The sequence below is a fragment of the Erwinia phyllosphaerae genome, assembly GCF_019132875.1.
GTDB classification, from domain to species: domain Bacteria; phylum Pseudomonadota; class Gammaproteobacteria; order Enterobacterales; family Enterobacteriaceae; genus Erwinia; species Erwinia phyllosphaerae.
This window is the reverse complement of sequence record NZ_JAHSPF010000002.1, coordinates 55,873-113,543: the sequence shown is the minus strand read 5'-3', so window position 1 is coordinate 113,543 and position 57,671 is coordinate 55,873. Positions and strand designations below refer to the sequence as shown.

Genomic DNA, 57,671 nt, shown 5'->3' with positions numbered 1-57,671 from the left:
AGCTGGATCAGCTTGCCGCTGGTATCTTTACGCAGCAGCTCGTCCCAGCGTCCGCCCCAAATCACCTTGATCACTTCCCAGCCAGCGCCGCCAAAGATGCCGTCCAGCTCGTTGATGATTTTGCCGTTGCCGGTAACCGGGCCGTCCAGGCGCTGCAGGTTACAGTTGATGATGAACACCAGGTTATCCAGCTTCTCGCGGGTCGCAATAGTGATAGCGCCTTTGGATTCTGGCTCATCCATTTCGCCGTCGCCCAGGAAGGCGTAAACGGTCTGCTGTGAAGTATCTTTCAGACCGCGATGCTCAAGATACTTGAGGAATTTCGCCTGGTAGATCGCGCCGATTGGGCCAAGGCCCATCGAAACGGTCGGGAACTGCCAGAAGTCCGGCATCAGTTTTGGATGCGGATAAGAAGAAAGACCTTTACCGTGAACTTCCTGACGGAAGTTATTCATCTGATCTTCAGTCAGACGGCCTTCCAGGAAGGCACGAGCGTACACGCCCGGCGAAATATGGCCCTGGAAATAAACCAGGTCGCCGCCGTCTTTTTCGCTGCGCGCGCGGAAGAAGTGGTTAAAACACACTTCATAGATGGTTGCGGAAGACTGGAAAGAGGACATGTGGCCGCCCAGCTCCAGATCTTTCTTCGAAGCGCGCAGAACGGTCATGATGGCGTTCCAGCGGATCGCGGAACGAATACGACGCTCCAGTGAGGTATTGCCCGGATAATCAGGTTCGTCTTCAACGGCAATAGAGTTGATATAGTTGCTGGCCCCAGCGCCCGCAGCTACCTTCACGCCACCTTTGCGTGCCTCGCTCAATACCTGGTCGATCAGGAACTGCGCGCGCTCTACACCTTCTTCACGGATGACCGATTCGATCGCCTGTAGCCAGTCGCGAGTTTCGATCGGATCCACGTCATTGTGTAAACGTTCTGACATGGGGGGTATTCCTTATCTGTGTCTAATACGTTGAATTGTCTGGAGCCTGTCTCTCTGTGCTCTGATTCTGTCCAGAACACAGAGAGACAGGCCCGTCGTGGTTGTCGCGTTATGATTACGCGTTATTCCTTACGTTGCTGTAAGCGTCGAAGGGAGCGCTCTCGGCGGCTCTGCTCACGACTTCTGTCCAGCAATATTTCCTCAATAAACGCCAGATGGCGGTGTGAGGCTTCGCGCGCCTTTTCGGGTTCGCGTGCCACAATTGCCTCGAAAATTCTGGCGCGGTGACCGCTCACTTTTGCCAGCATTTCGCGGCGCGAGTAGAGCAATTCAAAATTCTGTCGGACGTTTTGCTGCAGCATGGGCCCCATCGAGCGTAGCAGATGCAGCAGAACCACATTATGCGCGGCTTCCGTTACGGCAATCTGATACTGCATAACGGCGTTGGCTTCAGCATCGAGATCGCCGCTGGCCTGCGCGGTTTGAATCTGCAGATGGCACTGGCGCAGCCTGTCTATGTCTTCGTTGGTTCCCCGCAGCGCGGCGTAATAGGCCGCAATCCCTTCCAGCGCATGGCGCGTTTCCAGCAGGTCGAACTGGGATTCAGGATGACCGGCCAGCAGTTCCACCAGCGGATCGCTCAGGCTTTGCCACAGGCTGGTTTGCACAAAGGTGCCGCCGCCCTGACGACGTAGCAGCAGGCCTTTCGCTTCCAGACGCTGGATAGCTTCACGCAAAGAGGGACGGGAGACGTCGAACTGTTTTGCCAGCTCGCGTTCAGGGAGTAGCTTTTCACCGGGACGCAGCGTCCCTTCCATAATCAGGGATTCAAGCTGCTGCTCGATAGCATCGGATAGCTTCGGTTGGCGGATTTTGCTGTAGGCCATCATCCCTTCTTCGTGCCGTTTGCCCGAGTAAATTGGTCATACCAATTGCCAAAAGGAGCCCGTAAAGTAACAAAGTATTCACCTGATGTCTATATGGCACCGCCGTGAAACCAGACGCACGTCTCGTTTCTGCAGAAGGGATTAGCGCCAATAATTGCCTGAAAAAGGGCTGGATCTAAATGTTAAATTTTTTAACTTTTCTGAATCGCGACAACTGCTTAATTCACGTCGATTTCGCCATCCATAAGTAAAACCTTTTCGTCTTTTGCCAGCGTTTATGACAAAAACATGAAGATTGTCGGAGCGCCTTTTTTTTGTGCGATCTTTCACCCTTCACGAGAAAGCGAGTGCATTGGCGAGCGCTTATCACTATTCTTGTCGCGAAGGTAGCATTTGCCCTTTTTTGGTTGGCAACTGACTGTAAATATTTAAATACGTAATCGTAAAAAAAATAAGACAGCGGCTCGTCCTTCGTAAAAATAACAACATCATGAGGATGATTATGGAACAACAGCAGGGCGAAACGCTGAAGCGCGGGCTTAAAAACCGGCATATTCAGCTGATTGCATTAGGCGGTGCCGTGGGTACTGGCCTGTTTCTGGGAATAGCACAAACGATTAAAATGGCCGGGCCGTCAGTACTGCTGGGCTACGCCATTGGCGGTTTTATCGCCTTTATGATTATGCGTCAGCTGGGTGAGATGATCGTTGATGAGCCCGTCGCCGGTTCTTTCAGCCATTTTGCCTATAAATACTGGAGCAGCTTTGCCGGTTTTGCTTCCGGCTGGAACTACTGGGTGCTGTATGTGCTGGTAGCGATGGCCGAGCTAACCGCCGTTGGCCAGTATATTCAGGTCTGGTATCCCCAGTTTCCTTCGTGGGCCGCAGCGGCCATTTTCTTTGTGCTGATCAACACCATCAACCTGACCAGCGTAAAAATCTTTGGGGAAATGGAGTTCTGGTTAGCCATTGTCAAAGTGATAGCCGTTGTAGCGATGATTGTGTTTGGCTGCTGGCTGCTGTTTAGCGGTCACGGCGGACCGGAGGCGGCGGTAAGCAATATCTGGGCGATTGGCGGCTTCTTCCCGCATGGCGTCAGCGGACTGGTCATGGCGATGGCGATTATCATGTTCTCTTTCGGCGGCCTGGAGCTGGTGGGCATCACCGCTGCCGAGGCGGACAAACCGGAAAAAAGCATCCCTCAGGCTACTAACCAGGTTATCTGGCGTATTCTGATTTTTTACGTCGGCTCCATTATCGTGCTGCTGTCGCTCTATCCCTGGACCAAAGTGACCGCCAACAGCAGCCCGTTTGTAATGATTTTCCACGACCTGGGCGAAAGCCTGGCGGCTAACGTGCTGAATCTGGTGTTCCTGACCGCCGCGCTCTCCGTGTACAACAGCTGCGTGTATTCAAACAGCCGCATGCTGTACGGCCTGGCCCGTCAGGGAAATGGCCCGAAAGCGTTGCTGAAAGTCGATCGTCGCGGTGTGCCTTACGTCGCGCTGGGCTTCTCTGCCACCACCACCGCAATCTGTGTACTGGTCAACTACCTGATGCCGGGCGAAGCGCTTGGACTGTTTATGGCGCTGGTGGTTTCCGCGCTGGTGATTAACTGGGCGATGATCAGCTACGCTCACCTGAAATTCCGCCAGGCCAAAAACCGCCAGGGCGTGCAGACCCGCTTCAAGGCGCTGTTCTATCCTGCCGGTAACTGGGTATGCCTGCTGTTCATGGTTGGTATTCTGGTGATCATGGCGATGACGCCAGGCATGGCGATTTCCGTCTGGCTGATCCCGCCGTGGGTAGCCGTTCTGGCCATCGGCTATGCGGTAAAAAACCGTCTGCAAAAAGCCTGAATCATGGGGACGCTTCGGTGTCCCCTTTCCCCTGTCTTTTAGTTCGCCGCATTACTCTCCAGCCCGCCTTATCTTTTTTCGCCATCCGGCTGATTTGCCAGCTTACTCACACTTTTCTCTTCACAGCCGTTTTATCCATCTCTGCAACCTTTTCCGCCAGCGCGATACGCCGCTAAGCCAGTGATACTGTTTACTTCATCTGGTGCAGGAGAATGATCCATGAAGGTCGCGGCGCTTTCGATAAAAGAGAAAATTGGCTACGGCATGGGGGACGCAGGCTGCAATATGATCGGCGGCGCTATCATGCTTTTCCTTAACTATTTTTATACCGACGTCTTTGGCCTTGCTCCGGCGCTGGTTGGCGTGCTGCTGCTTTCGGTGCGCGTGGTGGATGCGGTTACCGATCCCATTATGGGTGCCATTGCCGACCGTACGCAGAGCCGCTGGGGGCGGTTTCGTCCATGGCTGCTGTGGATCTCGTTGCCTTACGTGCTGTTCAGCGTGCTGATGTTTACCACGCCGGACTGGAGCTACGACAACAAGGTTATCTATGCCTTTGCCACCTATTTCCTGATGTCGCTGACCTATACCGCCATCAATATTCCTTATTGCTCGCTTGGCGGGGTGATCACCAACGATCCCGGCGAACGCGTTTCCTGCCAGTCTTACCGTTTTGTGATGGTCGGCATCGCCACGCTGATCTTATCCCTTTCGCTGCTGCCGCTGGCGGAGTGGTTTGGCGGTGCGGACAAGGCGCGCGGCTATCAGATGGCTATGAGCGTGCTGGCGTTTATTGGCCTCTGTATGTTTCTGTTTTGCTTCGCCACCGTGCGAGAGCGCATTCACCCTGCCGTATCGAGCAACAGCGATTTAAAATCTGATTTGCGAGACGTATGGAAAAACGATCAGTGGGTGCGCATTTTGCTCCTGACCTTTTGCAACGTCTGTCCCGGCTTTATCCGCATGGCGGCTACCATGTATTACGTGACCTGGGTGATGGGGCAATCTACCCATTTTGCCACGCTATTTATCAGCCTGGGCGTGGTAGGTATGATGCTGGGCAGCACGCTGGCAAAAATCCTGACCGACCGCTGGTGCAAGCTGAAGGTCTTTTTCTGGACCAATATTATCCTGGCGCTGTTTTCCAGCGGCTTTTACTTTCTGAACCCTCATGCCACGGTACTGATTGTGGTGATGTACTTTTTGTTAAACATCCTGCATCAGATTCCTTCCCCGCTGCACTGGTCGCTGATGGCGGATGTGGATGACTACGGCGAGTGGAAAACCGGTAAACGCATTACCGGGATCAGCTTCTCCGGTAACCTGTTTTTTCTGAAGGTCGGGCTGGCGGTGGCCGGGGCAATGGTCGGCTTTTTGCTCTCCTTTTATGGCTACGACGCGGGTGCAAAAGCTCAGTCGCCGGTAGCGGTTAACGGTATTACCTTACTGTTTACCGTCATTCCGGGCGTCGGTTATCTGATTACCGCGGGCGTGGTCAGGCTGCTAAAAGTTGACCGCCCTACCATGCAGAAAATTCAGCTGGAGCTGGAACAGCGTCGCCATAATTTCCGCGAGCTTAACGACTATCATCACGGCAAAGCGCCGGTTAAACCAGAAGGAACAGGAGCATGAGCCAGTGGCCCATTCCGTTTATCGAACAACGCGCTGACCCCTTTATCCTGCGTTATCGGCAGCATTATTACTTTATTGCCTCCGTGCCGGAATACGATCGGCTGGAATTACGTCAGGCCACCACGCTGGCCGGGCTGGCTGAAGCCAGAGCCGTCGTCGTCTGGCAAAAGCACGACAGCGGGGAGATGAGCGAACTTATCTGGGCGCCTGAACTGCACCGTATTGATGGCGTCTGGGTCATCTATTTTGCCGCTGCGCCAACAAGAGAGATCAAGGACGGCCTGTTTCAGCACCGCATGTTTGCTATCGCCTGCCATGATGAGGATCCGCTTAGCGGCAAATGGCAGGAGTGCGGCCGTATCACTACGCCGATTGACAGTTTTGCGCTGGACGCTACCCATTTTGTGCATCAGCAAAAGAACTGGTATTTGTGGGCGCAAAAAGATCCGGCTATTCCGGGTAATTCAAACCTTTATCTTGCCGAACTGGAGACGCCGTGGTCGCTGAAAGGCGCGCCGGTAATGCTAAGCCGTCCGGAATATGCATGGGAATGCGTGGGGTTCTCGGTGAATGAAGGGCCGGCGGCTATCCATCACGGCAATCGTTTATTCGTCAGCTATTCGGCCAGCGCGACGGATGAAAACTATTGCATGGGACTGTTATGGATTGACAACGATGCCGATCCGCTACGGCCAGAAAACTGGCAGAAATCGCCGGAACCGGTATTTAAAACCAGCCGGAAAAATCGTCAGTTTGGGCCGGGCCACAACAGCTTTACGGTGGCGGAAAACGGCGGGGACGTGCTGGTTTATCACGCAAGGAACTACACCGAGATTGAAGGCGATCCGCTGTACGACCCCAATCGCCACACCTGCATTAAAATTTTTGGCTGGGATGATAATGGCATGCCGCTGTTTGGCGAACCGCCCGAAAACAGCGCTACGGAAAAAGACTAACGCTGGATGAATTGATAGCCATCAAAGAAATGTTAAAGCGAAGCGGAAACCGCTCACTATAAATTGAGATTTATCCTGCCCGGGATTATAAGACTTTAACCTCATTTACGTTTTAATAAGGAGATTAACGATGAGAGAATTAACCTATCAGGAAGTTGTTGCCGTCAACGGCGCGGGCATCATTGCCGATACCACCACCTGGCTGGGCGCTCAGGCCGGTGATTTTATCGGCAACGCCATTGGCAGTCTGACCACTGTCCCCATCCTTTCCACCCTTATCTCTAAAGCAACCGGCTTCATTGGGAAGCAAATTGGCGGCTGGATCGGGGGAAGCATAGGCAATCTGTTGGAAGGCTTGTTGGGCATGGGAGACGACAGCACTACTGCCTGATCCACGATATTGTTAACAACCTGAAAAGATCCGGCCCGTTGACCGGATCTTTTTACGCCAGTACTAAACCAGCGTGCCATAAATGGTTAACAGCGCCACCACTACCACGATCACCAGCGAAACTTTTTTAGCCAGCGCCACGGCAACACGCGGCGTCTCGACCTTGTCGGTATGCGGATCGCGCGCCAGCGAGAACTGAGCAAGGCGGGTCAGCACCTGATATTGCGGCGTATGCCTGTCGCCCAGTGAGGCAAACCAGGCTGGCAGCGCCCGCTCGCCATGGCCCAGCAGCGCGTAGGCTACACCAGCGAGCCGTACCGGGATCCAGTCTACGCAATGCAGAATGGCATCCACCGCAGACTGTGAACGCTCCAGCGGAGTATGATGCCGCGCCAGCCAGCTTTGCCAGGCGCGCAGAAAAGCGTACCCCACTAACAGCACTGGCCCCCATGCGCCGCCTACTACAAACCAGAACAGCGGTGCCAGATAAAATCGGTAGTTAATCCACAACAGCGCATTTTGCAGCTCACACAGATATTCGCGTTCGTTGCACTCTATCGGCAAGCCATGGATCAGCGTTAGCTCTTCCGCCATTGCCTTATGCGCATCCGTATCGTTGTGGCTGGCGGCTTTCAAATAGGCATGGTAGTGCAGTCGTACAGAACCCGCGCCGATACAAAGTAAGCCGACACCAATCCAGAACAGCAGCTGTAAAACGCCAAAAAAGAGCCCCTTAAGCGCCCACAGGCAAAGCGTGACCACCGCCATGGCGGCCAGCGTCATCAGCAGCGTGCGCAGCAATGAAAAACGACGCTGCCCGCGAAAAAACTTGCTCAGATGGCTGTCCAGCTGCCAGTGCTCGCCCATTTTAAACAGGCGTTCCCAGCCCAGAACCAATAACAAACTAAAAAGCGTCATGCCTGCTTACTCCTGCTGTGAAACGGGAGACTCTTTGTCCAGCCCGCTCCAGAATCTTTTCCAGTCAAACGCCGGACCCGGATCGCTCTTTCTTTCCGGCGCGATATCACTATGCCCGGTAATATTTTCGGCTATTTGCGGAAAATGCTGTATCAACAACCGGGTAACCGTCTGCAAGGCCTGATATTGCTCAGCGGTGTAAGGCAAAACGTCGGTGCCTTCCAGTTCAATACCGATGGAAAAATCGTTGCAGGCCTCGCGTCCCTGATAACGGGATACGCCCGCGTGCCAGGCACGCAGATGAAAAGGAACGTACTGGACAATTTCGCCATCGCGGCGGATCAGGCAATGCGCGGAAACCTGGAGATGGGCGATACCCGCAAAATAAGGATGGGCATCGGCATCCAGCTGGCCGGTGAACAGCGCATCGATCCAGGGTCCGCCAAACTCGCCTGGCGGCAGGCTGATATTGTGAATCACCAGCAGCGTGGGAGCTTCATTCTCCGGGCGCTGATTAAAATGGGGTGACGGAACCCGCCTGACGCCGGTCAGCCAACCTGCCTGCAAATGCATGCCCTGCTCTCCTTTTTTGTCGATAATCTCAGAGTAACATGAATCCTTTTCCAGAAAGCCCCCGATTTTTATCAGAAAAAGCGCAGAAAGAATTTTGCATCCGGCTCGTCCGACGGGCCTGTCATATTCAGCGGCCAGCTAACCACGATCTGCTCAAGCAACTCGCCAGCCTCGGGTAAAAAAGCTAGCATGGTCAAACTTTCAACCCGCCCTATCGGAGTTTGACTATGACAACCCGTCGCTACGATCCGGCCAGCCGCCGCCAGGCGCTGCTGGAACGTATTAAGGATGATATTCCCCCTGCCGTCGCCCAGGCGCTGCGAGAAGATTTGGGTGGCGAAATCGACGCCAGTAACGATATTACCGCTAGCCTGCTACCAGCCGATAACCGTTCTCATGCCGTTGTGATTACCCGCGAACCCGGTATTTTTTGCGGCAAGCGCTGGGTAGAAGAAGTCTTTATCCAGCTGGGTAATAAAACCGAGCTGGTCTGGCACGTGGACGATGGTGATGTAATAAAAGCAGACCAGCCGCTGTTTGAAGTTACCGGCCCGTCCGCGCTGATTTTAACCGCCGAGCGCACCGCGCTGAACTTCGTGCAAACCTTATCCGGCGTGGCGACGGAAGTCAGCCGCTATGTTGCGATTCTGCAAGGCACCAACACCCAGCTCCTTGATACCAGAAAGACGCTGCCGGGCCTGCGTACCGCGTTGAAATATGCCGTACTGTGCGGCGGCGGCGCAAACCACCGTCTGGGTCTTGCCGATGCGTTTCTGATTAAAGAGAACCATATTATCGCCGCAGGCTCTATCCGTCAGGCGGTGGAAAAAGCTTTCTGGCTGCATCCCGACGTGCCGGTAGAGGTAGAAGTGGAGTCGCTGGACGAGCTTAACCAGGCCATTGATGCAGGCGCGGATATCATCATGCTGGATAACTTCAGCGTTGAGCAAATGCAGGAAGCGGTGTGCCAGACCGATGGCCGCGCGCTGCTGGAAGTTTCCGGCAACGTGACGGATGAAACGCTGCGAACTTTTGCCGAAACCGGCGTGGATTATATTTCCGTCGGCGCACTGACCAAGCATGTCCGTGCGTTAGATCTCTCTATGCGTTTTCGCTAAGGACTCGCGCCTTCCTGCGGAGCGATGCGTATTAAAACCGCACGTTGTCTCGCAGGAAGGTGAAAACCGCACAATTTTGCGAGCTGGCTTCCAGCAAAACTGCTTACTGATGTAACGCACTAATATTCTCTGCAACGCTTCTCCACAAGGCAACTTTCGCCGCTGGTTTCGCTTTTTTCCGGGTTGTACCTTGCTGGCTTCTTAACCACAAGGAGTCAACGTTATGGAAAATCAGCAAGGATTCACCCTGGTCGAACTGATGATAGTGATAGCTATCATTGCCATCCTCAGCGCAATAGGCCTGCCGGCCTATCAAAACTATCTTCAGAAAGCGGCGCTCACCGACATGCTGCAAACGGCCATGCCGTTTAAAACGGCGGTTGAGCTTTGCGCCATTGAACATGGTGGCGCGGAAAACTGCAGCGAAGGCAGCAATGGCGTGCCGAACGGAAAAGGTTCCCGTTACGTCTCTGCGGTAGCGATTAAGTCCGGTGCGTTGACGCTAACAGGCCAGGAAAGCCTGAAAGGCCTGACGGTCACCATGACGCCGCTCTGGGACGGTACAGAAGGCCAGATCGGCTGGCAGCGCACCTGCGCCACAGAACAGAGAGGACTGAAAGAAGCCTGCGAAAACATCTTCCGCTTCGATGACGTAGCAGAGGTGGCAGAATGATCGCATCCTCTTCCCAAAGAGCCGTAGAGGCCCTTTGCCAGCGCTATCAGGCGGTTGTCCTTTCTTTTACGCCTCAGCGTTTACGTATTGCGGTAGCGGCACCTCCTTCCGCCGATATGATGGCCGCGCTACGCTTCACCGCCCAGGGCGCCATTGAAGTCGAGTACTGGCCGCCGGCGCGGCTGGAGCAGTTCAGGCAGGAGCGGCCTGCCAGCGTGGAGCCAACCGCCGAGAACAGCGAGACAACTATCCAACGCATCGACAGCCTGCTGACGCTGGCTGTCCAGCAGCGCGCTTCCGATATTCATATCGAACCGCAGGCCGATAAGCTGCGTATACGCTTTCGCGTAGATGGCGTCTTACAGGCTGTTCCCGTTAGTCCCGGCGACAGCGGCGCGGCGCTGCTGGCCCGGCTCAAAATTCTGGCCAGCCTGGATATTGCCGAACGCAGAATGCCGCAGGACGGACAGTTCACGCTGGATTTATCAGGCAAACCGGCCTCTTTTCGCCTCTCTACGCTGCCAACGCGTTGTGGTGAAAAAGCGGTTATCCGGCTGCTGCAAAACGATACTCAGTCCGTGGCGCTGGAAAACCTGGGGATGCCACCAGCGTCGCTACGCCTTTTCCGCGAGGCGCTGGCGCGGCCGCAGGGGATGATTCTGGTCACCGGCCCAACCGGCAGCGGCAAAACCTTTACGCTGTATAGCGGGTTAAGCTCGTTGAACACGCCAGGACATAATCTGTGCAGCGTGGAGGATCCGGTAGAAATTCCCTTGCCGGGCGTCAATCAAACCCAGGTTCATCCCAAAGCAGGCCTGGATTTCAACCGGGTGTTGCGGGCCTTACTGCGCCAGGATCCTGACGTAATTATGATTGGTGAAATCCGCGACGGTGAAACGGCAGAAATTGCCGTCAAGGCTGCGCAGACAGGCCATCTGGTGCTTTCGACGCTGCATACTAACTCCACCATGGAAACGCTGACGCGGCTAAGGCAAATAGGCATTCCTGGCTATCTGCTGGCTTCCGCCCTGAGGCTGGTTATTGCGCAGCGCCTGGTACGACGATTGTGCCCCCACTGCCGCGAACCAGCGGAAGCGCTGGCGCATTTTCCACCCGATATATGGCCGGGTACGGTGCAGAACTGGCGAGCGCCAGGCTGTGACCGCTGCTATTCCGGATTTTACGGCAGGCTGGCGCTGTTTGAACTGCTGCCGATTACCGCAAAGCTGCAAAATGCCATCGCGGCCGATAGTCCGCAGGAAACGCTGCTGGAGATTGCTCGCCAGCAAAATATTAACTCGCTGTTTATTGAAGGGCTGCACAGCGTTAACCGGGGAGAGACCACGCTTGCAGAACTAAATCGCATTGTGGGAACGGATGATGGTTAACCCATTATTAATTCGCTGGCAGGCAACAGATCGAGAAGGTGCTTTCCATCAGGGCGCTTTCTTCTGCAGTGGACCGCAGGAGGCAATGGAGCGCCTGCTGGCGATGGATCTGTTGCCGCTCCGGCTAGTTAAGGGAAAGCGTTATCGAGCCGGCGACTGGAAATGGCAGCATAAAATCAACTTCTTCCGCGAACTGGCTACGCTGTTAAAGGCCGGCATGACACTGTCGGCCAGCCTGAAGCTGACTGGCGAGGGACACAGTGATGCTGGCTGGCAGGCACTGCTGGCTCAGATAGAGCAAAGCGTGGCGGAAGGCGTGCCTTTCTCCGAAGTGTTGACCGGCTGGCCTGCGGTGTTTCCTCCACTCTACCCTGCCCTAATCCAGGTTGGCGAATTAACCGGCCAGATGGATGAGTGCTGTCTGCGTCTTGCCCAACAGCAAGAGAGGGAGCAGCAGCTGCAAAAAAAGGTAGTTAAGGCGTTACGCTATCCGCTGTTTGTGGTTGCGGTCGCGTTAGCTGTCAGCCTTGGCATGCTGATTTTTGTGCTACCCGAATTCGTTGCCATCTATCAGGCATTCAATGCTCCGCTTCCGGCTTTTACCGCCGCTATTATTGCGCTGTCGGAAGGCCTTCAGCGTTACGGATTGATCGTCTTGCCAATATTGATCGGCGGCTTCTGCCTTTGGCGCAGGCTTTGCCACCGACTGCCCGCGTGGCAGCGCACCGAGCAGCGGTGGCTGTTACAGCTGCCTCTGGTTGGTCGCCTTTATCGTGGCGGACAGCTCAGTAAAATATTTTTAACCCTGGCGCTGACGCAGCAGGCAGGGCTTACGCTGTCGCAAGGTTTATCCGCCGTAGAAAAAATTCTGGACCATGTATTATGGCGTGATGCTATCACCACGCTACAGCAGCATATAGCGGACGGTAATCCGCTACATCAGGCGCTGGCCGCGCATCAGCTTTTTACGCCGTTATGCTATCAGTTGATTAAGGTTGGCGAAGAGGCTGGCGCGCTGGACAGTCTGATGGTGCGGTTGGGCGAGTGGCATGAGGTAAATACGCATGAGCTGGCGGATAATCTGGCCGCCGCGCTGGAGCCGCTGATGATGGTGGTAACGGGTATTCTGGTTGGGATGCTGGTTATTGCGATGTACCTGCCCATCTTTAACCTGGGGGATGCGCTGGGGTAACGAGCACTATATATCTACCCATCTGTAATCCGGAGGATGGGCTGGGGTAACAAGCTCTCACCATATATCTGCCCATCTGTAATCCGGAGGATGGGCTGGATAACCTGTCTCTGATGAAAACCAGCCGCGCGAGAACGCGGCTGGCTGGCTTAGCGATTGAAAACCCGGTTCTCCTGCTCCGCCACGCGGATAAAGGTAGTGCGTTTCGTCAGCTCCTTGAGGCGTTCGGCGCCCACATAGGTACAGGCAGAACGCAGGCCGCCTAAAATATCACGGGCCGTATTGTCTACCGGGCCACGAACGGGCAGCTTAACGGTCTTGCCTTCTGCCGCGCGATAGCCTGCAACTCCACCTACATGGCGCTTCATCGCAGATTCGGAACTCATGCCGTAAAACAGCATAAACTGCTCGCCGTTTTCTTCTACCAGCGAGCCTTCGCATTCATCATGCGCGGCCAGCATGCCGCCAAGCATCACGAAATCCGCGCCGCCGCCAAACGCTTTTGCCACGTCGCCCGGTACGGAACAGCCGCCATCGCTGACAATCTGGCCGCCCAGACCGTGTGCCGCATCGGCGCATTCAATCACGGCGGAAAGCTGAGGATAGCCAACCCCGGTTTTGACGCGGGTGGTACAAACGGAACCAGGCCCGATGCCTACTTTGACAATATCCGCACCGGACAGGATCAGTTCTTCGACCATTTCGCCTGTCACCACATTACCCGCACAGATAGTTTTATCCGGGCAGGCCTCGCGGGCGCGCTTAAGAAAGTCAACAGAGTGTTCGGAATAGCCGTTAGCCACGTCGATGCAGATAAAGTTTAGCGCCGGAGAAAGCGCCAGAATCTGCTGCATTTTCACAAAATCGGCGTCGGAGGTGCCGGTCGAAACCATTACGTGTTTCAGTACGCTTTCCGGTACGCGGGCAACAAACTGCTGCCATTGCGCCACGCTGTAGTGCTTGTGCACGGCAGTAAGCAGATTGAACGTCGCCAGCGCTTCCGCCATGCTGAACGTGCCGACGGTATCCATATTCGCGGCGATAATCGGTACGCCTGACCAGGCGATCCCGGAGTGCTTAAAGGTAAACTGACGCTCCAGTTCAACCTCCGAGCGGCTCTTTAACGTCGAGCGCTTAGGGCGGATCAGTACATCTTTAAAACCCAGCTTAATATCTTCTTCAATACGCATAAATCCCTTCCTGGTTGATGGCGCAATCTGATGATTGGAGGCTGCAGCCAGCTCCAGTAGAATTATCATACGCGCTAAAAACGCGCGGGCAAGACTGCGAAAACAGGTTTATTTACGCTACAATCCGATAAATTTATCTGTGATTCTCTCATGTGATCTGCACCTCAGTTTGAGCCAGTAAACGCCAGAAACGTTGGTTACTTTACCGGATGCATCCACATCAGAGCCGTGAGAGTCGAGGCTTATGAGCTATACTGTTGCGTTGACCGGTGGTATCGGCAGCGGAAAAACCACCATTGCCAATGCCTTCGCAGCAAGAGGCGTGGATATCGTTGACGCCGACGTCATTGCCCGTCAGGTTGTGCAACCCGGGCAACCTGCCCTTGAGGCTATCCGTGAAAAATTCGGTACGGCCGTGATACAACCTGACGGCACGCTGGATCGTGCCGCTTTGCGCCAGCGAATTTTCAGTGCCGAAGCGGACAAGGCCTGGCTGAATGCGCTTCTGCATCCGCTGATCCAACTTGAGACTCGTCGCCAGCTGGCGCTTAGCCGCTCGGTCTGGTGTTTGTGGGTCGTTCCCTTGCTGGTTGAAAATAACCTGTGCCATTTGGCTGACCGGGTGCTGGTGGTTGATGTTGATCGCGAGACGCAGCTGGCAAGAACCATGGCACGAGATGCCGTCAGCCGGGAACAGGCTGAACAAATTTTGGCGGCGCAGGCAACGCGTGAAGCGCGGCTTGCGGTAGCCGATGACATAATTGATAACGGTGGCTCACAAGATGATGTGGCTGCCAGAGTTGCCCTGCTGGACAGGCGTTATCGCCAGCTGGCGGAAGCAACAGACCAGGATTAACAAGCATGAGCACAACGGTTTTATTTGAGTACCCTTTGAATGAAAAAATGCGTACCTGGTTGCGTATTGAATTTCTTATCAATCAGTTAGCAAGCAGCACTACCATTGTTGATTCGCTTAGCGCGCTGACCTTTTTCCGCAACGCGGCAGAGCTGCTGGATGTCTTTGAGCGAGGCGAACTGCGTACCGAAATCGTTAAAGAGTTAGATAAGCAGCAGCAGAAACTGCGCGCCTGGGCCGAAGTACCGGGCGTTGATATGAATGTAGTTCACACTCTGCATGACAGTCTTAAGTCACGTTCAGCCGCGCTGATGGCGGCTCCGCGCATGGGTCAGCTACTGCGCGAGGATCGCCTGATAGGCCTGGTTCGCCAGCGTCTGAGCATTCCGGGCGGCTGCTGTAGTTTTGATCTGCCTACGTTGCATATCTGGCTTCATATTGAGCAAGAGAAACGTGACCGCCAGGTAGCGCTGTGGATGGCATCCCTGTCGCCAATCCGCGAGGCGTTAACGCTAATCCTTGATCTGATCCGCCAGTCGGGCGCTTTCCGTCATCAAACCAGCCTGAATGGTTTTTATCAGGACAATGCCGAAGGTGCCGATCTGCTTCGTTTGCAGCTGGTGCTGGAAGACTCGCTTTATCCGCAGGTTTCCGGCCACAAAAGCCGCTACGCGATTCGTTTTCTGCCGCTCGACAGTGAGCACGGCGAGGTACCGGCGCGCCTCGATTTTCAACTTGCCTGCTGCTGAGGTAACTATCCATGAATGAAGTAATGACCGTTAACTGCCCAACCTGTAACAAAGAGGTAATCTGGGACGAGCTAAGCCCCTGGCGACCTTTCTGCAGCAAGCGCTGTCAGCTGATCGACTTAGGCGAATGGGCCAATGAAGAGAAACGTATTGCCAGCGAAAGCGACCTTTCAGACAGCGATGAATGGAGCGAAGAGCCGAAAGATCGCTATTAAAGAGGCGCGGCCGGCATTGAATTTGCTCTGCTGCCCGTTGATGCTGGCAGCAGAGTCATAACAGGTTAGATTAACCCGGACTGCAGGCGTGCAATCAGATCCGCATTAGCGGGAGGAAACTCCGATGCCAGCAGGGCCTGCTGGGCAACCCAACGCTGCGGCTGCCCTTCACGGCCGTAAGGTTCGCCACGCCACTCTTCTACCAGGAAAAAATGCAGCGTTATCTGTAGCCCGGTTTCCGCATGGATGGCGCTCCCGCAGGCCTGGACATCCAGCGCATCTATCCCCGTTTCCTCCTGTAACTCACGTTTGAGCGCCTGTTCTGGCGTCTCGCCCGCTTCGATTTTCCCGCCGGGAAACTCCCAGCGGTTGGCCATGTGCCCTTTTGCTGCACGCTGGGTCAAAAATATATTTTGATTTTTATCGCGGATAATCCCTACTGCTACCTGCAACTGTTTCATAAGTACTCTCTGAATAGCTTCAATACTCCGCCACTATTCCAGCCGCGCCGCGTAATGACAAGTCATGGCCGTAATTTGCGGCACGTTTCGAAAACCCATTATGTAACGACATGAAAACAGCCGCCCGGCGATACAACGCTGAAAACAGCAGGTAGAATTTTGCTCGGCCGCCTTTAACGAGGCGCAAAGGAAACGGCGTAAATCGCCGGCTTATGGATAAGGCAAGGGGTGAAAAATGGGTCAGATATTTAGCCGTCGGGAACAGATACTAATCATGCTGGTGTTGCTGGCGATGGCGCTGGTGGTGATAGGGCAGATGCCCGTCAGCCTGTGGTTACTGGCGATATTGCTGAGCTGGACGCTGTTAATACTGGCGCTGACGGACTGCAAAACGCTGCTGCTGCCGGACGTGTTGACGCTGCCTCTGCTATGGCTTGGGTTACTGGCAGTAGCGGCAGGCGCACTGCCGGGGCTGAAGCCAGAACAGGCTATTTACGGCGCGGCAGGCGGTTATGGTGCGCTCTGGCTGCTTTCAAGAGGCTACTGGCTGTTAAGAAATAAAGAGGGGCTGGGGCTGGGCGACGCCAAGCTGCTGGCGGCATTAGGGGCGTGGACAGGCCCGGAGCGGCTGCCGTGGATCGTACTGGTGGCAACGCTTATCGCCATAGCGGCACTGTTCGCCGCATGGTTAATGAACGGTCACCCGCTGGATACGCCTTTTCCGTTTGGGCCAGCGCTGGCTTTTGCCGGCTGGGCAGTCTTTCTCTGGCAGTATGGCTAGCAGTCAGCCTGTTAAAATGCAAAAAGCCGGGGAAATCCCCGGCTCTGGTTATGCTACCTGCCGCTGACTTACGCCAGGCGACCGTGGCACTGCTTGTATTTCTTACCTGAACCGCAAGGACAAGGATCGTTACGGCCTACTTTGCGCTCGCCGGTTTGATCAGCCAGCGCTATTGCCGCTTCCGTTTCTGTATCCACATGGCTTAGCTGCTGCTGCTGCGCCAGACGCTCGGCTTCTTCGCGGCGCTGCTCTTCCATTGCCTCTACTTCTTCCGGCATGCGTACCTGAACCTTGCACAGCGTGCTGATCACTTCATACTTCAGCGACTCAAGCATTGCAGCAAACATAGCGAAGGATTCGCGCTTGTACTCCTGCTTAGGATCTTTCTGCGCATAGCCGCGCAGGTGAATACCCTGGCGCAGATAGTCCATGGCCGCCAGATGCTCTTTCCACAGCGAATCCAGCGTTTGCAGCATCACGCCTTTTTCGAAGTTACGCATCATCTCAACGCCAACCACTTCTTCCTTACGCTGATACTGTTCGTTCGCCTGCACCATGATGCGCTCACGCAGCGTCTCTTCATGCAGTTCCGGCTCTTTATCCAGCCATTCAGCAATCGGCAGTTCCAGGTCAAAGTCGTTTTTCAGACGTTCCTGCAGACCAGCCACGTCCCACATTTCCTCCAGCGACTGCGGTGGAATATAGGTATCAATCGTGCTTTTAAACACGTCTTCGCGGATGCTGGCAATGGTTTCAGAAACGTCCGCCACATCCAGCAGTTCATTACGCTGGGTATAAATGGCGCGGCGCTGGTCGTTAGCCACATCATCATATTCCAGCAGCTGCTTACGAATATCGAAGTTGCGGCTCTCAACTTTGCGCTGGGCGTTGGCAATGGCCTTGGTCACCCACGGGTGCTCAATCGCCTCGCCTGGCTTCATGCCCAGTTTACGCATCATGTTAGACACGCGGTCGGAAGCAAAAATACGCATCAGCGCATCTTCCATCGACAGATAGAAACGGGATGAACCGTTATCGCCCTGACGGCCGGAACGACCACGCAGCTGGTTATCAATACGGCGTGATTCATGACGCTCGGTACCGATAATATGCAGACCGCCGGATGCCAGTACTGCATCGTGACGGATTTTCCATGCGCTCTTAATCGCGTCAATCTGCTCTGCCGTTGGCGATTCCAGCTCGGCGATCTCCGCCTGCCAGCTACCACCCAGCACGATATCCGTACCGCGACCCGCCATATTGGTGGCGATAGTTACTGCGCCAGGCTGACCGGCCTGAGCCACAATATCCGCTTCGCGTGCGTGGAACTTGGCGTTCAGAACCGCGTGCTTGATGCCGGCGCGGGTCAGCTCAGCTGATACCACTTCTGATTTTTCAATGGAGATAGTCCCCACCAGCACCGGCTGGCCGTTAGCGGTACGCTCGCGGATGTCTTCGATGATCGCGTCGATCTTCTCTTTTTCAGACATGTAGACCAGATCGGGCAGATCTTTACGCACCATCGGACGGTTGGTAGGAACCACGATGGTTTCCAGCTTGTAGATAGAGCTGAACTCGAAGGCTTCGGTATCGGCCGTACCGGTCATCCCGGCCAGCTTGTTATAAAGACGGAAGTAGTTCTGGAAGGTAATGGAAGCCAGCGTCTGGTTTTCGTTCTGGATCTCGACGCCTTCTTTCGCTTCTACCGCCTGGTGCAAACCGTCAGACCAGCGACGCCCCTGCATGGTACGGCCGGTATGTTCGTCGACGATGATGACTTCGCCATCTTTAACGATATAGTCAACGTCACGCGTAAACAGGGCGTGAGCACGCAGCGCCGCAGTAACGTGGTGCATCATCATAATGTTGCCAGGCGAGTAAAGCGACTCGCCCTCTTCCATGATGCCTTCGCTGACCAGCAGCTCTTCTACCTTCATCAGACCGCGCTCGGTCAAATGGACCTGGCGACCTTTTTCATCCACGGAGAAATGGCCTTCGCCCTGGAAAGTATCGGAATCTTCTTTTTCCTGGCGGATCAGATAAGGAATGATTTTATTAACTTTGATGTAAAGTTCAGAGCTGTCTTCTGCCGGACCGGAGATGATCAGCGGCGTACGCGCTTCATCAATCAGGATGGAGTCGACCTCATCCACCAGCGCATAGTTCAGCTTACGCTGTACGCGATCTTCAGGGCTGAAGGCCATGTTGTCACGCAGGTAGTCAAAACCATATTCGTTGTTGGTGCCGTAAGTGATGTCGGCCGCGTAAGCTTCACGCTTGGCTGGCGCTGGCATGCCCGGCAGGTTAATGCCGATAGTCAGTCCCAGGAATTCAAACAGCGCACGGTTATTTTCCGCATCGCGCTGCGCCAGGTAGTCGTTCACCGTGACCACGTGTACGCCTTTGCCGCTGAGCGCGTTCAGGTATGCCGGTAGCGTTGCGGTAAGAGTTTTACCTTCACCAGTACGCATCTCCGCGATGCAGCGATCGTTTAACACCATGCCGCCCAGCAGCTGAACGTCAAAGTGGCGCATGCCGAAAACACGTTTACTGGCTTCGCGGACGGTAGCGAAGGCTTCCGGGATCAGCGTCTCCAGCACTTCGCCTTTTTCCAGGCGGGCGCGAAACTCGACGGTTTTCGCTTTCAGCTCGTCGTCGGAGAGCTTCTCGAAATCCGGTTCCATCTTGTTGATCTGCTCAACCACTTTGCGCATGCGGCGCAGTGTACGATCGTTGCTGCTGCCAAAAACCTTGGTTAATAATTTGATTAACATAATAAAAATATTCTCTCAGCCACTGCTTCACAGTGCATCACTAAACTTTTAAGGGGGAACTATAGTTGATTTATGCGAGTGAAGCAGGCCCGGCACGGATACCCTGAACGCGTGCCAGCCACAGGCCTGGCTGATAGCGAGGCGTGGCGGAGGTTTGCTGCTGTGCCGTATAACGCACGATTGCCGGAGGCCGGGCTTCGTGGGTCAGCAAGGCATTCAGCGTATCCAGCAGTGCCAGCTGGTGAACATCAAGCGGTGAAGCCTGCTCGACCACCGTGCTGACGGGCGTTAACGTGAAAGAGAGATGGCGGATGACGGTGCGGATGGCATGCTGATGCCAGTAATCCACATTGAAGCTGGCCCGGCGAACCTGCAGCAGCGCGAGGCTATCGAAACGCACGCTGCTGTTGATATTAAGGCTTCTGGAAGCCGTTTCTGGTAAGGTATCACCCGAGGCGTGAGGCAGACCAAAGCTCGCCGCGACCATCCCCAACAGGAGATGCGGCCAGAAATAGAGTCTGCCAAATTGTCGCCAACGATTAAGAATACCCACTGTTTTCCGCCGGAGCCTGCTATGCGCGATAGTCGCCCGCAATCAATTGAAAGTTTTTTCGAAGCTACCGAAGGCCAGAGTATGCTGCAATCCATTCAGCAACGCGCAATCGCGCTGAACAAGCTGAACCGTGCGCTGCAGGGAATTATCCCGGCACAGCTACATCCCTGGTGCCGCGTGGCTAATTTTCGCCAGGGCGTTCTGGTGCTTGAAACGGCTAATGCCAGCTGGATGATGCGCTTACGCTATGAACAATCCAGCCTGCTGTCAGCTTTACGAGCGCAAATATTACCATCATTGACGTCAATCGACATCAGGATAAATCCAACGTTAGCGGCAAAAGCGCAGGAAAACGTGCAGGAAAGCAGCGATCGACATCAAAAGGAGCAAAGCCCGGGTCGTCAGCTCAGTGAACAAAGTGCGGAAATATTACGGGGAGTCGCGAGCCGTAGCCCGGAAAAACTGAAGAAAACATTAGAACGACTGGCCTTGCTGGCCGGAGAGAGTGCCCGCTCAACCAGTCGTAATAAATAGGCTTATGCCAGCACCAGATTCGGTGCCTGGAAGGTTACCGGAAGTTCGGCTTCGTCTTCAAACGTTGCCCATTCCCAGGCTTCCTGCCTTGCCAGCACGGTCTGCAGCAGCTTGTTGTTCAGCGCGTGACCACCTTTGTATGCGGTAAACGCACCAATGATGTTGTGACCGCACATAAACAGGTCGCCAATAGCATCCAGCATTTTGTGACGTACGAATTCGTCTTCAAAACGCAGGCCGTCTTCGTTCAGCACGCGATAGTCATCCACCACGATAGCACAGTCCATGCTGCCGCCCAGGCAGAGACCACGAGACTGCAGCGCTTCGATATCGCGCATAAAGCCAAACGTACGAGCACGGCTAATCTGGCGAGCAAAGGCTTCAGCGGAGAAATCCATGCTGTAGCGCTGCGAGCTGGCGTCGATTGCCGGGTGTTTAAAATCGATAGTAAAATCGAGTTTAAACCCGTTATGCGGCTTCATTTCGGCCCATTTGTCACCATCTTCAACCCGCACGGGCTGTTTGATGCGCACAAATTTTTTCGCCTTGTTCAGCTCCTGGATACCGGCGTCCATCAGCAGATAGATAAAGGGGGCGGCGCTACCATCCATAATAGGAATTTCAGGCGCGTTCACTTCCACCACGATATTATCAATGCCAAGGCCTGCCAGGGCTGCGTTCAGGTGTTCGACCGTTGAAATACGCACGTCATGCTCATTAACCAGGCAAGTACAGAGCATGGTATCACGCACGGATTTGGCATCAGCCGGGAAATCAACCGGTGGATTCAAGTCAGTGCGACGATAGATGACCCCGGTATTAGCCGGCGCAGGGCGTAGCGTCAGGGTGACTTTTTTGCCGGTATGCAAACCGACGCCAGTCGCCTGAACAGTACGTTTTAGTGTCCGTTGTTTGATCATCGCATTATCTCGCAAAATTACTCATCCGACCGTCAGTATAAATCACTGACGGGCGAACACTTTAACACAAAGAGCGGAGAACCCCAACTTCAGGAAATTCTTAGTCCGCCTGCTTGCGCAGGAAGGCCGGAATATCCAGATAGTCAGGCTCTTTGTTAGTTTGCGTGCCAGGCTCGTTGACCACTTTTGCCGCTGCAGGTTTTTGCTCCTGCGGCAGCGGTGCCATACCGTGCTGCTGATAGCGGTGATCCATGACCGGTGCCTGAGTCTGCTTATTGGTCACCAGCGTGATTTCCGGACGTTTGTCCATGCCGATACCGGTCGCAACTACGGTTACACGCAGCTCGTCGTTCATTTCCGGATCCAGCGACGTACCAATTACCACGGTCGCATTATCGGAAGCAAAGGCGCGGATAGTGTTACCCACGGTTTCAAATTCATCCAGGCGCAGATCGAAACCGGCCGTGATGTTAACCAGCACGCCGCGAGCGCCAGAAAGGTCGATATCTTCCAGAAGCGGGCTGGAAATGGCCATCTCGGCAGCTTCTTCCGCACGGTCTTCACCGCAGGCGACGCCGGAACCCATCATCGCGTAGCCCATTTCGGACATCACGGTGCGCACGTCGGCAAAGTCGACGTTCATCAGGCCAGGACGGGTAATCAGTTCAGCAATACCCTGCACCGCGCCTTTCAGCACGTCGTTGGCCGCGCCAAACGCGTCCAGCAGAGAGATACCGCGACCCAATACTTTGAGCAGCTTGTCGTTTGGAATAGTAATCAGAGAATCTACATGCTTGGACAGCTCGGCGATACCCTGCTCCGCAAAGGCCATACGCTTTTTGCCTTCAAAATTGAAAGGCTTAGTGACGACGGCTACGGTCAGGATACCCAAATCTTTTGCCACTTCGGCAACCACTGGCGCAGCACCGGTACCGGTACCGCCACCCATGCCTGCGGCGATAAACACCATATCAGCGCCTTCCAGCGCCTGACGCAGGGCTTCACGGTCTTCTTCGGCTGAATTGCGGCCTACTTCCGGGTTTGCACCCGCACCCAGACCTTTGGTAATACCGTTACCGATTTGAATGGTCTGGCCTACTGCCGTTTTACGCAACGCCTGGGCATCGGTATTCACGGCAAAGAATTCAACGCCTTCGATGCGCTCACGCACCATATGCTCTACGGCGTTACCGCCGCCGCCGCCGACGCCGATGACTTTAATCACCGCGTCATTGGTTAATTCCATAGGTTCAAACATAATTTCTCTCCGTTATGTGCCTGTCGCCTGGAGATCACAAAATAAGCCTAGCATGATCTCCTTTTCTCTAAATTAAAACTCTTTTCTCAGCCAGCTGTTGATTCGCTTGAACCAGTTGCCCACTGAGGCTCTTTTTTCCACATCCGCCTCACCGCTAAGGTGAGACTCTTTTCCGTAGTGCAGAAGCCCTACCGCCGTTGAGTAGTAAGGCTCCTGCGCATAATCTGTCAGGCCGGTAATGTTCAGCGGCTGGCCGATACGTACCTGGGTATGAAATACCCGCTGGGCACAGGCCGCCAGGCCTTCAATCTGCGCCGCGCCGCCGGTAAGAACAATACCTGCGGCCAAATGATGCTTCACGCCCTGCTGGCGAAGCTGCTCCTGCAGTTGCAGGATTTCGTCATTAACCAGGTTTAGCAGCTCGGTATAACGCGGCTCGATAACCTCAGCCAGCGTCTGCCGTTGCAGGCTACGCGGCGGACGTCCACCTACGCTCGGCACCTCGACGTTTTCGTCTTTGCCAACAATTGAACCCAGCGCGCAGCCGTGACGAACCTTAATGGCTTCTGCGTCGGTTGGCGGCGTGCCAAACGCGTAAGCGATATCGCTGGTAACCACGTTACCTGCATACGGGATAACCTTGGTATGGCGCAGCGCACCGCCAGTATAGACAGCAATGTCCATTGTGCCGCCACCAACGTCCACAACGCAAACGCCCAGTTCGCGTTCATCTTCCGTCAGGACGGCAAAACTGGAAGCCAGGCCGGCAAAGATCAGTTGGTCAACTTTCAGGCCGCATCGTTCAACTGCTTTTACGATGTTTTTCGCCATATCGTTATGACAGGTGATCAAATGCACCTTTGCCTGCATGCGAACGCCGGACAATCCTACCGGGTTTTTGATCCCTTCCTGGTAATCGATAGCGTATTCTTGCGGAATAACGTGCAAAATTCGGTGTTCGTCACGAACACGCACGGATTTTGCGGTGTGCACCACATTTTCCACATCTTCCTGGGTCACTTCTTCTTCGGAAATAGGAACCATCCCTATTTCGTTCTGGCAACTGATATGTTTTCCGGATAAGGCGAGATAAACCGATGAAATCTGGCAATCCGCCATCAGCTCCGCCTGATCGATAGCGCGCTGCACGCATTTTACTACCGATTCCAGATCGTTGACGCCGCCTTTGTCCATGCCGCGCGAAGGACAGCTGCCCACGCCGATGATGTTAACCATGCCATCGGGCAAAATTTCCCCTACCAAAGCGGCGACCTTCGCGGTGCCGATTTCCAGTCCAACTACCAGTTTTCTGTCCGTCGCCTTGATCATTGTTGTTTAACCTGTGCCTGATTCTGTTGCTTATTACCGTCAGTGGTCGGAATGAGTGGCGGCGCCCAGCCTACTGCCGCGCCAGAGTCATATCGCAGGTCCACGTAACTGATACGCTTATTTTCCGTTTGCGCCTGCTGCTGCAACGTTGGATAGAGCTGAATAAACCGTTTCAGCCGCTTAATATCCTCGTTGCGTCCCAGCTCCAGGCGCGTATCGTCTTCCAGCACCAGCTGCCATGAGCGCCGCGCGGTCATTGACGCCGCCTTCAATTTAAATTTGCTGGCGGCCAGCAGGTCGCTCATCTGGTGATAGCCTGCCAGCACTTCTGATTCGCTGCCTTCCGGACCATACAGCATCGGCATAGCCTCTTTGCCGAGATGGTTAGCCGGTACGCTAAAAGACTTTCCGCTGGCATCCACCAGGTGCAGGTCATTCCAGCGGGCAACCGGCACATATTCAACCAGATGAATCTTTAATTCGTCCGGCCATTGCTTACGTACGCTAACCTGCTGAATCCAGGGCAGACGTTCAATCTGTTGCTGGATCACGTCCACATCCTGCGACATAAACGTGCCGGGCGAACCTAACGATAAAATTGCCTGGCGAATGTCGTCGTTAGTGGTGTAGTGCATCTGTCCCGTGACCACCAGCCTCGACAGCGGCAGCCGGGAGGCGTCGTTCATCCATTTGACCACGACATAGCCACCGGCCGACATGATACCAAGCACGATAATCAGGAAAAGAATGCCGGCCAGCCGCGAACCGTTGCTGCGGCCGGTGCGCACTTTTTCCTGCGCCTCGCGATTGCGAACATTCAAAGCAGCCTGGGACATATCAGTCCGCCAGTTCCAGAATGCGCGCGACCAGCTGTGAGAAGCTCATGCCGGCCTGTTTAGCCGCCATTGGCACCAGGCTATGGCTGGTCATGCCGGGTGACGTATTCACTTCCAGCAGATAAAACTGGCCGTCGCCGCCCATCATCAGGTCAACGCGTCCCCAGCCGCTACAGCCCAGCGCGCGCCACGCCTTAATCACGATTTCGCTCAGTTCAGCTTCCCGTTCAGCCGTTAAACCGCTTGGGCAGAAGTACTGAGTATCGTCAGAAAAGTATTTAGCTTCATAGTCATAGAACTCAGAAGCGACCTGAATGCGGATTGAAGGCAGAATATCGTCGCCAAGCACCGCTACGGTATATTCCGGACCGCTGAGAAAGGCTTCCACCAGCACGTCGTCGTCATGGCGAAAAGCCTCATCCAGCGCGGCCTGAAGCGAGTCAGCCTGGTTAACGCGGCTTATGCCAACGCTGGAGCCTTCGCTGCTTGGTTTGACAAAAAGCGGCAGGCCCAGGGCAGTAATCCGCGAACGCGTCTCTTCGCTCAGTCCGGCATCCATCTCTTTACGGGTAATCGCTACGTAAGGCGAAACCGGCAGGCCGCAACCTTGCCAGAGCTGCTTAGTACGCAGCTTGTCCATCGTAATAGCCGAAGCCATTACTCCGCTACCGGTATAAGGAATGGCGAGAAACTCCAGCAGGCCTTGCAGCGTACCGTCTTCGCCGCCGCGGCCGTGCAGCGCGATAAAGGCTTTATCAAAGCCCTCTTCTTTCAGGCGTGTTACCGGGAAATCACGAATATCGACGGCGTGCGCGTCAATACCCGCTTCAGTCAGCCCTTTCAGTACCGCGTTGCCCGACATCAGGGAAACTTCTCTTTCCGCAGAAGTACCACCCAGCAATACTGCTACTTTCTCAGCCATGATTACCTTCTTTCATCTGCGGTTGTAACTTTTCATCAGCAAGCTTGCGGGCAATGCGCCCAACGTTGCCTGCGCCCTGCACCAGAATTAAATCGTTGCCGGACAGCTTTGGCGCCAGCATTTCCAGCACGGCGTCATGATCTGACACCAGAATAGGATCGACCTTGCCGCGACCGCGAATAGTACGGCACAGCGAGCGGCTGTCCGCGCCTGGAATCGGCGTTTCGCCAGCCGAATAGACATCCAGCATCAGCAGAACGTCAACCTGCGACAGAACGTTGGCAAAATCGTCATAGAGATCGCGTGTACGCGTGTAGCGGTGCGGCTGGAAAATCATCACCAGCTGCTTGTCCGGCCAGCCAGCGCGTGCCGCTTTGATCGTTGCGTCAACTTCCGTTGGATGGTGACCATAGTCATCAACCAGCATCGCGGTACCCTGTACGCCGTTAACTTCCTGTAGTGGATACTCCCCCAGGAAATCAAAGCGGCGACCGGTGCCCTGAAAGCTTTCCAGCGCGCTCAGGATCTCATCGTCGTCAATGCCTTCTTCCGTGGCAACGGCAACCGCTGCCGCCGCGTTGAGCGCGTTATGGCGGCCTGGCGCGTTCAGCGTAACGCGCATCAGCGGCTTATCGTGACGAGCCAGCGTAAAGTGCCCCTGCGCGCCATGCTGCTCGTAGCTGGCAATGCGCACGTCGGCATCTTCACTAAAGCCGTAAGTGGTAATCTGACGTCCTACGCGCGGGATCAGATCGCGGATGACCGCGTCATCAACGCACAGCACGGCACGGCCATAGAACGGTAGATTGTGCAAAAAGTTGATAAAGGTTTGCTTCAGGTTTTCAAAGTCGCCCTGATAGGTATCCATGTGGTCAGCTTCGATATTGGTGACGATGGCCACCATCGGCTGTAGGTGCAGAAACGAAGCGTCGCTTTCGTCCGCTTCCGCGATCAGGTAGCGACTGCTGCCCAGGCGCGCATGGGTACCGGCCGCTTTGACCAGACCGCCGTTAACAAACGTCGGATCCAGACCGCCTTCGGCATAAATACTGGAAACCATCGCCGTGGTGGTGGTTTTACCGTGCGTACCGGCTACGGCAATACCGTGGCGAAAGCGCATCAGTTCAGCCAGCATTTCTGCGCGGCGAATGACCGGAATACGGGCTTCACGCGCCGCAATGATTTCCGGGTTGTCTTGCGATACGGCGGTGGAAACGACCACCACGCTGGCGTCGCTGACGTTCTCCGGACGATGATTAAAATAGATCGTCGCGCCTAACGCGCTCAGATGCTGCGTAACCGCGTTTGGTGCCAGATCGGAACCGCTAATTTCATAGCCTTCATTGGCCAACACTTCGGCGATCCCGCCCATGCCGGCACCACCGATGCCAACAAAGTGAATGTGCCGGACGCGACGCATCTCGGGCACGATAGAACGCAGTTTCGCCAGTTGTTGTGTATTCATTTCTTTTGCCTGTCGGTGCTTTACCGCACCCGTGTCGAGACGAATGCTCATATTTATAACGCCGCTTTGCTGACTTCAGCCGCAACCCGTTCGGTTGCATCCGGGATTGCCACGGCCCTGGCTTTCGCCGCCATCGCTAAAAGCGTTTGCCTGTCCCATGCGGCCAGCGTCTGCGCTACTGCCTGTGCAGTGAACTGCGGCTGCTCGTAAATTTTTGCCGCGCCCGCTTTTTCCAGCGGCAGCGCGTTCCAGTATTGCTGACGATCTTTATGCTGAAACGGCACAAAAATGGCCGGTAAACCTGCGGCCGCCACTTCGCTTACCGTCAGCGCGCCAGAGCGGCAGACAACCACGTCTGCCCAGGCGTAGGCCGCCGCCATATCGTCAATAAATTCGGTTACTTTATGCTGCGTCTGGCCAACCTGCCGATAGGCTTCGTTAACCTCAGCCAGCGCGCCTTTGCCCGTCTGGTGCCATAGGGTGATGCTGTCGCCAAGCGTTGCCGCTACCTGCGGCAGAGTCTGGTTCAGTACGCGAGCGCCCTGGCTACCGCCAATGACCAGTACGCGAACCGGGCCGCTCCGGTTGGCCATACGCTCGGCAGGCAGTGGCAGAGCCAGCACGTCAGTACGCACAGGGTTACCCACGACATCCGCAGTGGGAAAGGCGCCGGGAAAGGCCTGCATGACCTTTTTGGCAATTTTCGCCAGCCATTTGTTGGTCAGGCCGGCAATGCCGTTCTGTTCATGCAGCACCACCGGAATGCCGCAGCTCCACGCAGCCAGACCGCCAGGCCCGGAAACGTAGCCTCCCATGCCCAGCACCACGTCGGGCCGATACGCCTTCATAATGGCTCTGGCCTGACGCACGGCGTTGAAAATGCGTAGCGGCGCGGCGAGCTGCGCTTTCAGCCCTTTACCGCGCAGGCCGCTAATGCGAATAAAATCGATGTCGATACCGTGTTTTGGCACCAGATCGGCTTCCATACGGTCAGCCGTGCCGAGCCAGCGCACCTGCCAGCCCTGCGCCATCAGATGGTGTGCGACCGCCAGTCCCGGGAACACATGTCCGCCGGTGCCGCCTGCCATCACCATCAGCCGCTTCCCTTTCATCGACTACCTCGCGTAAACGCCTGGGCTTTTGCCAGACGCGTTTCATAATCTATACGTAATAAAAATACGATGGCGGTGGACATAATAATCAGGCTGGAGCCGCCGTAACTGATTAGCGGCAGCGTCAGCCCTTTGGTCGGCAGCATACCTGCTGCTGCGCCAACGTTAACCAACGCCTGGAAGCTAAACCAGACGCCAATTGAACAGCCGAGAAAGCCAGCGAAACGCTGGTCAAGCTCCAGCGCGCGGCGCCCGATGGACATCGCGCGAAAAGCGACGAAGAATACCATTAACAGCGCTAAAACCACACCGATATAACCCAGCTCTTCACCGATTATCGAGAAGATAAAGTCCGTGTGCGCCTCGGGTAAATACTCCAGTTTTTGCACCGAGTTCCCCAGGCCCTGCCCCCAGAATTCGCCGCGGCCAAACGCCATCAGCGACTGCGTCAGCTGGTAGCCGCTGCCGAAAGGATCTTCCCACGGGTTCCAGAAGGAAGTTACGCGGCGCATACGGTAAGGTTCGGCAATGATCAGCAGGCAAACGGCAAAGATACCGGAGCCGATAATCGCCAGAAACTGCCAGAGTTTCGCGCCAGCCAGAAACAGCATCGCCAGCGTGGTGACGAACAGCACCACCACGGTTCCCAGGTCAGGCTGGGCCAGCAGCAATACTGCCAGCACTACCATCACGCCCATTGGCTTACAGAAGCCCCAGAAGTTGTTACGCACCTCATCAACTTTGCGCACCAGATAGCTGGCGAGATAGCAAAACAGCGAGAGCTTGGAAAGCTCCGCAGGCTGAATACGCAGCGGGCCAAGCGCAATCCAGCGCGATGCCCCGTTAACCGAGCTGCCGACGACCAGAACGATCAGCAGCATCACTACCGTTATCAGCAGCATGACGTTGCTATAACGCTGCCAGAAAGCCATCGGCACGCGCAGCGTCACCAGCCCAATACCAAACGCCAGCACGATATAAAACGCATCGCGCTTGGCAAAATAGAAAGGATCGTCCGACAGGCGCTGGCCAACCGGCATCGAAGCCGAAGTCACCATCACAAAGCCGATAATCGCCAGCCCTATCGTTAGCCAGAGCAGCGTGCGGTCATAAAGCACCATGGTGCTGGCGTCGCTTTCGCGCGAGCCCATCACCCACTCCTTCAGGCGCTCTGATAACCAGTTGGCAATGCCTAAACCAGGTACACGCATCAGCCAAGCTCCTTTGCCAGTTGGGTGAAGATATCGCCGCGCTGCTCGAAGTTTTTAAACTGGTCAAGACTGGCGCAGGCTGGCGACAGCAGAACCATATCGCCCGGCTGCACTTTTGCAGCTATCTGCTGCATAGCTTCCTGCATCGTGGTGGTTTGTACCGCCGTTTCCGGGCGCAGTGCGGCAAGCTCTGCGGCATCACGTCCAAAACAGTAAATCCGCACGTTATCTTTTTGTAGATAAGGAGCCAGCGGGCTGAAATCGGCTGATTTGCCGTCGCCGCCCAGCAGGAGCCAGAGCGTGCCCTTAACCTGCAGGCCGTTTAACGCCGCTTCGGTGCTGCCAACGTTGGTCGCTTTTGAATCATTTATCCAGCGCACGCCGTTATGGTCATACGCCAGCTGAAAACGGTGCGCCAGCCCGTTAAACGTGGTTAACGCTTTCAGGCTGGAAGAGCGCGGCAGTCCGACCGCATCGGCCAGCGCCAGCGCCGCCAGGGCGTTGGTATAGTTGTGCTGACCTGTGAGCGTCATTTCATCTGTATTCAGCACTTTTTCGCCTTTTACGCGCAGCCAGATATTTCCCTGCTGGCGATTGAGATGATAATCGCCCACGTCCACGCCAAAGCTGACGCAGCGTTTGTCCGCACCGCGTACCGGCATGGTCATCGCGTCATCTGCATTAACTACGCAAACGCTCGCCTGCTCGTAAACGCGCAGCTTGGCCGCTCGATACTGCTGCATGCCAAGCGGATAGCGATCCATATGATCTTCCGTCACGTTCAGGATGGTCGCCGCCGCCGCCTTCAGGCTGTGGGTGGTTTCCAGCTGGAAGCTTGACAGTTCCAGCACGTAAAGCTGCGCGGGTTTCTCAAGCAGGGTCAGCGCGGGCAGGCCAATATTACCGCCAACGCCAACCTGCCAGCCTGCGGCCTTCGCCATTTCACCAACTAATGTGGTCACGGTACTTTTACCGTTAGAACCGGTAATAGCTACAATCGGTGCCTGGGCTTCACGGCAGAAAAGCTCGATGTCGCCCACAATTTCTACGCCCGCTTCCGCCGCCGCAATCAAGGACGGGGAACTCAGCGCAAGACCGGGACTGGCCACAATCAGATCGGCATTTTGCAGCCAGCTATCGTTCAGTGAACCCAGCCAGCGCTCAACGCTTTTCGGCAGCTTTTCCAGCCCTGGCGGCACGATTCGGGTATCCATGACGCGCGGCGTAACGCCACGCGCTAAAAAGAAGTCAACGCATGACTGGCCCGTTACGCCCAGACCAATAATGACGACTTTTTTACCCTGGTAATCAGCCATCATCACCGTACCTTCAACGTCGCCAGGCCAATCAGCACCAGCATCAGTGAAATAATCCAGAAACGCACGATAACGCGCGGTTCCGGCCAGCCTTTCAGTTCGTAATGGTGATGGATAGGCGCCATACGGAAAATACGCTGTCCGCGCAGTTTGAACGAGCCAACCTGCAGGATCACCGACAGCGTCTCTACCACGAAGACGCCGCCCATGATCACCAGCAGAAACTCCTGACGCAGCAGCACGGCGATAGTGCCCAGCGCGCCGCCCAGCGCCAGTGAGCCGACATCGCCCATAAAGACCTGGGCCGGATAGGTGTTAAACCATAAAAAGCCCAGCCCGGCGCCGACAATTGCCGTACAGACAATCACCAGTTCGCCCGCATGGCGCAGATAAGGAATATGCAAGTAGTTGGCGAAGTTCATGTTACCGGTTGCCCAGGCAACCAAAGCAAAACCAGCGGCAACAAACACGGTAGGCATAATCGCCAGGCCATCCAGCCCGTCGGTCAGGTTAACCGCATTGCCTGTACCAACGATAACGAAGTAGGCAAGCACGACGTAAAACAGACCAAGCTGCGGCATTACGTCTTTGAAGAACGGCACCACCAGCTGGGTGGCTGGCGTTCCCTTACCCGTCGCATACAGCGTAAACGCCACGCCCAGGGAGATCACCGACATCCAGAAGTATTTCCAGCGTGCAATCAGCCCCTTGGTATCTTTACGTACCACCTTACGGTAGTCATCGATAAAACCGATAATGCCGAAACCGATCAACACCACCAGCACGCACCAGACGTAAGGGTTGGAAGGATAAGCCCACATCAGCACGGAAACGGTGATAGAGAATAAAATCATTACGCCGCCCATCGTGGGCGTGCCGCGCTTGCTGAAATGCGATTCCGGGCCGTCGTTGCGCACGACCTGGCCAAATGACATCTCCTGCAGGCGGGCAATCATGCGCGGGCCCATCCACAGCGAAATAAACAGCGCGGTCAGCAGGCTGACAATGGCGCGAAACGTCAGATAGGAAAAGACGTTAAAGCCAGAATAAAAAGTGACCAGATGTTCGGCCAGCCAGACTAGCATGTTCCTTTCTCCTGTAAGCTCTGTACTACCTGCTCCATGGCGGCACTACGTGAACCTTTAACTAAAATGGTGATGACAGGCTGTTCCGCCAGCAGCGTCCGCAAGCGCGCCGTGACGGCAGTTTTTTCGGTGAAATGCTCACCGGCTCCGCTGGCCTCGCTGATAAGGCGGCTTAGCGTGCCTGCGCTGAGCACTTTATCAATCCCGGCCTGGCGGGCCGCTTCGCCCACTTCACGGTGGCAATGCTCGCTTTCATCACCCAGCTCGGCCATATCGCCAACGACCATCACCCGATAGCCCGGCATCTCTGCCAGAACCTGCACGGCCGCAGTCATTGAACCCACGTTGGCGTTGTAGCTGTCGTCCAGCAGCAGCTTGTTTTCGGCAAGTAATACCGGGAAAAGTCTACCCGGCACCGCCTCAAGCTTGCTCAGGCCTTGCCGAACGGCTTCCAGAGAAGCCCCAACGGAAATTGCCAGCGCGGCAGCGGCCAGCGCATTAGCAATGTTGTGCCGGCCCGGCAGCGGTAATTGCACCGCGATACTGCCCGCTGGCGTTTTCATAACAAACTGCGTGCCTTTACTGGTCACCTGCACGTCGCTGGCGGAAAAATCGTTCTCTGCCTGCGGCTGCGGCGAAAAGCGCCAGACCGTTTTACCGGTCAGCATCGGCTGCCAGTTTGCGATGTCGTTACTGTCGGCATTAAAGATCGCCGTGCCGTTATCCGGCAGTCCCTGAAAGATTTCGCCTTTGGCTTTGGCTACGCCAGCCAGCGAACCGAAGCCTTCAAGATGTGCGGCCGCCAGGTTATTCACCAGTGCCGTTTCGGGACGGGTAAGATGCGTGGTCCAGGCGATTTCGCCCTGATGATTAGCACCCAGTTCAATTACCGCATATTGATGTTTGGCGTTCAGGCGCAGCAGCGTCAGCGGCACGCCGATATCATTATTAAGATTGCCGGCCGTATAGAGGGTTTCACCGCACTCGCGCAAAATGGCGGCGGTCATCTCTTTCACTGAAGTTTTGCCGGAAGAGCCGGTCAGGGCAACCACGCGCGCGGTTGACTGTTGACGCACCCAGGCCGCAAGCTGGCCCAGCGCGATGCGGGTATCGGCAACCACTACCTGCGGGACGGCAACAGGTAAGTGCTTACTGACTAACAGAGCTGCCGAACCGGCCGTTATGGCGTCGCCGACCATGTCGTGGGCATCGAAGCGCTCGCCTTTCAGCGCGATAAACAGCGCACCCGCGCTGACTTTGCGCGTATCCGTGGTGACTTCGCTGAAGGTAAGGTCGCTGCCGAACAGTTCGCCGCCGGTTAGCTCAGCCAGTTTTTGTAGAGAAAGTGCGATCATGCCATCACTCCCAGCAGACGCGCGACGGTATCACGGTCGGAATAGTCCAGCCGACGATTGCCGACAATTTGATAATCTTCATGGCCTTTACCGGCCACCAGTACAATATCTTCTTCTTTGGCCTGCATAACGACGTTAGTGACCGCTTGCGCACGGCCAGCAATCACGTGGGCGCGGCCGGGATCAAGCAAGCCCGTCAGCACATCCGCCACTATCGCCGCAGGATCTTCGCTGCGCGGATTATCGTCCGTAATCACTACCACATCGGCAAACTGTTCGGCTATCGCACCCATCAGGGGACGTTTGCCCTTATCGCGATCGCCGCCGCAGCCAAAGACGCACCATAATTTGCCCTTGCAGTGCAGGCGCGCAGCCTCCAGCGCTTTTTCCAGCGCGTCAGGCGTATGCGCATAGTCAACCACGACGGTTGGTTTGGCCGGGGCGGCAAAAACTTCCATCCTTCCCGTGACCGGCTGTAGCTGACTACCGGTTGCCACCAAATCATGCAGCGGATAACCCAGCGCCAGCAGCGTTGCCAGCGCGATCAGCAGGTTGCTGACGTTGAATGCGCCCATCAGACGGCTTTCCAGCTCGCCGCCGCCCCAGCTCGAATCGAAGCGGATGCTGGCGCCGTTGTCGTGATAGTGCACCTCGGTGGCTTTTAGCCAGCGTCCACGGCAGCCCGGCTGCAGATTGTTTTCCATGGTAACGGCGACCGCATCCGGCAGCTTAGCCAGCCAGCGGCGGCCCGTTTCGTCATCCGCATTGATAATGGCCTGGCCGACCATATGTTCAGAAAAGAGCAGCCATTTGGCGGACTCATAGCGAGTCATATCGCCGTGATAGTCCAGATGGTCACGGCTCAGATTGGTAAAGGCAGCGGCCGCGAAAGGCAGTGCGGCCACGCGATGCTGCACCAGCCCGTGCGAAGAAACTTCCATCGCGGCCAGCGTTGCGCCCTCCTCCACCAGCGAGCTGAGCGTGCGCTGAATATCGACGGCCGAGCCGGTAGTATTCTCGGCAGGGGCAAGCTTGCCGTACAGGCCGTTGCCCACGGTGCCCATGACCGCGCCGGTTTCACCCAGGAGCTGACCCCACTGTGCAAGCAACTGCGTGGTGGTCGTTTTGCCATTGGTGCCGGTAACGCCAATCAGCCGGAGATGTTCGCCCGGCTGCTGGTAAAAACGTCCGGCCAGCGCGGAAAGGCGCTGGCTCAGCTGCGCCAGGTAAATAACCGGCACGTTGTGTACGATAGCGATATCGCCATCTTCCGCCTCGCCTTCCGCTTCAGCGATAACCGCCGAAACGCCCTGGGCGATAGCCTGTGGAATAAAACGACGACCGTCCGCCAGATGACCTTTTACGGCCACAAAGAGATCGCCGGAAGCCGCAAGGCGGCTGTCCAGGCTCATTTCGCGCAGCGGCAGCGAAGGCGCGGCGGGCACCCAAGGCGCCAGTAAATCGCGCAGATTACGATCTGTCACTTGATCCCTCACTTCTGTTGTCTACCATCTCGTTTTTCTCAATGACCGGTAGCGCATCAGGTTCAATATTCATGGTGCGAAGCACACCGCCCATAATGGCGCCGAAAACCGGAGCGGAAACCGCACCGCCATAATATTTACCGGCTTGCGGATCGTTAATCACCACGACCAGCGCAAAACGAGGACGGCTCGCCGGCGCCACGCCAGCGGTATAAGCAATATATTTATTAACGTAACGCCCGTCCGGTCCGACTTTTTTCGCGGTACCGGTTTTAATCGCGATACGGTAGCCTTTGATCGCGGCCTTCACGCCGCCGCCGCCGGGCAGCGCGACGCTTTCCATCATATGCATGACGGTGCGTACCAGATTCTCCGGGAAGACGCGCTGACCGCTCACGGGCGGATCAACTTTGGTGATCGACAGCGGACGATAGACGCCGTAGCTGCCAATCGTGGCGTAGACTCGCGCTAACTGTAACGGGGTTACCATTAGCCCGTAGCCAAAAGAGAAGGTGGCCCTCTCTATGTCAGACCACCGTTGTTTTTGGGGATATAAGCCACTGCTTTCTCCGACCAGTCCCAGATTGGTCGCTTTACCCAGTCCAAAGTGCGAGTAAGTTTCTACTAACGCTGAGGACGGCATCGCTAACGCCAGCCTGGAAACGCCGACGTTACTCGATTTTTGCAAGACCCCGGTCAGGGTCAGTTCGTTGTAGCGTGCCACATCTTTGATTTCATGCCCGTTGATACGATAGGGCACGGTATTCAGCACGCTGTTTTCCCGCACCACGCCGTGCTGTAGCGCGGTCATCACCACCATTGGCTTCACGGTAGAGCCTGGCTCAAAGATGTCGGTGATCGCGCGGTTGCGCATTACGTCTTTGGTGGTGCCGGAAAGATTGTTGGGGTTGTAGGCGGGGCTGTTTGCCATCGCCAGCACTTCGCCGGTATTAACGTCAACCAGCACGGCCGTGCCGGACTCTGCCTTGTTAAAGGCAACGGCATTGTTTAATTCACGGTAAACCAGAGCCTGCAAACGCTCGTCGATGCTCAGCGCGAGGTTGTGAGCAGCGCGGCTGTCTACAGAAGAGACATCTTCAATAACGCGGCCGTGGCGGTCTTTACGTACGGTGCGCTCGCCCGGCTGGCCGGTCAGCCATTTATCAAAGCTTTTTTCAACGCCTTCAATGCCCTGGCCATCAATATTGGTAAAGCCGATTAAATGCGATGTTACCTGACCAGCCGGATAGTAGCGGCGTGATTCCTCACGCAGAAAAATACCGGGTAGCTTGAGCTTTTTAACGTAGTCGCCAATGGCGGGATTTACCTGACGGGCCAGATAGACAAAACGGCCTTTTGGATTGGCGTTGACGCGTGCTGCCAGCTGATCCAGCGGAATAGAGAGCGCATCAGACAGCGCCTGCCAGCGGCCATCCAGCGTGATGCCGCCCTTCTCGTTCAGCTCTTTCGGATCGGCCCAAATCGCATTGACCGGTACGCTGACGGCCAGCGGTCGGCCAGCGCGATCGGTAATCATACCGCGAGAGGTAGGCACGGCCTGCACGCGCAGCGAGCGCATATCGCCTTCGCGCACCAGTTTCCCCGGGTTGATAACCTGCAAATAGGCCATGCGTCCCAGCAGTCCACCGAGCGCCAGTAAAATGCAGCCGCACAGCAACGCAAAACGCCAGCTGACAAAGCTGGCCTGATCTTCCTGACGTTTTGACTTAGTCTTCACTGCGGCTTTCATTTATGCCCTTATGGCTGTACCACAATATTTTCCTGCGCCGGATCGACATGCTGCATCTGCAATTTTTCCGTTGCCGTTCTTTCAACGCGACTGTGATCGCCTAATGCGTTCTCTTCCAGAATCAGGTTACGCCACTCGATATCCAGCGCATCGCGTTCCAGCACCAGCTGCTCGCGCTGGGCGGTAAGCAGGCGGGTTTTATGCGCCGTGGTCACCACCAGTACCGCAGAAACCAGCACGGCGACGGCCAGGATCACCGGAAGCTTGCCGTGACGTAAGAGATCGCCTGCAATAACGCCGGGTAAACTGTGTCGCTCGTTGCCAATCATGAGGCGGTCCTCTCAGCAATACGTAATACGGAGCTGCGCGCGCGTGGATTTTCGGCCACTTCTGCGTCGCCCGGCATCATTTTGCCCAGCGCTTTTAGCTGCCGCCCGCCCAGCTTGCTTAACTGGGCTTCCGTCATCGGAATCCCCGCCGGAACCTGCGGGCCACGGCTTTGCTCACGCATAAAGCGTTTAACAATGCGGTCTTCCAGTGAATGGAAACTGATTACCGACAGGCGACCTTGCGGTGCCAGAGCGGAAAGTGCGCCTTTAAGCGCCTGCTCTATCTCTTCCAGCTCGCTGTTTACCCAAATACGAATAGCCTGGAAGCTACGCGTGGCCGGATGCTTAAATTTGTCCTTAACCGGCGTAGCGTGATAGATAACCTCAGCCAGCTCTTTGGTACGCGTCATCGGCTGTTCGCGGTTGCGCTCAACGATTGCGCGGGCGATTCGCTTAGCAAAGCGCTCTTCGCCAAAGGTTTTCAGCACAAAAGCGATGTCGCTCTCTTCCGCCTGCATCAGCCACTGTGCGGCCGACAGACCTTTGGTCGGATCCATGCGCATATCAAGCGGCCCATCGCGCATAAAAGAGAAGCCGCGTTCGGCATCGTCCAGCTGTGGTGAAGAGACGCCAAGATCCAGCAAAATGCCATCAACACGCCCGGTCAGTCCGCGCGCTTCGGCATAGTCAGCCAGCGCGGAAAAAGGACCGTGAATAATGGTAAAGCGCGGATCGGTAATCTCGGCCGCGGCGGCAATAGCCTGTGGGTCGCGGTCAATGGCGAAAAGGTGCCCCTGTTCTCCCAGCGCGGAAAGAATCAGTCGGGAATGCCCACCTCTGCCAAAAGTGCCATCGATATAGATGCCGTCAGGTTTGATGTTGAGGCCGTTAACCGCCTCGTCCAGCAGCACCGTGGTATGTTTGAAATTTTCCTGCATAGTTATAATGACAAGTCCTGCAGGCGCTCAGATAGCGGTTCCTGAGTCGACTGTTCCGCGTCAATATCCTCCCTGACTTGTTGATACCAGGTCTGTTCATCCCACAGCTCAAACTTGTTAAACTGCCCAACCAGCATCACTTCTTTGGTCAGATTCGCATGCTGGCGTAGCGTACTCGCCACCAGCAAACGACCTGCATTATCCATCTGGCACTCGCTGGCATGGCCCAGTAATAAACGCTGAATACGGCGCTCAACGGGGTTCATGCTGGATAAGCTGGCCAGCTTACGTTCAATAATTTCCCATTCGGGCAGGGTATAAAGCAGCAGGCAGGGCTGATGAAGGTCAATGGTGCAAACCATTTGTCCCTGAGACTCTCCGATCAGCATGTCGCGATAGCGTACGGGCACGGCGAGCCGCCCTTTGCTGTCGAGATTGACTAACGTTGCTCCACGGAACATGCCAGCCTCCCTCTCCGGTTGCCCTTAAGTTCCACTTTACACCACAAATTCCCACCCGGAGGAGTTTACGGAGCGGAGGAAATCATTGTCAAGCGACAGCGCGGGCCGCGAGAGAATATTTCTTTTTCGGAACAAGCGTTAACAAGTTAAAAAATAAGGCGCTTAAGAGAGAAATTTAAAATTAACCTGATGAATAATGGCGGGAATTTTTTAGAAATTTTAAATTGTTCAAAAATATAGCGCCGATACTGCCTAAAAAAAGTCAGGCGGGCTTTACCCGCGATGAGGCATTTTAAGGAATTTCTTAATTGGCGAGGGAGAGGCACCGATGCGGACTGGGGTGGCTAATCGTTACCAGCGTTAACATTTTAATAATGAGCGTGTTTCATTACGCGAAGAGGACTGATAGCTGCGTCTTTACTTTTATTTACGTGAAGCGTAACGGTTGAAAAAAAACGGACACTCTTTATCCGTTGTCTTTCCGGTTGAATAAAAAAGCGCGCGCCTGAAAAAAAGCGGTAACCACTGGTGTTACCTCTTTTGGTTTGAATTAATCGACTTTACGGCTTAAACGGCCGCGCCGATAGAGATTACGCCTGATACGGGTAAGGCCAGGCTTGGGTTTGCGAGGTTCATCCAGGCTGGCAAGCACCAGTTCCAGCACCCTTTCCGCAACGTCACGGTGCCGTTGCCCTACCGCTAACACCGGGCAATCCAGGAAATCCAGCAGCTCGTGGTCGCCAAAGGTCGCAATCGCCAGATCGGTTGGCATACGTCCTTCACGTTTCAGCGCCACATCCATTACGCCCTGCAGTAAGCCGAACGAGGTAGTGAACAACGCATCCGGCATGGCGTGCGTCTCCAGCCACTCTTCAAACAGCGCGGCGGCCGCCGTACGTTCAAAGCTGTTGGCATAGATAAAATCGATGTGGCGTTCGTCACCCTGCCAGGCCTGGCGGAAACCCATCTCACGCAGAAAGCTTACCGACAGCTCTGGCAGCGCACCCAGATAAAGAATGGATTCAGCGGGCTGTTTACGCAGCTCGGCGGCCAACATTTCTGAATCGTCCTGATCTGCACCGACTACGCTGGTGAAATGTTCCCGATCCAGCGCGCGATCCAGCGCCACAATCGGTAAAGGATCGTTGACCCAGCGCTGATAAAAAGGGTGCTCGGGCGGTAAAGAGGTAGAAACAATAATGGCATCTACTTTGCGCTGGAGCAGATGTTCCACGCAGCGCATTTCGTTATCCGGCTGGTCTTCTGAACAGGCAATCAGCAGCTGATAGCCGCGCTGGCGAGCCTGTCTTTCCAGATAGTTGGCGATACGCGTATAGCTGGTATTTTCCAGATCGGGGATCACCAGGCCTATCGAACGGGTTCGCCCGGCTCTCAGGCCAGCGGCAACCGCGTTAGGATGGTAATTATGCTCGCGCACAACCGCCATGACCTTTTCTACGGTTTTGTCGCTGACACGATACTGCCGGGCTTTACCGTTGATAACGTAGCTGGCCGTCGTGCGCGATACACCAGCAAGACGCGCAATTTCATCCAGTTTCACAATAACCCCACGCTTAAGGCACCGGGACGGCGCAAAAAATAGCCACGTCGCGGCTAAGGATAAGAGATTCTTTACATCTAACAGCAGATTAATTGGGCTGGCAACCGCTTTTAACGCCAGGCGAGAGCTTTCTGGCAAAATAAAAAACCCGACATTCCGTCGGGTTAGAAACATTTAGCCATAGTCACTCAACGCAATTAACGCATAATACGCTCACCGCGAGCCACGCCGACCACGCCAGAACGGGCGACCTCAACAATTTCCGCTACCTCGCGCACGCTGCTTAAAAAGGCGTCCAGTTTGTCGCTGGTGCCGGCAAGCTGAACCGTATAAAGCGAAGGCGTCACGTCGACGATCTGGCCACGGAAAATTTCAGCGTTGCGCTTCACTTCTTCACGGCCGTAACCGGTCGCCTGAATTTTCACCAGCATGATTTCACGCTCAACAAAAGCGCCCTGCCCCAGTTCGGTAACGCGCAGCACGTCTACCAGCTTGTGCAGCTGCTTTTCAATCTGCTCCAGCACTTTTGCATCGCCCACGGTCTGGATGGTCATCCGGGAAAGCGTAGGGTCGTCAGTTGGCGCTACGGTCAGGCTTTCAATGTTGTAGCCGCGTTGGGAAAATAGTCCGACAACACGCGACAATGCGCCGGATTCGTTTTCCAGCAGTACCGATAAAACACGACGCATAATTAAGTCCTCTCCGTTTTGCTCAACCACATTTCGTCCATCCCGCCGCCGCGAATCTGCATCGGGTATACGTGCTCGCTACCATCAACATTAACATCGACAAAGACCAGACGGCCTTTGCGCAATTCGGTCAGGGCCTCGCTCAGCTTTGCTTCCAGCTCGTGCGGGTGGTCAATACCGATGCCGACATGGCCATACGCTTCGGCCAGTTTGATAAAGTCCGGCAGCGATTCCATATAAGATTGTGAATGACGCCCCGAATAGATCATGTCCTGCCACTGTTTTACCATGCCCAGATAGCGGTTATTCAGGCTTAGTACCAGTACCGGCAAATCGTACTGCAGCGCGGTAGAAAGCTCCTGAATATTCATCTGGATGCTGCCGTCGCCGGTTACGCAAACCACGGTTTCCTCCGGCAGTGCCAGCTTGACGCCCAGCGCGGCTGGCAGGCCAAAGCCCATCGTGCCCAGGCCGCCCGAGTTAATCCAGCGGCGTGGCTTGTCGAACGGATAGTAAAGAGCGGCAAACATCTGATGCTGACCCACGTCGGAGGTGACATAGGCGTCGCCGTTGGTTAAGCGCCAGATGGTCTCAATCACCGACTGCGGCTTAATCTTTTCGCTGCTGCGGTCAAAGTCCAGACACTTACGCGCCCGCCATTGCTCAATACTCTGCCACCAGTCGCGCAGGCTATCGAAATCCTGTTCGCTGCTCGATTTTGTCATCTCCAGCATCTGCTGCAGGACATCGCGCGCGTCGCCGACGATCGGTACATCTGCCGGCACTGTCTTGGAGATAGAAGCAGGATCGATATCAATATGTAATACGGTGGCGTTCGGACAGTACTTCATCAAATTATTGGTAGTACGATCGTCGAAACGCACGCCAACGGCAAAGATAACGTCGGCGTTGTGCATTACCATATTGGCTTCATAAGTCCCGTGCATGCCTAACATGCCAAGGCTTTGACGGTGCGTGCCGGGAAAAGCCCCCAGCCCCATCAGTGAACAGGTAACTGGCAGATTTAGCTTTTCGGCTATTTCCCGCAATTCATCGGCACAGGCCGCGTTAATCACGCCGCCCCCGGCATAAAGCACGGGTTTTTTCGCCGCTAGCAGAGTTTGCAGCGCGCGTTTGATCTGGCCTTTATGCCCTTGCGTCGTCGGATTGTAAGAGCGCATGCTGACCGATTCCGGCCACTGGTACGGCAGTTTATTGGCCGGATTCATCATGTCTTTTGGCAGATCGATAACTACCGGGCCAGGACGACCGCTGGCTGCCAGCCAGAACGCTTTTTTTACTACTCCAGGAATATCTTCGACCTGCCTGACCATAAAGCTGTGTTTAACGATAGGCCGGGAGATACCGACCATATCGCATTCCTGAAAAGCATCGTAGCCAATCAGGGAAGAAGGAACCTGACCGGACAGGACGACCATAGGAATGGAATCCATATAGGCAGTAGCGATACCGGTAATAGCATTGGTAGCGCCAGGCCCGGAGGTCACCAGCACTACGCCCGTTTCACCCGTTGCGCGGGCATAGCCATCGGCCATGTGTACAGCGCCCTGCTCATGCCGCACCAGAATATGGTCGATACCGCCCACCGTCTGTAACGCGTCATAAATATCCAGTACAGCTCCACCGGGGTAGCCAAAAACATGTTTTACGCCCTGATCGATTAACGATCGGACTACCATTTCGGCTCCTGACAACATCTCCATTTTTGCCTCCAGGCTTTAAGGTGCTGATTTATCACCACGCAGCAACTTTCTTGCCACAAGCTACCGCCGGGTAATAAGTTCAAAACCTGTGTTTATTCAGACGCTGAAAAATTTTCAGCCGCCGGGTACAGGGCGCAGGCCCTTTTATTTTTGCTTTAAATGAGGAATTACCATAACCGTAGAAAACCTGGCAGGCAAACGCTATACCGTCAGTCACACTCTCTCTGCGCATGCTAAGGCACTGCTTATTTCGCTGGCATAACAACTATTACACTGAATCACGCGCATGAAAAAAGCGGTTTATGCTGATTGAGCATTCTTTTTCAGCGCAATCGTTTTGTTATTAGCGGGAGGTTAATAAATAATTAAGCTTTCCCTTTCAGGTATCGCCATCGATTTAGTTTTATCTGCTGGCTGAGCATATTCCAATAAAATAATTCACTAAGGAAGAGGAAAATGCCAGTAAAACAGCCGCGTGAGGGAGCGCCGCATAAATAATTGAATTTTAAATGTTTTATAAATAAAAACCGCGCTTTTTACGCCACATTTTTTTCTGATAACAATATGGCTACCTTTTTCTTCTGTTTGTCGCCCTCGCCGTAGAATATTTTCCCTGAAACAGAAGATTTATAACCTTGCGGCTCGCCTTGACATCCGCCCCTGCTTTCAAGTATCAATAAGGGAACAGCAAATTCATAAGGCCTGACTCAATGATTCGTACCCTCCTCCTACCTGGTCTACTACTCAACGCATTTTTATGCGCGGTAGACTTGTGGGCGGAATGAATCACTGATTCAGGCTTGCAAACTAAGAAACCCGCGCTACTGCGCGGGTTTTTTTATGCTCGTAGCACTAGCGATGCAAACATGAAAGGAATTTACCGATGAGCCAACAAGTTATTATTTTCGATACCACGCTGCGTGACGGCGAACAGGCATTACAGGCCAGCCTGAGCGTGAAAGAGAAATTGCAAATAGCGCTGGCGCTGGAGCGTATGGGCGTTGACGTGATGGAGGTTGGATTCCCTGTGTCTTCCCCGGGTGACTTTGAATCCGTACAGACTATCGCCCGCCAGGTAAAAAACAGCCGTGTTTGCGCGCTGGCCCGCTGCGTAGAAAAAGATATTGATGCGGCTTACGAAGCGCTGCGCGTGGCCGAAGCCTATCGTATCCATACTTTCCTGGCGACGTCGCCAATGCATATTGCCACCAAGTTGCGCAGCACGCTGCCGGAAGTGATTGAACGTGCGGTAAAAATGGTAAAACGCGCTCGCAACTATACAAATGACGTCGAATTTTCTTGTGAAGATGGTGGCCGTACGCCAATTGACGATCTGTGCCGCGTAGTGGAAGCCGCTATCAACGCTGGCGCAACCACTATCAACATTCCGGATACCGTCGGCTACACGCTGCCGGACGAGTACAGCAATATCTTTACCCAGTTACGCAACCGCGTGCCGAACATCGATAAAGCGATTTTGTCCGTGCATACCCATGACGATTTGGGCATGGCCGTCGGCAACTCTATCGCTGCCGTTCAGGCTGGCGCGCGTCAGATTGAAGGCACCATTAACGGTCTGGGCGAGCGTGCCGGTAACTGTGCGCTGGAAGAGGTTATCATGGCGATCAAAACCCGTAGCCAGCTGATGAACGTGCATACCAATATCCATCATCAGGAAATCTATCGGACCAGCCAGCTGGTCAGCCAGATCTGCAACATGCCGATTCCGGCTAACAAAGCGGTTGTCGGTAGTGGCGCCTTCGCTCACTCTTCCGGCATCCACCAAGATGGCGTGCTGAAAAACCGTGAAAACTACGAAATCATGACGCCGGAATCCATTGGTCTGCACCAGATCCAGCTGAATCTGACTTCGCGCTCCGGCCGCGCCGCCGTGAAGCACCGCATGGATGAGATGGGCTATAAAGAGCACGATTATAATCTGGACAGCCTGTATGACGCCTTCCTGAAGCTGGCCGATAAAAAGGGCCAGGTTTTCGACTACGATCTGGAAGCGCTGGCGTTTATCAACAAACAAAACGAAGAACCTGAACACTTCCGTCTGGACTATTTCAGCGTGCAGTCCGGTTCCAGCGTAATGGCGACCGCCTCCGTCAAGCTGGGCTGTGGCGAGGAAGTAAAATCCGAAGCAGCCACGGGTAATGGCCCGGTCGATGCTGTTTATCAGGCCATTAACCGTATTACCGATTTCGATGCCGAGCTGGTGAAGTATCAGCTGACCGCTAAAGGCCACGGCAAAGATGCGCTGGGCCAGGTAGATATCGTCGTAAACTATAACAACCGTAAATTCCATGGCGTAGGCCTGGCGACGGATATCGTTGAGTCCTCCGCTAAAGCAATGATCAATGCGCTGAACAACATCTGGCGCTCACGCCAGGTTGAGCAAGAGCTGCAACGTAAAGCCAACGAGAAGGAAGCCGTATAATGACAAGGACTTATCATATTGCCGTACTGCCTGGCGACGGCATCGGCCCGGAAGTGATGGCTCAGGCCGCTAAGGTGCTGGATGCGGTAAGAGAGCGTTTTGGTCTGCGCATCACCACCAGCGAATATGATGTTGGCGGCATTGCGATTGACCGTCACGGCGAACCGCTGCCGCCCGCTACCGTCGCAGGTTGTGAACAGGCTGACGCCATTTTATTCGGTTCCGTTGGCGGCCCTAAATGGGAACATCTGCCGCCAGCCGAGCAGCCAGAGCGTGGTGCCCTGCTGCCGCTGCGTAAACATTTTAAGCTGTTTAGCAATCTGCGTCCGGCCAGCCTGCATCAGGGTCTGGAAGCGTTTTGCCCATTGCGTAGCGATATCGCCGCAAAAGGCTTTAATATTTTGGTGGTGCGTGAGCTGACCGGCGGCATCTATTTTGGCCAGCCAAAAGGCCGTGAAGGCAGCGGCCAGCACGAGCGGGCGTTCGATACCGAGGTTTATCACCGCTTCGAGATTGAGCGTATTGCCCGCATCGCTTTTGAATCCGCCCGCAAGCGCCGTAAGAAAGTGACCTCTATCGATAAGGCCAACGTGCTGCAATCCTCTATTTTGTGGCGGCAAATTGTGACGGAAGTGGCGCAGGATTATCCGGATGTCGAACTGCATCATATGTATATCGATAACGCCACCATGCAGCTGATTAAAGAGCCTTCACAGTTTGACGTGATGCTTTGCTCTAACCTGTTCGGCGATATTCTTTCTGACGAATGCGCGATGATTACCGGTTCAATGGGCATGCTGCCTTCAGCCAGCCTTAACGAGCAGGGCTTTGGCCTGTTTGAACCGGCAGGCGGCTCCGCGCCGGATATCGCCGGGAAAAACATTGCTAACCCTGTTGCCCAGATCCTGTCGCTGGCGCTGCTGTTGCGTTATAGCCTGGATGCAGCGGCGGCGGCCGACGCTATTGAGCAGGCCATCAGCCGCGCGCTGGCGGAAAACTACCGCACCGGCGATCTGGCTGGCAACGGCCAGGCCGTCAGCACTGAGGAAATGGGTTCCGTCATCGCCCGATTTATCAGCGAAGCCTGATTATGAAAACACTATACGAGAAGCTGTTTGACGCGCATGTCGTCTATGAAGCACCCAACGAAACGCCGTTGCTCTATATTGACCGGCATCTGGTGCACGAAGTGACATCGGCGCAGGCTTTCGACGGCCTGCGCGCGCATGGCCGTCCGGTACGCCAGCCAGCCAAAACGTTCGCCACCATGGATCACAATGTCTCCACCCAGACGCGAGACATTAATGCCAGCGGCGAAATGGCGCGTATCCAGATGTCGATGCTGATCAAAAACTGCGAAGAGTTTGGCGTGCGTCTGTATGACCTGAAGCACCCGTTTCAGGGCATCGTCCACGTTATTGGCCCTGAACAAGGCATGTCACTGCCGGGCATGACAATTGTGTGCGGCGATTCTCATACCTCTACGCACGGCGCGTTTGGCGCTCTGGCGTTTGGTATTGGCACTTCAGAAGTCGAGCACGTGCTGGCTACACAAACGCTGAAGCAGTCTCGCGCTAAAACCATGAAAATTGAAGTGGTTGGTCAGACTGCGCCGGGCATTACCGCTAAAGATATTGCGCTGGCAATTATTGGCAAAACCGGCAGCGGCGGCGGCAACGGTCACGTAGTGGAATTTTGCGGCCCGGCGGTAGAGCAGCTCAGCATGGAAGGCCGCATGACGCTGTGCAATATGGCGATTGAACTGGGCGCGAAAGCGGGCCTGGTTGCGCCAGACGAGACCACGTTTAACTATGTTAAAGGTCGGCAGTTTGCGCCAAAAGAGCAGGACTGGGAGCAGGCGGTCGCCTGGTGGCGCACGCTGAAATCAGACAGCGGCGCGCATTTCGATAAGGTTGTTACGCTGAACGCGGCGGAAATAGCGCCGCAGGTTACCTGGGGCACCAATCCAGGACAGGTGATTGCCGTCAACGACACTATTCCCGATCCGGCCAGCTTTAGCGATCCTGTTGAGCGCGCCTCGGCCGAAAAGGCACTGGCCTATATGGACCTTAAGCCCGGCATCAGGCTAACCGATGTCCGTATCGATAAAGTGTTTATCGGTTCCTGTACCAATTCACGTATAGAAGATCTGCGTGCGGCAGCCTCGGTGGTTAAAGGTCATAAAATTGCCGCAGGCGTACAGGCGTACGTGGTGCCTGGCTCTGGCCCGGTCAAAGCTCAGGCAGAGGCGGAAGGGCTGGATAAAATTTTTCTGGATGCCGGTTTTGAATGGCGGCTGCCGGGCTGCTCGATGTGCCTGGCGATGAATAACGATCGCCTCAGCCCCGGTGAACGCTGCGCTTCCACCAGCAACCGTAATTTTGAAGGTCGCCAGGGCCGGGGCGGACGCACCCATCTGCTCAGTCCGGCAATGGCGGCAGCAGCGGCGGTTGCCGGCCATTTTGCTGATATTCGCGAGCTGAGTCAGGAGTAGTTATGGCGAAAAAATTTACGCAGCATACCGGCATCGTGGTGCCGATGGATGCCGCCAACGTCGATACCGACGCCATTATTCCCAAGCAGTTTCTGCAAATGGTGACGCGTACCGGTTTTGGCCGCAATCTGTTTTTCGACTGGCGCTATACGGATGCCGAAGGCCAGATCCCCGATCCGGATTTTATTCTGAATAAGCCCGTATTTCGCGGCGCCAGTATTATGCTGACTCGTGAAAACTTTGGCTGCGGCTCTTCGCGTGAACATGCGCCCTGGGCGCTGACCGACTACGGCATCCAGGCCATTATCGGCAGTGATTTCGCCGATATTTTTGCCAACAATTCGTTTAACAACCAGCTACTGCTGGTGACGTTAAGCGAAGAGGAGATGGAAGAGCTGTTTCAAAAAGTCGCCGCCGAGCCGGGCATTAGCTTTACGGTAGATCTGGAAAAACAGGAAGTGATTGCAGGCGAGAAGCATTATCCTTTCAGCATCGACGCTTTCCGCCGTCACTGTTTGCTGAACGGGCTGGATAATATTGGCCTGACGTTACAGCATGAAACCAGCATCAGCGATTACGAGCGGTGCCAGCCAGCGTTTTTGCGTTAATGACTGACCGGGGCTTCGGTCCCGGTCATACTCTCTGTAAAAATGGAGCCGGGCAAATCAAGGCTTAAATTTTCAGAATCGCCACCTTAACGAACCAGAGAATAATTGCCGTCAGGGCTGGCAGCAGCAACGTCCAGGTGATGCGGTTGTTGATAACGTCAAATTTAGTATTCAGGCGTTGTTCAGAGGCGGAGATTTCTTTCAACAGCTCAACGCGTGTTGAGCCAATCTCTCTATAAAGGTCGGCTTTAGTCGCAAACTCTTTATAAAGATCGGCTTTAGTTGCAAAGTTTTCCGAGCGCTCAATCAGTTTGTCCAGCGCAGCCTGGCTGGCAAAACCTTCACATCGCTCCGCTAAGGCATCCAGAGAGGCCTGGCTGGCAAACCCTTCACAGCGTTCCGCTAAGGCGTCCAAAGAGGCCTGGCTGGCAAACCCCTCACAGCGTTCCGCTAAGGCGTCCAGAGAAGCCTGATTAGCGGCGTGCTTCGAGCGTTCTACCAGCGCCGCAACGTCCACCCGGATCTGACTGGTTTCGCTTTCCAGCCTGGCTATTTTGTCATTTATGCTGTCCATGCCTTTTCCTTCCTGATTTACCCCTGTGGAAAAATACCGATATCCCGTTTGTGCCGTCCGGCGGCGCTCAGCAACTTCCTTAAATGCCAACATGTTGCTTCCATTCATTCCTTTAAAAACCGCCGCATCTGCCAGAGGTCGACGCATCCTTGTACAAATTACAGTCGGCCAAATTTTGCGGCGGCCGCAGGTTTTTTGCAAGAAAAATAAGCAACATTAGGCGCTTTTTTAACCTAAACGTCTTTTACTTTAGCGGACATGGCCAACGCGGCGACCGATAAAATTAGCGCCCCCCAATAGACGGAATAGTGTCCGAACGTTTCAGCCAGCGCACCTTGCAGTACCCCTGCCAGAATCACCCCGGTAGAGATACTATTGGTAAACAGCGTCGTGGCCGCCCCAGGCCTGCCGGGCATCAAATCCTGGAAGTAGAGCATGCCGATACCGGCGATAATACCAATAAAGATGGCGTTGAAGATCTGCAAGGCCATCAGCGCCGTACGTGAATGAAACAGCACCAGCCCCAGATAAAACAGCAGCCCCGCCGCGACGGCGAACAGCATCATTTTGCGTTTGCCAAAGCGCTTCACGTAATGACCGGCCAGCAGCATCACCGGAATTTCCAGCCCTGCCGCTACGCCCATCAGCAGGCCAGCCAACCGCTCCGGCAGTCCCAGTACGCTGCTGATATAGATCGGCATATCAATGATATACATGGTATTGCAGGTCCACATCAGCAGCGACGCGATAAACAGCAGCCGCACGTCGCGGTTTTTCCAGGCGCCGACCTGAGTAATCACGACTTCAGGCGGCTGTTCAACCCGGGGCACGGAAGGCAGCGCAAACCAGACCAAAGCAATACAGACAACAAACAGCGCGGCGGCGATGGCAAACATAGTAGTAAAGCCGTAGTTCAGCGCCAGCGCAAAAGAGAGCGGCGGCCCGACTACCCACGCCAGCGACAGCTGCGCGCGCATTACCGAACTGAACATCACCACTTCTCTGGCGGAGCTGTCGGCATATTCGCGCGCCAGAGCAAAAATCTGCGGCATAGCCACGCTGGCCAGCGCCGACAGCAGCACGCCAAAGGTAATCAGCGTCAAATAATGCCGGTTAAAAGCAAATAACAGCGCGTTACCTACCGCCATAAAACAGCAAAAAAGGATCAGCATGCGGCGATCGCCACGGTTATCCGACCTTTTTGCCAGCAGAATACTGACCACAATGCCGGCAATGGCGTTAACGGTATAGAAAAGCCCTACCCAAAATGGCCGCACCGCCACTTCATGCGTTAAAAACAGGCTTAGCGTCGGCGCCTGCAAAGCCCCCGCCACGCCAACCATAAAAGAAACGAGCATAAAAGCGAGATAGACAGGGTTAATGCGACGGCGACGCGTCAGCAGCGATTTCATACCGAATCCCTTTTAAAGAAGCCTCTGGCGATAACCAGGCACAAACAGCAAGCATAGAAGAAAACGGGAAATGAAAAAAGCCAGCGGGCAATACGCGCGCTGGCCGGTGAAAAAGCACCTTACTCAGATATAAAATCGTTGAAAGAGCGCCACTCCGAAGAATGCCTCCCGCTCTTCCATCGCAGCCAATTATTGCCTTAATATAAGGCAGGAAAAACAGATGACTTTCACTGAAGAGTTCCTCTTTTATGACCTCAAAGCGATTACAGCAGCAGTTTATCCGCCTGTGGGCGATATGCGATGGTCAGTCGCAGGAAACGACGCTTGACCAGCTGGCCGCACAGCTCAGCTGTTCACGCCGCCACATGCGGAATTTGCTCAACGCGATGCGGCAAGCGGGCTGGCTGGAATGGCAGGCTGAAGCCGGGCGCGGCAAGCGCTCAAAGCTCAATTTCCTCTATACCGGCCTGGCGCTCCAGCAGCAGCGGGCGGAAGATCTGCTCGATCAGGACCGTATCGACCAGCTGGTACAGTTGCTTGGTGATAAAGACGCCGTGCGGCAGATGCTGATCTCTCACCTGGGCCGCAGCTTTCGCCAGGGGAAACATATTCTGCGCGTGCTCTACTATCGCTCTTTACTGAATCTGAATCCCGCTACGCCGCTGCGCCGTTCGGAAACGCATCTGGCGCGCCAGGTTTTCAGCAGCCTGACGCGGATAAATGAGGAAAACGGGGAAATCGAACCGGATATCGCTCACCACTGGCAAGCGCTTACGCCACTGCAATGGCGCTTCTATTTGCGTCCGGCTATCCGTTTTCATCACGGGCGCGAACTGACCATGGCGGATGTCATCTCTTCGCTGGAAAGAACGCTCGGGCAACCGCTGTACAGCAACATAGCGCGTATTCACTCCCCTTCGCCCTGGACGCTGGATGTCCATCTGCGTCAGCCTGACAGCTGGCTTCCCTGGCTGCTGGCTGCCGTCAGCGCAATGATCCTGCCACAGGAATGGCCTTCACTGCAGAATTTCAGTCGCCAGCCGGTTGGCACCGGGCCTTATGCCGTCGTGCGCAATCAGCAAAGCCAGCTGCGTATCCAGGCGTTTGACGACTACTTCGGCTACCGCGCGCTTATTGATGAAGTTAACATTTGGGTTTTGCCGGAGATCAGTGAAGAGCTGGTTTACTCCGGCGTGAAGCTGGAAGGCGGTCAGCTGGGAGAGAAATCAGAAGAAGCCCGGCTTGAGGAAGGCTGCTATTTTCTGCTGTTTGACCAGCGTTCCTCGCTGGGCCGCGATGAGCAGGTTCGTCGCTGGCTTAGCACCATTGCCAACCCTATAGCCTTATTAAACCACGCGGGAATGGACTACCAGCGCTACTGGTTTCCGGCTTATGGCCTGCTGCCACGCTGGCATCATCGCCGTGACCTGAGCCCGAGAGAAAAACCCGAGGGGCTAACCTCGTTGACGCTGACCTGGTATGGCGATCATGTCGAGCATCAGGCCATCGCTAATGCTCTACAGCCGCTGCTGGCGGCCGAAGGCGTAGAGCTGATCATGCAGCAGGTTGATTACGAAAGCTGGCATCGCGGAGAGGCGCAAAGCGATATCTGGCTGGGCAGCGCCAATTTTACCCTGCCGCTGGCGTTTTCGCTGTTCGCCTTGCTCTATGAAATTCCCCTGTTGCAGCACTGTGTGCCCGTTGACTGGCAGCGCGACGCCAGGCTTTGGCGCGAGCGGGAATTGTCGCTGGCGGACTGGAGCAAACAGCTGGTCACCGACTGTTATCTTCATCCTGTTTTTCATCACTGGCTGCTGCTGGAAGGCGAACGCAGCATGCGCGGCGTGCGCATGAATACGCTTGGCTGGTTTGACTTTAAATCTGCCTGGTTTGCGCCACCTGAACATGATGCTTTCGCTAATGCGCCGAAATCATTAGACTAGTGCGTTCTCAACGGGGTGCGTGGCGCAAGCCGACGCTGAGATAAACCCGTCGAACCTGATCCGGCTAATACCGGCGTAGGGATTTGAGAGTCCCCCGCTCAGATCATGCGTCGCCCTGACCACCAAGGAACGCAAAGTGCTTAAAAAAGTCCTGCCTCTGCTGCTGCTCTGTTCGCTCCCTGCCGTTGCTGCCAAACCTGTGCTGACGGTTTATACCTATGATTCGTTCTCTTCCGACTGGGGACCTGGCCCGGCGATTAAAAAGGCCTTCGAAGCCGGGTGCGGCTGCGAGCTGAAATATGTGGCGCTGGAAGATGGCGTATCGCTGCTGAACCGCCTGCGTATGGAAGGGAAAAACAGCAAGGCCGATGTGGTGCTGGGCCTGGACAACAACCTGCTGGACGCCGCCAGAAAAACCGGCCTTTTTGCCGAAAGCCACGTTGATACGCATGGCGTTACTCTTCCCGGCGGCTGGCACGACAGCACGTTTGTTCCCTATGACTATGGCTGGTTCGCCTTTGTTTACGACAAAACTAAGCTGCAAAATCCGCCGAAAAGCCTGAAAGAGCTGGTGGAAAGCGATCGTCCTCTTAAAGTAATTTATGAAGATCCGCGCACCAGTACGCCGGGACTTGGCCTGCTGCTGTGGATGCAAAAAGTCTATGGCGACCAGGCCCCTGACGCATGGCAAAAGCTGGCGAAAAAAACCGTTACCGTGACTAAAGGCTGGAGCGAGGCTTACGGTCTGTTCCTGAAAGGCGAAGCCGATATGGTGCTGAGCTACACTACCTCTCCGGCTTATCATCTGATTGAAGAGAAGAAAACGCAGTATGCCGCGGCCGACTTTAGCGAAGGCCACTATTTACAGGTGGAGGTTGCCGGTCAGCTGAAAACCAGCCAGCAGCCGCAGCTGGCGCAGGAGTTTATGCAGTTTATCCTTGCTAAGCCGTTTCAGCAGACTATCCCAACCGGCAACTGGATGTATCCGGTAACGGCCGAGAAGCTACCTGCCGGATTCGATACGCTGAACGTGCCGAAAACCTCGTTACAATATTCTGCTGCGGATGTTGCGGCGCATAAAAGCCAGTGGATCAGTGCATGGCAAAGCGCCGTCAGCCGCTAGGTAGCCTGCTTCCCGGCGCGACGGCGGCCATGCTGTTGACCGCTACTGCCGCCCTCGCCTTTACGGCGCTGTGGCGTAACGCGCCGGTTAGTGGCCCAGAACTCTGGCACGACAGCTATCTGTGGCACGTGTTGCGCTTCTCTTTCGGGCAGGCTTTTCTTTCCGCCATGCTGGCGCTGCTGCCCGCCGTGCCGCTGGCGCGCGCGCTTTATCGCCGTCGGTTTCCGGGAAGAACGCTCCTTCTGCGCCTTTGCGCCATGACGCTGGTTCTGCCGGTGCTGGTGGCCGTGTTTGGCATTCTGAGCGTCTACGGCCGTTCGGGCTGGCTGGCCTGGCTTTGCTCGCTGCTGCATATTCACTACACCTTTACGCCTTATGGCCTGCAAGGCATTTTGCTGGCGCACATTTTTTTTAATCTGCCGCTGGCGGCCAGGCTGCTGCTGCAAACGCTGGAGCAAATTCCGACGGAACAGCGGCAGCTCGCGGCCCAGCTTGGGCTTAACGGCTGGAACAGTTTTCGCCTGATGGAATGGCCATGGCTACGGCGGCAGCTGCTGCCCGCTGGCGCACTCATTTTTATGCTCTGTTTCGCCAGCTTTGCGACCGTACTGGCGCTGGGCGGCGGCCCGAAAGCGACCACTATCGAACTGGCCATTTTTCAGGCGTTAAACTTTGATTACGATCCCGGACGGGCTGCGCTGCTGGCGCTGGTTCAGATGCTGTGCTGCCTGAGTCTGGTGCTGATCGGCCAGCGGCTAAGCAAAGCGCTGCCGTCCGGTAGCGCCAGCCTGCAAGACTGGCGCAATCCGCAGGACAGTCTGAGTGCAAAAATCCTTGACGGTACGCTGCTGGTACTGGCGCTGCTGTTGATCCTGCCGCCGCTGCTGGCCGTTATCGTCGATGGCCTTAACCCTAATTTGTTGACGGTACTGCAACAGCCTGCGCTCTGGCAGGCAACTTTTACTTCGGTACGTATCGCGCTTGCTGCTGGCCTTCTCTGCGTCCTGCTTACCGTTATGCTGCTGTGGAGCAGCCGTGAGCTGCGCCTGCGCCAGCAGCTCTTCTACGGTCAGCTGCTGGAGTTAAGCGGCATGTTGATTCTGGCGATGCCGGGAATTGTGCTCGCTACCGGTTTTTTCCTGCTGTTAAACAGTACGGTTGGTTTGCCGCAGTCGGCGGACGGTATCGTTATCTTTACCAACGCGCTGATGGCCGTACCCTATGCCATGAAAGTCCTCGAAAACCCGTTGCGTGATATCGCCGAGCGTTATAACCGACTTTGTCTGGCGCTGGATATTCGCGGGCTAAACCGCCTGCGGCTGATTGAGCTGCGCGCTTTAAAACGGCCGCTGGCTCAGGCGCTGGCTTTTGCCAGCGTGCTTTCGGTTGGCGATTTTGGGGTAGTGGCGCTGTTTGGCAACGAAGATTTCCGCACGCTGCCCTTTTGGCTTTACCAGCAGATGGGGTCTTATCGCAGTCAGGATGGTGCCGTTACCGCCCTGTTGCTGCTGCTGTTGTGCCTTCTTTTATTTACCCTGATTGAGAAACTGCCGGGACGCCATGCTGACGCTGAATAACCTCACCTGGATTTATCACCACCTGCCGATGCGCTTTTCTCTGTCTTTACAGGCTGGGGAACGTCTGGCGATCCTTGGCCCCAGCGGCGCGGGCAAAAGCACGCTGCTGAGCCTGATCGCCGGGTTTCTCAATGCCAGCAGCGGCGAATTACGGCTTAACGGTGAGGATCATCGGTTTACGCCACCAGCGCGGCGGCCGGTTTCCATGCTGTTTCAGGAGAATAATCTTTTCCCGCATCTTACCGTGACGCAAAACATTGGGCTGGGGCTGCATCCCGGCCTGCGGCTGAACAGCGAGCAACGTCACGCTTTATCAGCTATTGCAGCGCGCGTCGGGCTTGAAGATTACCTTGAACGTCTGCCGGGCGAACTTTCTGGCGGCCAACGTCAGCGCGCCGCACTTGCCCGCTGTCTGGTACGCCAGCAGCCCATTTTGCTGCTGGATGAGCCTTTTTCCGCTCTGGATCCGGCGCTGCGTAAGGAGATGCTGGCGCTGGTCGACGAAGTCTGTCAGGAAAGAAATATTACGCTGCTGATGGTTTCGCACAGCATTGAGGATGCCGCGCAAATTACACCGCGCAGCGTGCTGGTCGTCGATGGCCGGATTTACTGGGATGGCAGTACGTCGGCTCTGCTTAACGGCGAGGTTAAGGCAGCGACCGTATTAGGAATTAACGTACGCTAAATATTCGGCGGCGGCGCGCTGGTCGCCGTGTATGCGTACCGTCACAAAACAGCAAACTCGTGTTGGACGCAAATTTACTAAAAATTTTCCTTCTGAAAAGAAAACGTTAATAAATCCAGCGGCTTTTAACCGCTTCCGCACTATCAATGCTCGCAACGCATCAATCCATGCGTTAATTGCACTTATTTACGCCGTTCTCCTCCTCCAGTCTGCAAACCAGGCGCAGCGAAAAGCGTCACTGACAAACTGGAGAACACTATGCAACTTACTTCTGGCTCCCCCCTGACTACCCGCGCCCGCATCGGCGCGATACTCCGCGTCACGTCAGGCAACTTCTTAGAACAGTTTGATTTCTTTCTGTTTGGTTTTTACGCTACCTATATCGCGCATACCTTCTTCCCGGCGAGCAGTGAATTCGCCTCGCTGATGATGACGTTTGCCGTGTTTGGCGCGGGCTTTCTGATGCGGCCTGTGGGTGCCATCGTGTTAGGTGCGTATATCGATAAGGTCGGCAGGCGCAAAGGGCTGATTGTTACCCTGTCGATTATGGCCGCAGGCACCTTTCTGATTGTGCTGATCCCGTCTTATCAAACTATCGGGCTTTGGGCACCCTTTCTGGTGCTGATGGGCCGCCTGCTACAGGGTTTCTCTGCCGGTGCGGAACTGGGCGGCGTGTCGGTTTATCTGGCAGAGATCGCCACCCCCGGCCGTAAGGGCTTTTATACCAGCTGGCAGTCGGGTAGCCAGCAGGTCGCGATCATGATTGCGGCCGCCATGGGCTTTGCGCTGAATGCGGCGCTGGCGGAAACGACTATCCGTGAATGGGGCTGGCGCATCCCGTTTCTGTTTGGCTGTCTGATCGTGCCTTTTATCTTTGTTCTGCGTCGTAAGCTGGAAGAAACCCAGGAATTTAACGCCCGCCGTAAACATCTGGCCATGAAGCAGGTTTTCAGCACGCTGCTGGCTAACTGGCCAGTGGTTATCGCAGGCATGCTGATGGTGGCCATGACCACCACGGCCTTTTATCTGATCACGGTTTATGCACCGACCTTCGGCAAAAAAGTGCTGATGCTCAGCGCTTCCGACAGTTTACTGGTTACGTTACTGGTCGCCGTTTCAAATTTTTTCTGGCTGCCCATTGGCGGCGCGTTGTCCGATCGCTTTGGCCGTAAACCGGTCCTGATTGGCATGACGCTGCTGGCGCTCTGCACCTCTTATCCTGCGCTAAGCCTGCTGGCCGCAGCGCCCGATTTTCACATGATGCTGGGCGTGCTGCTGTGGCTCTCCTTTATTTACGGTCTTTATAACGGTGCGATGATCCCGGCGCTGACGGAAATTATGCCGTCAGAGGTCAGGGTTGCCGGATTTTCGCTGGCCTACAGCCTGGCTACGGCAGTTTTTGGCGGCTTTACCCCGGTCGTCTCCACCGGCCTGATTGAGCTGACGGGCGATAAAGCCTCGCCGGGATACTGGATGAGCTTTGCCGCCGTGTGCGCTCTGGGAGCAACACTTTATCTCTACCGCCGCAGCGCCGTCCCTTTTCAACCAGCACCTAAACCATTCAGTTAAGGAAAAATCATGGGCAAAACATCTCGCTGTTTATCGCTGGCAGCTCTTTTCTTTCTTAGCGCGGGCGCTCAGGCACAAGAGCTGACGATAATGATATCCGGCGGCTTCAATGCCGCATGGCAAAAACTCGCACCGCGTTTTGCCGCGCAGGAAGGCTACAAGGTTGTGACGGTAACGGGGCCGTCGATGGGCAACTCGGCTCAGGCCATTCCTACCAGGCTGGCGCACGGTGAAAAAGCAGACGTCGTGATTATGGTCGGTGACGCGCTGACAAAGCTGGATAAGGCAGGCTGGATCCTCAAAGACTCTCGCGTCGAGCTGGCCGATTCAACCGTCGGCGCGGTGGTCCGTAAAGGCGACGCGCCGGTTGATATCAGCACGGAAGAGGCGTTGCGCAATGCTTTATTAAAAGCCCGCTCTATCGCCTATTCAGACAGCGCCAGCGGCAGATATGTCAGCGGTCAGCTGTTTGAAAAGCTGGGCATTAAAAATGAAGTGCAGAACAAGGCGCACCAGATAGAAAGGGTTCCCGTGGCTTCCATGGTGGCTGACGGCAAGTATCAGCTGGGCTTTCAGCAGGTCAGCGAACTGCGTCCCGTTTCTGGCGTTACCTTTATTGGCGAGCTACCTGCCAGCCTGCAGTACACGACCCGTTTTGCGGGTGCCGTGACGAAAACCTCCGCCCATCGGCAGGAGGCGCAAAAGCTGTTGCAGTATCTTTCCTCAGCGGCTGTACAGCCCACCGTACAGGCAACCGGTCTGAAAACGGTAAAAGCATCGCAGGCTGCTAAGCAGGCGGATACCGTTCAGTAATCAGCTTTTCAAGCTCGGCGGCGACGTGAGACAGCACGCGCCCGC

General features: G+C 55.2%; 53 protein-coding genes and 1 riboswitch (2 of these 54 only partly in view). Of the genes, 23 read left to right on the top strand and 30 right to left on the bottom strand.

Translation table 11 applies throughout. The features are described 5' to 3' along the window. Nucleotides 1-941: the start of a pyruvate dehydrogenase (acetyl-transferring), homodimeric type gene (gene aceE / locus KUE00_RS03805; RefSeq protein WP_246758201.1), read on the bottom strand. 1,723 nt of this gene lie to the left of the window's left edge; the window shows 941 of its 2,664 coding nt (coding positions 1-941); it begins with the start codon at nt 939-941; its stop codon lies beyond the left edge, outside the window. Between the two features lie 122 nt (nt 942-1,063). Next, nucleotides 1,064-1,828 (bottom strand): pyruvate dehydrogenase complex transcriptional repressor PdhR, encoded by a 765-nt coding sequence (pdhR, locus tag KUE00_RS03800; RefSeq protein WP_246758199.1) that lies wholly within the window; start codon nt 1,826-1,828, stop codon nt 1,064-1,066. Nucleotides 1,829-2,330: 502 nt separating this feature from the next. Between pdhR and KUE00_RS03795 the strand changes: the two genes are divergently transcribed. The 4 genes from KUE00_RS03795 to KUE00_RS03780 all read left to right on the top strand — a co-directional run bounded on the left by KUE00_RS03795 (nt 2,331) and on the right by KUE00_RS03780 (nt 6,665). Beyond that, nucleotides 2,331-3,686: an amino acid permease gene (locus KUE00_RS03795; RefSeq protein ID WP_246758197.1), complete on the top strand. Its 1,356-nt coding sequence runs from the start codon at nt 2,331-2,333 to the stop codon at nt 3,684-3,686. Between the two features lie 219 nt (nt 3,687-3,905). Next, nucleotides 3,906-5,318 carry a glycoside-pentoside-hexuronide (GPH):cation symporter gene (locus tag KUE00_RS03790; RefSeq protein WP_246758196.1) on the top strand — a complete coding sequence of 471 codons (1,413 nt, stop codon included), beginning with the start codon at nt 3,906-3,908 and terminating at the stop codon, nt 5,316-5,318. Beyond that, complete coding sequence (locus tag KUE00_RS03785) at nt 5,315-6,274, top strand: glycoside hydrolase family 43 protein (protein WP_246758195.1); 960 nt, start codon at nt 5,315-5,317, stop codon at nt 6,272-6,274. Before KUE00_RS03790 ends, KUE00_RS03785 begins: the two co-directional genes overlap by 4 nt. A gap of 130 nt (nt 6,275-6,404) precedes the next feature. After that, entirely contained in the window at nt 6,405-6,665 is a 261-nt protein-coding gene (locus KUE00_RS03780; RefSeq protein ID WP_246758194.1) for a hypothetical protein, read from the top strand. Nucleotides 6,666-6,728: 63 nt separating this feature from the next. Here KUE00_RS03780 and ampE read toward each other — a convergent pair whose 3' ends face one another. Both ampE and ampD read right to left on the bottom strand, forming a co-directional pair. Further along, entirely contained in the window at nt 6,729-7,583 is an 855-nt protein-coding gene (ampE, locus tag KUE00_RS03775) for a beta-lactamase regulator AmpE (protein WP_246758193.1), read from the bottom strand. A 6-nt stretch (nt 7,584-7,589) separates the two neighbouring features. After that, on the bottom strand, nt 7,590-8,156 hold the full coding sequence (ampD, locus tag KUE00_RS03770; RefSeq protein ID WP_246758192.1) for a 1,6-anhydro-N-acetylmuramyl-L-alanine amidase AmpD: 567 nt from the start codon (nt 8,154-8,156) through the stop codon (nt 7,590-7,592). A gap of 227 nt (nt 8,157-8,383) precedes the next feature. On the opposite strand from ampD, the gene nadC reads away from it, so the two are divergent. The 4 genes from nadC to hofC all read left to right on the top strand — a co-directional run bounded on the left by nadC (nt 8,384) and on the right by hofC (nt 12,527). Beyond that, entirely contained in the window at nt 8,384-9,274 is an 891-nt protein-coding gene (nadC, locus tag KUE00_RS03765) for a carboxylating nicotinate-nucleotide diphosphorylase (protein ID WP_246758190.1), read from the top strand. Nucleotides 9,275-9,497: 223 nt separating this feature from the next. Continuing rightward, a complete protein-coding gene (ppdD, locus tag KUE00_RS03760; protein WP_246758189.1) occupies nt 9,498-9,947 on the top strand; it encodes a prepilin peptidase-dependent pilin in 450 nt (149 codons plus the stop codon). Beyond that, nucleotides 9,947-11,335, top strand: a complete 1,389-nt coding sequence (gene gspE, locus KUE00_RS03755; RefSeq protein WP_246758652.1) for a type II secretion system protein GspE — start codon at nt 9,947-9,949, stop codon at nt 11,333-11,335. The genes ppdD and gspE overlap by 1 nt, the downstream gene beginning before the upstream one ends. Continuing rightward, complete coding sequence (gene hofC / locus KUE00_RS03750) at nt 11,328-12,527, top strand: protein transport protein HofC (RefSeq protein WP_246758651.1); 1,200 nt, start codon at nt 11,328-11,330, stop codon at nt 12,525-12,527. Before gspE ends, hofC begins: the two co-directional genes overlap by 8 nt. 149 nt (nt 12,528-12,676) lie before the next feature. On the opposite strand, the gene KUE00_RS03745 is transcribed toward hofC, so the two are convergent. Continuing rightward, on the bottom strand, nt 12,677-13,717 hold the full coding sequence (locus KUE00_RS03745) for a GMP reductase (RefSeq protein WP_246758188.1): 1,041 nt from the start codon (nt 13,715-13,717) through the stop codon (nt 12,677-12,679). 244 nt (nt 13,718-13,961) lie between these two features. Here KUE00_RS03745 and coaE point away from each other — a divergent pair, with 244 nt between their 5' ends. From coaE to yacG, 3 genes are read left to right on the top strand one after another with little or no spacing between them, the layout of a single operon-like run. After that, the gene (coaE, locus tag KUE00_RS03740) at nt 13,962-14,573 is read left to right on the top strand and encodes a dephospho-CoA kinase (RefSeq protein WP_246758187.1); all 612 of its coding nucleotides are present in this window, start codon (nt 13,962-13,964) and stop codon (nt 14,571-14,573) included. A gap of 5 nt (nt 14,574-14,578) precedes the next feature. Then, nucleotides 14,579-15,322 carry a cell division protein ZapD gene (gene zapD / locus KUE00_RS03735; RefSeq protein ID WP_246758186.1) on the top strand — a complete coding sequence of 248 codons (744 nt, stop codon included), beginning with the start codon at nt 14,579-14,581 and terminating at the stop codon, nt 15,320-15,322. Nucleotides 15,323-15,333: 11 nt separating this feature from the next. Beyond that, nucleotides 15,334-15,537, top strand: a complete 204-nt coding sequence (yacG, locus tag KUE00_RS03730) for a DNA gyrase inhibitor YacG (RefSeq protein ID WP_246758185.1) — start codon at nt 15,334-15,336, stop codon at nt 15,535-15,537. A gap of 65 nt (nt 15,538-15,602) precedes the next feature. Here yacG and mutT read toward each other — a convergent pair whose 3' ends face one another. Continuing rightward, complete coding sequence (gene mutT, locus KUE00_RS03725) at nt 15,603-15,998, bottom strand: 8-oxo-dGTP diphosphatase MutT (protein ID WP_246758183.1); 396 nt, start codon at nt 15,996-15,998, stop codon at nt 15,603-15,605. Nucleotides 15,999-16,233: 235 nt separating this feature from the next. Here mutT and KUE00_RS03720 point away from each other — a divergent pair, with 235 nt between their 5' ends. Beyond that, nucleotides 16,234-16,779: a prepilin peptidase gene (locus tag KUE00_RS03720; RefSeq protein ID WP_246758182.1), complete on the top strand. Its 546-nt coding sequence runs from the start codon at nt 16,234-16,236 to the stop codon at nt 16,777-16,779. A 68-nt stretch (nt 16,780-16,847) separates the two neighbouring features. Here KUE00_RS03720 and secA read toward each other — a convergent pair whose 3' ends face one another. Next, entirely contained in the window at nt 16,848-19,553 is a 2,706-nt protein-coding gene (gene secA / locus KUE00_RS03715) for a preprotein translocase subunit SecA (RefSeq protein WP_246758181.1), read from the bottom strand. A gap of 70 nt (nt 19,554-19,623) precedes the next feature. Continuing rightward, entirely contained in the window at nt 19,624-20,106 is a 483-nt protein-coding gene (gene secM, locus KUE00_RS03710) for a secA translation cis-regulator SecM (RefSeq protein ID WP_246758180.1), read from the bottom strand. A gap of 21 nt (nt 20,107-20,127) precedes the next feature. On the opposite strand from secM, the gene KUE00_RS03705 reads away from it, so the two are divergent. Continuing rightward, entirely contained in the window at nt 20,128-20,640 is a 513-nt protein-coding gene (locus KUE00_RS03705; protein ID WP_246758178.1) for a DUF721 domain-containing protein, read from the top strand. A 2-nt stretch (nt 20,641-20,642) separates the two neighbouring features. On the opposite strand, the gene lpxC is transcribed toward KUE00_RS03705, so the two are convergent. From lpxC to ilvI, 19 genes are all read right to left on the bottom strand, one after another. Beyond that, nucleotides 20,643-21,560 (bottom strand): UDP-3-O-acyl-N-acetylglucosamine deacetylase, encoded by a 918-nt coding sequence (gene lpxC, locus KUE00_RS03700; protein WP_246758177.1) that lies wholly within the window; start codon nt 21,558-21,560, stop codon nt 20,643-20,645. A gap of 100 nt (nt 21,561-21,660) precedes the next feature. Continuing rightward, nucleotides 21,661-22,818, bottom strand: coding sequence for a cell division protein FtsZ (gene ftsZ, locus KUE00_RS03695; RefSeq protein ID WP_246758176.1), 1,158 nt, complete (start codon nt 22,816-22,818; stop codon nt 21,661-21,663). Nucleotides 22,819-22,890: 72 nt separating this feature from the next. After that, nucleotides 22,891-24,147: a cell division protein FtsA gene (ftsA, locus tag KUE00_RS03690; RefSeq protein ID WP_024967068.1), complete on the bottom strand. Its 1,257-nt coding sequence runs from the start codon at nt 24,145-24,147 to the stop codon at nt 22,891-22,893. Beyond that, nucleotides 24,144-24,983: a cell division protein FtsQ gene (ftsQ, locus tag KUE00_RS03685; protein ID WP_246758175.1), complete on the bottom strand. Its 840-nt coding sequence runs from the start codon at nt 24,981-24,983 to the stop codon at nt 24,144-24,146. The genes ftsA and ftsQ overlap by 4 nt, the downstream gene beginning before the upstream one ends. A gap of 1 nt (nt 24,984) precedes the next feature. Continuing rightward, the gene (locus KUE00_RS03680; RefSeq protein WP_246758174.1) at nt 24,985-25,905 is read right to left on the bottom strand and encodes a D-alanine--D-alanine ligase; all 921 of its coding nucleotides are present in this window, start codon (nt 25,903-25,905) and stop codon (nt 24,985-24,987) included. Continuing rightward, on the bottom strand, nt 25,898-27,370 hold the full coding sequence (murC, locus tag KUE00_RS03675) for a UDP-N-acetylmuramate--L-alanine ligase (protein WP_246758173.1): 1,473 nt from the start codon (nt 27,368-27,370) through the stop codon (nt 25,898-25,900). Before murC ends, KUE00_RS03680 begins: the two co-directional genes overlap by 8 nt. A gap of 53 nt (nt 27,371-27,423) precedes the next feature. Continuing rightward, nucleotides 27,424-28,482 (bottom strand): undecaprenyldiphospho-muramoylpentapeptide beta-N-acetylglucosaminyltransferase, encoded by a 1,059-nt coding sequence (murG, locus tag KUE00_RS03670; protein ID WP_246758172.1) that lies wholly within the window; start codon nt 28,480-28,482, stop codon nt 27,424-27,426. Beyond that, entirely contained in the window at nt 28,479-29,693 is a 1,215-nt protein-coding gene (gene ftsW, locus KUE00_RS03665; protein ID WP_246758170.1) for a cell division protein FtsW, read from the bottom strand. Before ftsW ends, murG begins: the two co-directional genes overlap by 4 nt. Then, nucleotides 29,693-31,009, bottom strand: a complete 1,317-nt coding sequence (gene murD, locus KUE00_RS03660; protein WP_246758650.1) for a UDP-N-acetylmuramoyl-L-alanine--D-glutamate ligase — start codon at nt 31,007-31,009, stop codon at nt 29,693-29,695. The genes ftsW and murD overlap by 1 nt, the downstream gene beginning before the upstream one ends. Before the next feature lie 2 nt (nt 31,010-31,011). After that, on the bottom strand, nt 31,012-32,094 hold the full coding sequence (gene mraY / locus KUE00_RS03655; RefSeq protein WP_246758169.1) for a phospho-N-acetylmuramoyl-pentapeptide-transferase: 1,083 nt from the start codon (nt 32,092-32,094) through the stop codon (nt 31,012-31,014). Then, nucleotides 32,088-33,449 carry a UDP-N-acetylmuramoyl-tripeptide--D-alanyl-D-alanine ligase gene (gene murF / locus KUE00_RS03650; protein WP_246758168.1) on the bottom strand — a complete coding sequence of 454 codons (1,362 nt, stop codon included), beginning with the start codon at nt 33,447-33,449 and terminating at the stop codon, nt 32,088-32,090. Before murF ends, mraY begins: the two co-directional genes overlap by 7 nt. Next, nucleotides 33,446-34,933 carry a UDP-N-acetylmuramoyl-L-alanyl-D-glutamate--2,6-diaminopimelate ligase gene (murE, locus tag KUE00_RS03645; protein ID WP_246758167.1) on the bottom strand — a complete coding sequence of 496 codons (1,488 nt, stop codon included), beginning with the start codon at nt 34,931-34,933 and terminating at the stop codon, nt 33,446-33,448. The genes murF and murE overlap by 4 nt, the downstream gene beginning before the upstream one ends. Continuing rightward, nucleotides 34,920-36,683: a peptidoglycan glycosyltransferase FtsI gene (locus KUE00_RS03640; protein WP_246758166.1), complete on the bottom strand. Its 1,764-nt coding sequence runs from the start codon at nt 36,681-36,683 to the stop codon at nt 34,920-34,922. Before KUE00_RS03640 ends, murE begins: the two co-directional genes overlap by 14 nt. Before the next feature lie 8 nt (nt 36,684-36,691). Beyond that, on the bottom strand, nt 36,692-37,012 hold the full coding sequence (gene ftsL, locus KUE00_RS03635) for a cell division protein FtsL (RefSeq protein WP_246758165.1): 321 nt from the start codon (nt 37,010-37,012) through the stop codon (nt 36,692-36,694). Next, nucleotides 37,009-37,950, bottom strand: coding sequence for a 16S rRNA (cytosine(1402)-N(4))-methyltransferase RsmH (rsmH, locus tag KUE00_RS03630; protein WP_246758164.1), 942 nt, complete (start codon nt 37,948-37,950; stop codon nt 37,009-37,011). Before rsmH ends, ftsL begins: the two co-directional genes overlap by 4 nt. A gap of 2 nt (nt 37,951-37,952) precedes the next feature. After that, nucleotides 37,953-38,411 (bottom strand): division/cell wall cluster transcriptional repressor MraZ, encoded by a 459-nt coding sequence (gene mraZ / locus KUE00_RS03625; protein WP_246758163.1) that lies wholly within the window; start codon nt 38,409-38,411, stop codon nt 37,953-37,955. Between the two features lie 550 nt (nt 38,412-38,961). Further along, a complete protein-coding gene (cra, locus tag KUE00_RS03620) occupies nt 38,962-39,972 on the bottom strand; it encodes a catabolite repressor/activator (RefSeq protein WP_246758161.1) in 1,011 nt (336 codons plus the stop codon). Between the two features lie 197 nt (nt 39,973-40,169). Next, nucleotides 40,170-40,661 (bottom strand): acetolactate synthase small subunit, encoded by a 492-nt coding sequence (gene ilvN, locus KUE00_RS03615; RefSeq protein WP_246758159.1) that lies wholly within the window; start codon nt 40,659-40,661, stop codon nt 40,170-40,172. A gap of 2 nt (nt 40,662-40,663) precedes the next feature. After that, on the bottom strand, nt 40,664-42,385 hold the full coding sequence (gene ilvI / locus KUE00_RS03610; protein ID WP_246758157.1) for an acetolactate synthase 3 large subunit: 1,722 nt from the start codon (nt 42,383-42,385) through the stop codon (nt 40,664-40,666). A gap of 883 nt (nt 42,386-43,268) precedes the next feature. On the opposite strand from ilvI, the gene leuA reads away from it, so the two are divergent. From leuA to leuD, 4 genes are read left to right on the top strand one after another with little or no spacing between them, the layout of a single operon-like run. Then, nucleotides 43,269-44,828 (top strand): 2-isopropylmalate synthase, encoded by a 1,560-nt coding sequence (gene leuA, locus KUE00_RS03605; RefSeq protein ID WP_246758156.1) that lies wholly within the window; start codon nt 43,269-43,271, stop codon nt 44,826-44,828. Beyond that, nucleotides 44,828-45,916: a 3-isopropylmalate dehydrogenase gene (gene leuB, locus KUE00_RS03600; protein WP_246758155.1), complete on the top strand. Its 1,089-nt coding sequence runs from the start codon at nt 44,828-44,830 to the stop codon at nt 45,914-45,916. Before leuA ends, leuB begins: the two co-directional genes overlap by 1 nt. Nucleotides 45,917-45,918: 2 nt before the next feature. Beyond that, a complete protein-coding gene (gene leuC / locus KUE00_RS03595; protein WP_246758154.1) occupies nt 45,919-47,322 on the top strand; it encodes a 3-isopropylmalate dehydratase large subunit in 1,404 nt (467 codons plus the stop codon). A 2-nt stretch (nt 47,323-47,324) separates the two neighbouring features. After that, the gene (leuD, locus tag KUE00_RS03590; protein WP_246758153.1) at nt 47,325-47,930 is read left to right on the top strand and encodes a 3-isopropylmalate dehydratase small subunit; all 606 of its coding nucleotides are present in this window, start codon (nt 47,325-47,327) and stop codon (nt 47,928-47,930) included. A gap of 64 nt (nt 47,931-47,994) precedes the next feature. Here leuD and KUE00_RS03585 read toward each other — a convergent pair whose 3' ends face one another. Together KUE00_RS03585 and KUE00_RS03580 are read right to left on the bottom strand one after the other, a co-directional pair. Beyond that, nucleotides 47,995-48,504, bottom strand: a complete 510-nt coding sequence (locus tag KUE00_RS03585) for a hypothetical protein (RefSeq protein WP_246758152.1) — start codon at nt 48,502-48,504, stop codon at nt 47,995-47,997. 233 nt (nt 48,505-48,737) lie between these two features. After that, a complete protein-coding gene (locus KUE00_RS03580; protein ID WP_246758150.1) occupies nt 48,738-49,916 on the bottom strand; it encodes a sugar efflux transporter in 1,179 nt (392 codons plus the stop codon). A gap of 248 nt (nt 49,917-50,164) precedes the next feature. Here KUE00_RS03580 and sgrR point away from each other — a divergent pair, with 248 nt between their 5' ends. The 6 genes from sgrR (at nt 50,165) to KUE00_RS03550 (ending at nt 57,626) form a co-directional block, all read left to right on the top strand. Continuing rightward, nucleotides 50,165-51,859, top strand: coding sequence for an HTH-type transcriptional regulator SgrR (gene sgrR, locus KUE00_RS03575; RefSeq protein ID WP_246758149.1), 1,695 nt, complete (start codon nt 50,165-50,167; stop codon nt 51,857-51,859). 1 nt (nt 51,860) lies between these two features. Continuing rightward, a riboswitch (TPP riboswitch) is annotated at nt 51,861-51,959 on the top strand. 36 nt (nt 51,960-51,995) lie between these two features. After that, a complete protein-coding gene (gene thiB, locus KUE00_RS03570; RefSeq protein ID WP_246758148.1) occupies nt 51,996-52,982 on the top strand; it encodes a thiamine ABC transporter substrate binding subunit in 987 nt (328 codons plus the stop codon). Next, complete coding sequence (gene thiP / locus KUE00_RS03565; protein WP_246758146.1) at nt 52,958-54,559, top strand: thiamine/thiamine pyrophosphate ABC transporter permease ThiP; 1,602 nt, start codon at nt 52,958-52,960, stop codon at nt 54,557-54,559. Before thiB ends, thiP begins: the two co-directional genes overlap by 25 nt. After that, complete coding sequence (gene thiQ, locus KUE00_RS03560) at nt 54,543-55,244, top strand: thiamine ABC transporter ATP-binding protein ThiQ (protein ID WP_246758145.1); 702 nt, start codon at nt 54,543-54,545, stop codon at nt 55,242-55,244. Before thiP ends, thiQ begins: the two co-directional genes overlap by 17 nt. Before the next feature lie 258 nt (nt 55,245-55,502). Further along, nucleotides 55,503-56,813, top strand: a complete 1,311-nt coding sequence (gene tcuC, locus KUE00_RS03555; RefSeq protein ID WP_246758144.1) for an MFS transporter — start codon at nt 55,503-55,505, stop codon at nt 56,811-56,813. A 9-nt stretch (nt 56,814-56,822) separates the two neighbouring features. After that, on the top strand, nt 56,823-57,626 hold the full coding sequence (locus KUE00_RS03550) for a substrate-binding domain-containing protein (protein ID WP_246758143.1): 804 nt from the start codon (nt 56,823-56,825) through the stop codon (nt 57,624-57,626). On the opposite strand, the gene psrA is transcribed toward KUE00_RS03550, so the two are convergent. Further along, a protein-coding gene (gene psrA, locus KUE00_RS03545) for an L-proline-binding transcription factor PsrA (RefSeq protein WP_246758142.1) crosses the window boundary here: on the bottom strand, nt 57,601-57,671 show its 3' portion. The gene runs 829 nt beyond the window's last position; only the last 71 of its 900 coding nucleotides appear in the window; the start codon falls outside the window, past its right edge — the gene reads right to left on this strand; it ends in the stop codon at nt 57,601-57,603. The two genes, KUE00_RS03550 and psrA, sit on opposite strands and share 26 nt — an antisense overlap.

Bases quoted from the DNA above. Each gene is read 5' to 3' on its own strand.
- pdhR (WP_246758199.1), bottom strand. From the start codon at position 1,828: ATGGCCTACAGCAAAATCCGCCAACCGAAGCTATCCGATGCTATCGAG.
- KUE00_RS03795 (WP_246758197.1), top strand. From the start codon at position 2,331: ATGGAACAACAGCAGGGCGAAACGCTGAAGCGCGGGCTTAAAAACCGG.
- KUE00_RS03790 (WP_246758196.1), top strand. From the start codon at position 3,906: ATGAAGGTCGCGGCGCTTTCGATAAAAGAGAAAATTGGCTACGGCATG.
- KUE00_RS03785 (WP_246758195.1), top strand. From the start codon at position 5,315: ATGAGCCAGTGGCCCATTCCGTTTATCGAACAACGCGCTGACCCCTTT.
- KUE00_RS03780 (WP_246758194.1), top strand. From the start codon at position 6,405: ATGAGAGAATTAACCTATCAGGAAGTTGTTGCCGTCAACGGCGCGGGC.
- ampE (WP_246758193.1), bottom strand. From the start codon at position 7,583: ATGACGCTTTTTAGTTTGTTATTGGTTCTGGGCTGGGAACGCCTGTTT.
- ampD (WP_246758192.1), bottom strand. From the start codon at position 8,156: ATGCATTTGCAGGCAGGTTGGCTGACCGGCGTCAGGCGGGTTCCGTCA.
- nadC (WP_246758190.1), top strand. From the start codon at position 8,384: ATGACAACCCGTCGCTACGATCCGGCCAGCCGCCGCCAGGCGCTGCTG.
- ppdD (WP_246758189.1), top strand. From the start codon at position 9,498: ATGGAAAATCAGCAAGGATTCACCCTGGTCGAACTGATGATAGTGATA.
- hofC (WP_246758651.1), top strand. From the start codon at position 11,328: ATGGTTAACCCATTATTAATTCGCTGGCAGGCAACAGATCGAGAAGGT.
- KUE00_RS03745 (WP_246758188.1), bottom strand. From the start codon at position 13,717: ATGCGTATTGAAGAAGATATTAAGCTGGGTTTTAAAGATGTACTGATC.
- coaE (WP_246758187.1), top strand. From the start codon at position 13,962: ATGAGCTATACTGTTGCGTTGACCGGTGGTATCGGCAGCGGAAAAACC.
- zapD (WP_246758186.1), top strand. From the start codon at position 14,579: ATGAGCACAACGGTTTTATTTGAGTACCCTTTGAATGAAAAAATGCGT.
- yacG (WP_246758185.1), top strand. From the start codon at position 15,334: ATGAATGAAGTAATGACCGTTAACTGCCCAACCTGTAACAAAGAGGTA.
- mutT (WP_246758183.1), bottom strand. From the start codon at position 15,998: ATGAAACAGTTGCAGGTAGCAGTAGGGATTATCCGCGATAAAAATCAA.
- KUE00_RS03720 (WP_246758182.1), top strand. From the start codon at position 16,234: ATGGGTCAGATATTTAGCCGTCGGGAACAGATACTAATCATGCTGGTG.
- secA (WP_246758181.1), bottom strand. From the start codon at position 19,553: ATGTTAATCAAATTATTAACCAAGGTTTTTGGCAGCAGCAACGATCGT.
- KUE00_RS03705 (WP_246758178.1), top strand. From the start codon at position 20,128: ATGCGCGATAGTCGCCCGCAATCAATTGAAAGTTTTTTCGAAGCTACC.
- lpxC (WP_246758177.1), bottom strand. From the start codon at position 21,560: ATGATCAAACAACGGACACTAAAACGTACTGTTCAGGCGACTGGCGTC.
- ftsZ (WP_246758176.1), bottom strand. From the start codon at position 22,818: ATGTTTGAACCTATGGAATTAACCAATGACGCGGTGATTAAAGTCATC.
- ftsA (WP_024967068.1), bottom strand. From the start codon at position 24,147: ATGATCAAGGCGACGGACAGAAAACTGGTAGTTGGACTGGAAATCGGC.
- ftsQ (WP_246758175.1), bottom strand. From the start codon at position 24,983: ATGTCCCAGGCTGCTTTGAATGTTCGCAATCGCGAGGCGCAGGAAAAA.
- KUE00_RS03680 (WP_246758174.1), bottom strand. From the start codon at position 25,905: ATGGCTGAGAAAGTAGCAGTATTGCTGGGTGGTACTTCTGCGGAAAGA.
- murC (WP_246758173.1), bottom strand. From the start codon at position 27,370: ATGAATACACAACAACTGGCGAAACTGCGTTCTATCGTGCCCGAGATG.
- murG (WP_246758172.1), bottom strand. From the start codon at position 28,482: ATGAAAGGGAAGCGGCTGATGGTGATGGCAGGCGGCACCGGCGGACAT.
- ftsW (WP_246758170.1), bottom strand. From the start codon at position 29,693: ATGCGTGTACCTGGTTTAGGCATTGCCAACTGGTTATCAGAGCGCCTG.
- murD (WP_246758650.1), bottom strand. From the start codon at position 31,009: ATGGCTGATTACCAGGGTAAAAAAGTCGTCATTATTGGTCTGGGCGTA.
- mraY (WP_246758169.1), bottom strand. From the start codon at position 32,094: ATGCTAGTCTGGCTGGCCGAACATCTGGTCACTTTTTATTCTGGCTTT.
- murF (WP_246758168.1), bottom strand. From the start codon at position 33,449: ATGATCGCACTTTCTCTACAAAAACTGGCTGAGCTAACCGGCGGCGAA.
- KUE00_RS03640 (WP_246758166.1), bottom strand. From the start codon at position 36,683: ATGAAAGCCGCAGTGAAGACTAAGTCAAAACGTCAGGAAGATCAGGCC.
- ftsL (WP_246758165.1), bottom strand. From the start codon at position 37,012: ATGATTGGCAACGAGCGACACAGTTTACCCGGCGTTATTGCAGGCGAT.
- rsmH (WP_246758164.1), bottom strand. From the start codon at position 37,950: ATGCAGGAAAATTTCAAACATACCACGGTGCTGCTGGACGAGGCGGTT.
- mraZ (WP_246758163.1), bottom strand. From the start codon at position 38,411: ATGTTCCGTGGAGCAACGTTAGTCAATCTCGACAGCAAAGGGCGGCTC.
- ilvN (WP_246758159.1), bottom strand. From the start codon at position 40,661: ATGCGTCGTGTTTTATCGGTACTGCTGGAAAACGAATCCGGCGCATTG.
- ilvI (WP_246758157.1), bottom strand. From the start codon at position 42,385: ATGGAGATGTTGTCAGGAGCCGAAATGGTAGTCCGATCGTTAATCGAT.
- leuA (WP_246758156.1), top strand. From the start codon at position 43,269: ATGAGCCAACAAGTTATTATTTTCGATACCACGCTGCGTGACGGCGAA.
- leuB (WP_246758155.1), top strand. From the start codon at position 44,828: ATGACAAGGACTTATCATATTGCCGTACTGCCTGGCGACGGCATCGGC.
- leuC (WP_246758154.1), top strand. From the start codon at position 45,919: ATGAAAACACTATACGAGAAGCTGTTTGACGCGCATGTCGTCTATGAA.
- leuD (WP_246758153.1), top strand. From the start codon at position 47,325: ATGGCGAAAAAATTTACGCAGCATACCGGCATCGTGGTGCCGATGGAT.
- KUE00_RS03585 (WP_246758152.1), bottom strand. From the start codon at position 48,504: ATGGACAGCATAAATGACAAAATAGCCAGGCTGGAAAGCGAAACCAGT.
- KUE00_RS03580 (WP_246758150.1), bottom strand. From the start codon at position 49,916: ATGAAATCGCTGCTGACGCGTCGCCGTCGCATTAACCCTGTCTATCTC.
- sgrR (WP_246758149.1), top strand. From the start codon at position 50,165: ATGACCTCAAAGCGATTACAGCAGCAGTTTATCCGCCTGTGGGCGATA.
- thiP (WP_246758146.1), top strand. From the start codon at position 52,958: ATGGCAAAGCGCCGTCAGCCGCTAGGTAGCCTGCTTCCCGGCGCGACG.
- thiQ (WP_246758145.1), top strand. From the start codon at position 54,543: ATGCTGACGCTGAATAACCTCACCTGGATTTATCACCACCTGCCGATG.
- tcuC (WP_246758144.1), top strand. From the start codon at position 55,503: ATGCAACTTACTTCTGGCTCCCCCCTGACTACCCGCGCCCGCATCGGC.
- KUE00_RS03550 (WP_246758143.1), top strand. From the start codon at position 56,823: ATGGGCAAAACATCTCGCTGTTTATCGCTGGCAGCTCTTTTCTTTCTT.